General features: G+C 61.9%; 52 protein-coding genes (2 of these 52 cut by a window edge). 10 read left to right on the top strand and 42 right to left on the bottom strand.

Annotation, left to right across the window (positions count from 1 at the left end):
* The 7 genes from hscA to trmJ form a co-directional block, all read right to left on the bottom strand.
* Positions 1-396, bottom strand: partial view of a Fe-S protein assembly chaperone HscA gene (gene hscA, locus ACF8MC_RS12090; RefSeq protein ID WP_164105149.1) — the 5' end (the start) only. Its footprint begins 1,455 nt before the window's first position; the window shows 396 of its 1,851 coding nt (coding positions 1-396); it begins with the start codon at positions 394-396; the stop codon falls past the left edge of the window.
* Between the two features lie 32 nt (positions 397-428).
* Positions 429-950 carry a co-chaperone HscB gene (gene hscB / locus ACF8MC_RS12095; RefSeq protein WP_047570915.1) on the bottom strand — a complete coding sequence of 174 codons (522 nt, stop codon included), beginning with the start codon at positions 948-950 and terminating at the stop codon, positions 429-431.
* Between the two features lie 62 nt (positions 951-1,012).
* Entirely contained in the window at positions 1,013-1,336 is a 324-nt protein-coding gene (gene iscA / locus ACF8MC_RS12100) for an iron-sulfur cluster assembly protein IscA (RefSeq protein WP_004941410.1), read from the bottom strand.
* 54 nt (positions 1,337-1,390) lie between these two features.
* Positions 1,391-1,777, bottom strand: a complete 387-nt coding sequence (gene iscU / locus ACF8MC_RS12105; protein WP_033635600.1) for a Fe-S cluster assembly scaffold IscU — start codon at positions 1,775-1,777, stop codon at positions 1,391-1,393.
* A 24-nt stretch (positions 1,778-1,801) separates the two neighbouring features.
* Positions 1,802-3,016, bottom strand: coding sequence for a cysteine desulfurase (gene iscS / locus ACF8MC_RS12110; protein WP_016929764.1), 1,215 nt, complete (start codon positions 3,014-3,016; stop codon positions 1,802-1,804).
* A 54-nt stretch (positions 3,017-3,070) separates the two neighbouring features.
* A complete protein-coding gene (gene iscR / locus ACF8MC_RS12115; RefSeq protein WP_004941404.1) occupies positions 3,071-3,565 on the bottom strand; it encodes a Fe-S cluster assembly transcriptional regulator IscR in 495 nt (164 codons plus the stop codon).
* 193 nt (positions 3,566-3,758) lie between these two features.
* Positions 3,759-4,493 (bottom strand): tRNA (cytosine(32)/uridine(32)-2'-O)-methyltransferase TrmJ, encoded by a 735-nt coding sequence (trmJ, locus tag ACF8MC_RS12120; protein WP_025303916.1) that lies wholly within the window; start codon positions 4,491-4,493, stop codon positions 3,759-3,761.
* Between the two features lie 119 nt (positions 4,494-4,612).
* On the opposite strand from trmJ, the gene suhB reads away from it, so the two are divergent.
* Entirely contained in the window at positions 4,613-5,416 is an 804-nt protein-coding gene (gene suhB, locus ACF8MC_RS12125) for an inositol-1-monophosphatase (protein WP_004941400.1), read from the top strand.
* 55 nt (positions 5,417-5,471) lie between these two features.
* Here suhB and ACF8MC_RS12130 read toward each other — a convergent pair whose 3' ends face one another.
* Positions 5,472-6,494 carry a nickel/cobalt transporter gene (locus tag ACF8MC_RS12130; RefSeq protein WP_161727099.1) on the bottom strand — a complete coding sequence of 341 codons (1,023 nt, stop codon included), beginning with the start codon at positions 6,492-6,494 and terminating at the stop codon, positions 5,472-5,474.
* Positions 6,485-7,120, bottom strand: a complete 636-nt coding sequence (locus tag ACF8MC_RS12135; protein WP_060452021.1) for a DUF1007 family protein — start codon at positions 7,118-7,120, stop codon at positions 6,485-6,487. Before ACF8MC_RS12135 ends, ACF8MC_RS12130 begins: the two co-directional genes overlap by 10 nt.
* A gap of 182 nt (positions 7,121-7,302) precedes the next feature.
* Here ACF8MC_RS12135 and csiE point away from each other — a divergent pair, with 182 nt between their 5' ends.
* Entirely contained in the window at positions 7,303-8,568 is a 1,266-nt protein-coding gene (csiE, locus tag ACF8MC_RS12140) for a stationary phase inducible protein CsiE (protein ID WP_049234857.1), read from the top strand.
* On the opposite strand, the gene ACF8MC_RS12145 is transcribed toward csiE, so the two are convergent.
* Entirely contained in the window at positions 8,569-9,714 is a 1,146-nt protein-coding gene (locus ACF8MC_RS12145; protein WP_164105148.1) for a 3-phenylpropionate MFS transporter, read from the bottom strand.
* A 156-nt stretch (positions 9,715-9,870) separates the two neighbouring features.
* A complete protein-coding gene (gene glyA, locus ACF8MC_RS12150) occupies positions 9,871-11,124 on the bottom strand; it encodes a serine hydroxymethyltransferase (protein WP_004941389.1) in 1,254 nt (417 codons plus the stop codon).
* A 357-nt stretch (positions 11,125-11,481) separates the two neighbouring features.
* On the opposite strand from glyA, the gene hmpA reads away from it, so the two are divergent.
* Entirely contained in the window at positions 11,482-12,672 is a 1,191-nt protein-coding gene (hmpA, locus tag ACF8MC_RS12155) for an NO-inducible flavohemoprotein (RefSeq protein WP_164105147.1), read from the top strand.
* Positions 12,673-12,709: 37 nt separating this feature from the next.
* Here the strand turns inward: hmpA and ACF8MC_RS12160 are convergent, their stop codons facing one another.
* The 15 genes from ACF8MC_RS12160 to purL form a co-directional block, all read right to left on the bottom strand.
* Positions 12,710-13,894: a cytochrome c gene (locus ACF8MC_RS12160; RefSeq protein ID WP_164105146.1), complete on the bottom strand. Its 1,185-nt coding sequence runs from the start codon at positions 13,892-13,894 to the stop codon at positions 12,710-12,712.
* Positions 13,891-15,801, bottom strand: a complete 1,911-nt coding sequence (locus ACF8MC_RS12165; RefSeq protein WP_164105145.1) for an FAD/NAD(P)-binding protein — start codon at positions 15,799-15,801, stop codon at positions 13,891-13,893. Before ACF8MC_RS12165 ends, ACF8MC_RS12160 begins: the two co-directional genes overlap by 4 nt.
* Positions 15,802-16,014: 213 nt before the next feature.
* Positions 16,015-17,439, bottom strand: a complete 1,425-nt coding sequence (gene patD, locus ACF8MC_RS12170) for an aminobutyraldehyde dehydrogenase (protein WP_049213309.1) — start codon at positions 17,437-17,439, stop codon at positions 16,015-16,017.
* A 35-nt stretch (positions 17,440-17,474) separates the two neighbouring features.
* Positions 17,475-18,281, bottom strand: coding sequence for an ABC transporter permease (locus ACF8MC_RS12175; RefSeq protein ID WP_004941378.1), 807 nt, complete (start codon positions 18,279-18,281; stop codon positions 17,475-17,477).
* Positions 18,271-19,215 (bottom strand): ABC transporter permease, encoded by a 945-nt coding sequence (locus tag ACF8MC_RS12180; RefSeq protein WP_041036356.1) that lies wholly within the window; start codon positions 19,213-19,215, stop codon positions 18,271-18,273. The genes ACF8MC_RS12175 and ACF8MC_RS12180 overlap by 11 nt, the downstream gene beginning before the upstream one ends.
* A gap of 1 nt (position 19,216) precedes the next feature.
* The gene (locus ACF8MC_RS12185) at positions 19,217-20,245 is read right to left on the bottom strand and encodes an ABC transporter ATP-binding protein (RefSeq protein ID WP_041036357.1); all 1,029 of its coding nucleotides are present in this window, start codon (positions 20,243-20,245) and stop codon (positions 19,217-19,219) included.
* A gap of 53 nt (positions 20,246-20,298) precedes the next feature.
* Complete coding sequence (ydcS, locus tag ACF8MC_RS12190) at positions 20,299-21,453, bottom strand: putative ABC transporter substrate-binding protein YdcS (RefSeq protein WP_033648931.1); 1,155 nt, start codon at positions 21,451-21,453, stop codon at positions 20,299-20,301.
* Positions 21,454-21,526: 73 nt separating this feature from the next.
* A complete protein-coding gene (locus tag ACF8MC_RS12195) occupies positions 21,527-22,990 on the bottom strand; it encodes a gamma-aminobutyraldehyde dehydrogenase (RefSeq protein ID WP_041036359.1) in 1,464 nt (487 codons plus the stop codon).
* Between the two features lie 115 nt (positions 22,991-23,105).
* Entirely contained in the window at positions 23,106-24,029 is a 924-nt protein-coding gene (locus ACF8MC_RS12200) for a LysR substrate-binding domain-containing protein (protein WP_038874511.1), read from the bottom strand.
* A gap of 400 nt (positions 24,030-24,429) precedes the next feature.
* On the bottom strand, positions 24,430-24,768 hold the full coding sequence (glnB, locus tag ACF8MC_RS12205; RefSeq protein ID WP_004847623.1) for a nitrogen regulatory protein P-II: 339 nt from the start codon (positions 24,766-24,768) through the stop codon (positions 24,430-24,432).
* Between the two features lie 11 nt (positions 24,769-24,779).
* Entirely contained in the window at positions 24,780-26,402 is a 1,623-nt protein-coding gene (locus tag ACF8MC_RS12210; protein ID WP_025303930.1) for an NAD+ synthase, read from the bottom strand.
* Positions 26,403-26,531: 129 nt separating this feature from the next.
* On the bottom strand, positions 26,532-27,872 hold the full coding sequence (gene glrR / locus ACF8MC_RS12215) for a two-component system response regulator GlrR (protein WP_033635613.1): 1,341 nt from the start codon (positions 27,870-27,872) through the stop codon (positions 26,532-26,534).
* Complete coding sequence (qseG, locus tag ACF8MC_RS12220; RefSeq protein WP_052475427.1) at positions 27,869-28,741, bottom strand: two-component system QseEF-associated lipoprotein QseG; 873 nt, start codon at positions 28,739-28,741, stop codon at positions 27,869-27,871. Before qseG ends, glrR begins: the two co-directional genes overlap by 4 nt.
* A gap of 3 nt (positions 28,742-28,744) precedes the next feature.
* A complete protein-coding gene (locus ACF8MC_RS12225) occupies positions 28,745-30,181 on the bottom strand; it encodes a HAMP domain-containing sensor histidine kinase (RefSeq protein ID WP_033635614.1) in 1,437 nt (478 codons plus the stop codon).
* Between the two features lie 887 nt (positions 30,182-31,068).
* The gene (gene purL, locus ACF8MC_RS12230) at positions 31,069-34,962 is read right to left on the bottom strand and encodes a phosphoribosylformylglycinamidine synthase (RefSeq protein WP_204350888.1); all 3,894 of its coding nucleotides are present in this window, start codon (positions 34,960-34,962) and stop codon (positions 31,069-31,071) included.
* 274 nt (positions 34,963-35,236) lie between these two features.
* Between purL and mltF the strand changes: the two genes are divergently transcribed.
* On the top strand, positions 35,237-36,697 hold the full coding sequence (gene mltF / locus ACF8MC_RS12235; protein ID WP_164105188.1) for a membrane-bound lytic murein transglycosylase MltF: 1,461 nt from the start codon (positions 35,237-35,239) through the stop codon (positions 36,695-36,697).
* Here the strand turns inward: mltF and tadA are convergent, their stop codons facing one another.
* Positions 36,698-37,204, bottom strand: coding sequence for a tRNA adenosine(34) deaminase TadA (gene tadA / locus ACF8MC_RS12240; RefSeq protein WP_033648933.1), 507 nt, complete (start codon positions 37,202-37,204; stop codon positions 36,698-36,700).
* 117 nt (positions 37,205-37,321) lie between these two features.
* Between tadA and ACF8MC_RS12245 the strand changes: the two genes are divergently transcribed.
* Positions 37,322-38,386, top strand: coding sequence for a DUF2157 domain-containing protein (locus tag ACF8MC_RS12245; protein WP_033654295.1), 1,065 nt, complete (start codon positions 37,322-37,324; stop codon positions 38,384-38,386).
* Between the two features lie 35 nt (positions 38,387-38,421).
* On the opposite strand, the gene yfhb is transcribed toward ACF8MC_RS12245, so the two are convergent.
* From yfhb to murQ, 3 genes are read right to left on the bottom strand one after another with little or no spacing between them, the layout of a single operon-like run.
* Positions 38,422-39,078: a phosphatidylglycerophosphatase C gene (yfhb, locus tag ACF8MC_RS12250; RefSeq protein ID WP_049234852.1), complete on the bottom strand. Its 657-nt coding sequence runs from the start codon at positions 39,076-39,078 to the stop codon at positions 38,422-38,424.
* 3 nt (positions 39,079-39,081) lie between these two features.
* Complete coding sequence (locus ACF8MC_RS12255; RefSeq protein ID WP_033635619.1) at positions 39,082-40,449, bottom strand: PTS transporter subunit EIIC; 1,368 nt, start codon at positions 40,447-40,449, stop codon at positions 39,082-39,084.
* 18 nt (positions 40,450-40,467) lie between these two features.
* A complete protein-coding gene (gene murQ / locus ACF8MC_RS12260; protein WP_033648937.1) occupies positions 40,468-41,361 on the bottom strand; it encodes an N-acetylmuramic acid 6-phosphate etherase in 894 nt (297 codons plus the stop codon).
* Between the two features lie 167 nt (positions 41,362-41,528).
* On the opposite strand from murQ, the gene ACF8MC_RS12265 reads away from it, so the two are divergent.
* Positions 41,529-42,377 (top strand): MurR/RpiR family transcriptional regulator, encoded by an 849-nt coding sequence (locus tag ACF8MC_RS12265; protein WP_033648938.1) that lies wholly within the window; start codon positions 41,529-41,531, stop codon positions 42,375-42,377.
* Positions 42,378-42,428: 51 nt separating this feature from the next.
* A complete protein-coding gene (locus ACF8MC_RS12270; RefSeq protein ID WP_039568565.1) occupies positions 42,429-42,689 on the top strand; it encodes a YfhL family 4Fe-4S dicluster ferredoxin in 261 nt (86 codons plus the stop codon).
* A gap of 45 nt (positions 42,690-42,734) precedes the next feature.
* On the opposite strand, the gene acpS is transcribed toward ACF8MC_RS12270, so the two are convergent.
* The 7 genes from acpS to lepA all read right to left on the bottom strand — a co-directional run bounded on the left by acpS (position 42,735) and on the right by lepA (position 49,287).
* Positions 42,735-43,115 carry a holo-ACP synthase gene (gene acpS / locus ACF8MC_RS12275; RefSeq protein ID WP_004929169.1) on the bottom strand — a complete coding sequence of 127 codons (381 nt, stop codon included), beginning with the start codon at positions 43,113-43,115 and terminating at the stop codon, positions 42,735-42,737.
* Complete coding sequence (gene pdxJ, locus ACF8MC_RS12280; protein ID WP_025303943.1) at positions 43,115-43,846, bottom strand: pyridoxine 5'-phosphate synthase; 732 nt, start codon at positions 43,844-43,846, stop codon at positions 43,115-43,117. The genes acpS and pdxJ overlap by 1 nt, the downstream gene beginning before the upstream one ends.
* 71 nt (positions 43,847-43,917) lie before the next feature.
* On the bottom strand, positions 43,918-44,649 hold the full coding sequence (gene recO / locus ACF8MC_RS12285; RefSeq protein ID WP_004929165.1) for a DNA repair protein RecO: 732 nt from the start codon (positions 44,647-44,649) through the stop codon (positions 43,918-43,920).
* Between the two features lie 6 nt (positions 44,650-44,655).
* Positions 44,656-45,564, bottom strand: coding sequence for a GTPase Era (gene era, locus ACF8MC_RS12290; protein WP_004929162.1), 909 nt, complete (start codon positions 45,562-45,564; stop codon positions 44,656-44,658).
* A complete protein-coding gene (rnc, locus tag ACF8MC_RS12295; protein ID WP_004929158.1) occupies positions 45,561-46,241 on the bottom strand; it encodes a ribonuclease III in 681 nt (226 codons plus the stop codon). The genes era and rnc overlap by 4 nt, the downstream gene beginning before the upstream one ends.
* A gap of 236 nt (positions 46,242-46,477) precedes the next feature.
* Entirely contained in the window at positions 46,478-47,455 is a 978-nt protein-coding gene (gene lepB, locus ACF8MC_RS12300) for a signal peptidase I (protein WP_033635624.1), read from the bottom strand.
* 32 nt (positions 47,456-47,487) lie between these two features.
* The gene (gene lepA / locus ACF8MC_RS12305) at positions 47,488-49,287 is read right to left on the bottom strand and encodes a translation elongation factor 4 (RefSeq protein ID WP_033635625.1); all 1,800 of its coding nucleotides are present in this window, start codon (positions 49,285-49,287) and stop codon (positions 47,488-47,490) included.
* 519 nt (positions 49,288-49,806) lie between these two features.
* Between lepA and ACF8MC_RS12310 the strand changes: the two genes are divergently transcribed.
* On the top strand, positions 49,807-50,643 hold the full coding sequence (locus tag ACF8MC_RS12310; RefSeq protein WP_049233112.1) for a hypothetical protein: 837 nt from the start codon (positions 49,807-49,809) through the stop codon (positions 50,641-50,643).
* Here ACF8MC_RS12310 and rseC read toward each other — a convergent pair.
* From rseC to rpoE, 4 genes are read right to left on the bottom strand one after another with little or no spacing between them, the layout of a single operon-like run.
* Positions 50,640-51,116, bottom strand: a complete 477-nt coding sequence (gene rseC, locus ACF8MC_RS12315) for a SoxR-reducing system protein RseC (protein ID WP_033635627.1) — start codon at positions 51,114-51,116, stop codon at positions 50,640-50,642. The genes ACF8MC_RS12310 and rseC overlap by 4 nt on opposite strands.
* Positions 51,113-52,072 (bottom strand): sigma-E factor regulatory protein RseB, encoded by a 960-nt coding sequence (rseB, locus tag ACF8MC_RS12320; RefSeq protein ID WP_033635628.1) that lies wholly within the window; start codon positions 52,070-52,072, stop codon positions 51,113-51,115. The genes rseC and rseB overlap by 4 nt, the downstream gene beginning before the upstream one ends.
* Entirely contained in the window at positions 52,072-52,725 is a 654-nt protein-coding gene (rseA, locus tag ACF8MC_RS12325) for an anti-sigma-E factor RseA (RefSeq protein WP_016929795.1), read from the bottom strand. Before rseA ends, rseB begins: the two co-directional genes overlap by 1 nt.
* A gap of 30 nt (positions 52,726-52,755) precedes the next feature.
* Positions 52,756-53,331, bottom strand: a complete 576-nt coding sequence (gene rpoE / locus ACF8MC_RS12330) for an RNA polymerase sigma factor RpoE (protein WP_004929136.1) — start codon at positions 53,329-53,331, stop codon at positions 52,756-52,758.
* 214 nt (positions 53,332-53,545) lie between these two features.
* Between rpoE and nadB the strand changes: the two genes are divergently transcribed.
* Positions 53,546-55,147 carry an L-aspartate oxidase gene (gene nadB, locus ACF8MC_RS12335; RefSeq protein ID WP_016929796.1) on the top strand — a complete coding sequence of 534 codons (1,602 nt, stop codon included), beginning with the start codon at positions 53,546-53,548 and terminating at the stop codon, positions 55,145-55,147.
* A gap of 38 nt (positions 55,148-55,185) precedes the next feature.
* On the opposite strand, the gene ACF8MC_RS12340 is transcribed toward nadB, so the two are convergent.
* Entirely contained in the window at positions 55,186-55,932 is a 747-nt protein-coding gene (locus ACF8MC_RS12340; RefSeq protein WP_204350887.1) for a methyltransferase, read from the bottom strand.
* 132 nt (positions 55,933-56,064) lie between these two features.
* On the opposite strand from ACF8MC_RS12340, the gene srmB reads away from it, so the two are divergent.
* Positions 56,065-57,051: the 5' portion of an ATP-dependent RNA helicase SrmB gene (gene srmB / locus ACF8MC_RS12345; RefSeq protein WP_016929798.1), read on the top strand. 336 nt of this gene lie beyond the right edge of the window; the window shows 987 of its 1,323 coding nt (coding positions 1-987); it begins with the start codon at positions 56,065-56,067; its stop codon lies beyond the right edge, outside the window.

Below are 57,051 nucleotides of genomic sequence, written 5' to 3' on the forward strand. Positions count from 1 at the left end.
ATCGGCGGAGACGCCGACCGGGTTAACCGGGCCGGCGGCGGTGACGATCAGCGGCAGGCCGTTGTCGCTGGCCTGGAATTGATAAGGCAGGTTCGGGTAACGCTGCTGCACGTCCGCCAACGAGCGGCCCATCATGCGTTTGATGGAGCTGACGGTATTGGCCGGATCCTGCGCCGCCTGTTGGCGCGCCTCCCAGCCGACGCGCTGCGCGTCCGCCTGATAATGCACCACCGAAGGCAGCAAATGGCGGCCCAGTTCGTCGGCCAGCGTTTCCGCTTGCCCGCTGCGCACCGTGGCGACCAGCGAGTTGGTGGTGCCTAAGTCGATGCCGGCGGCCAAGCGTCGCTGGTGCGGCGCGGCGCTGAGGCCAGGCTCACTAATTTGTAATAAGGCCATGTTGAAGCTTCCACAATCAGAATCAGAAGGTGTTACTCAAAACCCAGCAGTTTTTCTTCGAGTTGTTCAACCTGTTGCTGGAGTTTGTCCAAAAAGCGCAGCTTGCGCACGGTGTCGGCGGCGTCCGCCCACTGCTCGCCATCCAGCTGCTGCAGCATCAGCGCGCTGCGCTGTTTGATGGAGGCGGCCAGCCGCGCGCCGAAATCGGCCAGCAGGCTTTCCGCCTCCGGCTTGCGCTCAATGGCGTCGAGCTCTTCGCGCAGTTCCAGCTGTTCCATCAGGAACGCGGTGTCGCGCATCGTATGCTGTTCGTTGCCCAGATCGAAGCCGTGCAAAGATAGCATATACTCCGCGCGTTTTAACGGGTGCTTCAGCGACTGGTAGGCTTCGTTGATGGTCGCCGCCTGCTGCAACGCCATCAGGCGTTCGCGCTCCGGCTGGTTGGCGAAACGATCGGGGTGAAATTGGCGCTGCAGATCCTGGAAGCGGGACGCAAGCAGGCTGCCGTCCACGGTGTAGCGAACTGGCAGCCCGAATAAAGTAAAGTAATCCATAGCGTGCTCTGGGCGTTAGCGGATGAAGTTCCCCCGCCGAAACGGGGGAGCACGATGGACTGTCAGACGTTGAAACTCTCGCCGCAGCCGCATTCGCTTGAGACGTTCGGGTTGTTGAACTTGAAGCCTTCGTTCAGGCCTTCCTTAACGAAATCAAGCTCGGTGCCGTCAAGGTAAACCAGGCTCTTGCCGTCGATGATCACCTTGATGCCTTTGTCTTCAAACACGATGTCGTCATCGTTGGCTTCGTCAACAAATTCCAGCACGTAGGCCATTCCGGAGCAGCCGGAAGTTCGCACTCCCAGACGCAGGCCGAGACCCTTGCCGCGGTTCGTCAAAAACGCCTGAACACGCTGCGCAGCGCTGTCGCTCATGGTAATAGACATCACAACCTCACACTTCAAATCAAAGCCCGGCGTGGCCGGGCCGACTCAGACAAATTACTCGGCGCTATGCTTGCTCTTATAGTCGGCAATCGCTGCTTTGATGGCGTCTTCAGCCAGGATCGAGCAGTGAATTTTGACCGGCGGCAATTCCAGCTCTTCGGCGATCTGGGTGTTTTTGATCGCTTCAGCCTGATCGAGCGACTTGCCCTTCATCCATTCGGTCACCAGCGAGCTGGAGGCGATGGCGGAACCGCAGCCGTAAGTTTTAAAGCGCGCGTCTTCGATGATGCCTTCATCGTTAACCTTGATTTGCAGCTTCATGACGTCGCCGCAAGCCGGCGCACCTACCATGCCGCTACCGACGGTAGGATCTTCGTTGTCAAAGGAACCCACGTTGCGCGGGTTTTCATAATGATCGATTACTTTTTCGCTGTAAGCCATGACCTTGCTCCTGAAACCTGAGAATTAATGATGCGCCCATTCGATGCTGTTGATGTCCACGCCCTGCTTGAACATCTCCCACAGCGGAGACAGATCGCGCAGACGGCCGATGGATTTACGCACCAGTTGAATGGTGTAGTCGATCTCTTCTTCCGTGGTGAAACGCCCCAGGGAGAAACGGATCGAGCTGTGCGCCAATTCATCGCTCATGCCCAGCGCGCGCAGCACGTAGGACGGCTCGAGGCTGGCGGAGGTACAGGCTGAACCGGAGGAAACGGCCAGGTCTTTCAGCGCCATGATCAGCGACTCGCCTTCAACGTAGTTGAAGCTGACGTTCAGGATGTTCGGTGCGCCGTGCTCCAGATCGCCGTTCAGATACACTTCTTCCATATCTTTCACGCCGTTCCACAGACGATCGCGCAGGGTGCGCAGACGCGCCATCTCTTCGGTCATCTCTTCTTTGGCGATGCGATAAGCTTCGCCCATGCCGACGATCTGGTGGACAGGCAGGGTGCCGGAACGCATGCCGCGCTCGTGACCGCCGCCGTGTACCTGCGCTTCGATGCGGATGCGCGGCTTGCGGCGCACGTACAGCGCGCCGATGCCTTTCGGGCCATAGATTTTGTGGCCGGAGAACGACATCAGATCGACTTTCAGCTTGCTCAGATCGATAGGCAGTTTGCCCACGCTCTGGGTGGCGTCAACGTGGTAGATGATACCGCGCGCGCGGCACATTTCGCCGATCGCTTCGATGTCCTGCACCACGCCGATTTCGTTGTTGACGTGCATGATGGAGACCAGAATGGTGTCATCGCGCAGCGCCGCTTCGAGATCCTGCAGGCTGATGATGCCGTTGCTCTGCGGCGCCAGATAGGTCACTTCGAACCCTTCGCGCTCCAGCTGACGGCAGGTGTCCAGCACGGCTTTGTGTTCGGTTTTGCTGGTGATGATGTGCTTGCCTTTTTTCTGGTAGAAATTGGCAGCACCTTTGATCGCCAGGTTGTCGGATTCGGTCGCCCCGGAGGTGAAGACGATTTCGCGTGGGTCGGCGCCCACCAGTTCGGCAATTTGGTTACGGGCGATGTCTACCGCCTCTTCCGCCTGCCAACCGAAACGGTGGGAACGGGAAGCCGGGTTGCCGAAAGTGCCGTCCAGGGTCAAAAACTGCATCATCTTCTCAGCAACGCGCGGGTCAACCGGCGTCGTTGCTGAGTAATCCAGATAAATCGGTAATTTCATTGCTCTTGTGCTCCGTACATCACTTCCAAAAACTAAAATAATTTCGCCAGCTGCTTATGCGCGCAGATTAACGTTGATAGTTTCTTGCGGACGACCGTTGGCCGTGCGGCGCGTATCGTTGTTTTGACGATCCGCCACCACCAGCACTTCCTGGTTGTTGACCAGTTCTGCCAGCGTAATGTTGTTCAGGAACCCGCTGATGCGCTCGCTCAGATCGCGCCACAGGGCGTGGGTCAAGCAGCGATCGCCGCCCTGACAGCCTTCTTTGCCCTGGCACCGGGTTGCATCTACCGATTCATCGACGGCAGTGATGACAGCGCCAACGGCGATCTCACCCGCGTCTTTACCCAGCAGATAACCACCGCCCGGGCCGCGCACGCTGGCCACCAGGCCATTCTTGCGCAGACGGGAGAATAATTGTTCCAGATAAGAGAGCGAAATACCCTGGCGTTCGGAAATGTCCGCCAGTGGCACCGGCCCTTCCTGGGAATGCAGCGCTACGTCGAGCATAGCGGTTACGGCATAACGGCCTTTGGATGTCAGTCTCATAGCTCAATGGTTACCTGTTGGTCAAATATGGCCGAAAGTCTGACATTCCTGAGTAAAACAGTCAACTATTTAACCTAGTAATTGACTCAAGTATTAGCACGTTTTGAACTTAGCAAGAACAAAGGTATATAAAATACATGTTATAACCTTTGGATAACTAATACTATTGTCACCCGCCGCTATGCCACATCAATTAATTACCTTGATGTTTATCCTGTTTCTCGATCGACGTCAGCATGCCGCGCAGGATATTCAGCTCCTGCCCTTCCGGGCGCGCGCGGGTGAACAGCCGACGCAGGCGGCTCATCACCTGGCCCGGATGGGACGGGCGAATAAAGCCGGTGCGCTGCAGCGTCTGCTCCAGGTGCTGATAGAAACGCTCGAGGTCATCCACCAGCGGATACGGCGTCTCTTCCAGCTGCGGCGCGCCCGCCTGTTGGCGATCGAGGTAAGCCACGCGCACTTCATACGCTAGGATCTGCACCGCCATCGCCAGATTCAGCGAGCTGTAGTCCGGGTTGGCCGGAATGGCGACGTGGTAGTGGCACTTCTGCAATTCATCGTTGGTCAGCCCGACGCGTTCGCGGCCGAACACCAGCGCCACCGGCGCGTGTTCGCCCTCGTGCACCGCGCGCACGCCGCATTCACGCGGCTCCAGCATCGGCCACGGCAAGGTGCGAGAACGGGCGCTGGTGCCCACCACCAGGCTACAGCCGGCGATGGCGTCATCGAGGGTGTCGACGATAGTGGCGTTGCCGATCACGTCACTGGCGCCGGCGGCCAGGGCGATGGCCTGAGAATCGGGTTTGATCAGCGGATTAACCAGATAAAGGTTTGTTAAACCCATGGTTTTCATGGCTCTGGCGGTCGAGCCCATGTTGCCGGTATGTGAAGTCTCTACCAGAACAATGCGGATATTGTGCAGCATACAAACTCTGAGCGTGGCGGAAAATCGCAGCATCTTAACACAGCCGTAGGCAATTTGCCGAACAGCTGCTATACTTCGCGCCGTTTCCTGTTCTTTAACATCCTAGTTGGAAGATACCCATGCATCCGATGCTGACTATCGCCGTGCGCGCTGCGCGCAAGGCCGGTAACCTGATTGCCAAAAACTACGAAACCCCGGACGCTGTAGAAGCGAGCCAGAAAGGGACCAATGACTTCGTCACCAACGTCGATCGCGATGCAGAGCATCTGATCATCGACGTCATCCGCAAGTCTTATCCGCAACACAGTATCGTGAGCGAAGAACGCGGTGAGCTGATCGGCGAAGATCGCGATGTGCAATGGGTGATCGATCCACTGGATGGCACTGCAAACTTCATCAAACGTTTCCCTCATTTCTCCGTTTCCATCGCCGTACGCATCAAAGGCCGTACTGAAGTGGCCGTGGTTTACGATCCGATGCGCAACGAACTGTTCACCGCCACTCGCGGCCAGGGCGCACAGCTCAACGGCTACCGCCTGCGCGGCACCAACGCCAAAGATCTGGATGGCACCATCCTGGCGACCGGCTTCCCGTTCAAGGTCAAACAGCACGCAACGCCTTACATCAACATCGTCGGCAAGCTGTTCACCCAGTGCGCGGACTTCCGCCGCACCGGTTCCGCTGCGCTGGATCTGGCCTATGTGGCCGCCGGCCGCGTAGACGGTTTCTTCGAAATCGGCCTGAAGCCGTGGGATTTCGCCGCGGGCGAACTGCTGGTGCGTGAAGCCGGCGGCCTGGTGACCGACTTCGTCGGCGGCCACAACCACTTCAGCTCCGGCAACGTGGTGGCAGGCAACCCGCGCGTAGTGAAAGCCATGCTGGCCACCATGCGTGAAGAACTGAGCGAAGCGCTGAAGCGTTAATCGCCAGAAGCGAGTCGAAAAAAGCGCTGCATCAGCAGCGCTTTTTTTATGCCCGTTAGCGGGAGAAGGGACGGATGCCGCCGCCGAATTCCGGCTGCGCGCTGACGTACAGCAACAGCCCGGCGGCCAGCAGGATCAGGCCGCCGGCCAGCGCCAACGCCCCCCAGGCCACCGCGCTCCAGGCGGCGGGCGCGCGCGAACGGCTGAGGCGCACCGCCAGCCGGCGGCTGTAATGTACCAGCAGCGCCAGCATCGAGATGGTCAACGAGGTGCCGAACGCCATCGCCAGCGCGGAGATCACTCCCCAGCCGAACACGCCGATCACTTTGGAGAACAGCAGCACCAAAATCGCCCCCGAACAGGGGCGCATGCCCATCGCCAGCACGATGGCGGCCTGAGTGCGCCAGTCGCTTCCCGCCTGCAGCTCGCTGTCGCTCGGCAGATGCCGGTGGCCGCAGCCGCAATTGGCGCTGTGCACATGATCCGCCGCCAGCGGCGTCAGGCTCTTGATGCGCAGCGCCGGCGCCGGGCGCATCGCCTTGATCGCCGCAAACAGGCGTTTCAGCGCGCGCCAACTCAGCAGCACGCCAAGCAGCATCACCAGAATAAAGCTGCCCTTCTCCAGCCAGAAACTGCTTTGGTGCAGCTGGCGCGAAGAGAGCTGCAATACCACCAGCATCAGCGTGACCAGCGCGATCGCTACCCCACCCTGCACCAGCGAGGCGGCGAAGGTCAGCTTCAGGCTGCTTTTCAGCCGCGCCGGATGGGTGGCCAGGTAGGTGGCGATCACCACTTTGCCGTGGCCGGGGCCAAGCGCATGCAAGACGCCATAGCCGAGGCTGAACAGCATCAGCGCCAGCCCGGCCTGCTGCGGCGCGGCCTTCACCTGCTGCAACAGCCCCGCCATCTGCTGGTGCAGCGCTTTTTGCCACACCACGCTCTGCATCAGCAGCTGCGGCCAATAGTGCCACGCCAGCAGCGCGGCGGCCGCCAGCGCCAGCGTGAACGGCAGCAGCGGCCACAGGCCGAAGGCCCAGTGGCGCCGGCTCGTCGTCGGTTGCGAGAGATTTAACGACATTGCAGCGTCACCCGCTGGGCGAACTGCTGCCCCAGCGCCAGGTCTTCACCGGGCGAGTCGTTCTTGTCGAGCGACAGCGCATAGGCCTGCAGCAACGCATTCGGCTTCGGCGTCATCAGCTTGTAGCTACACAGCTGCGCCATCTCCGGCGGCAGATGCAGCGCATTTTGGTCTTTATAGGTCATATCCACGAAATAAGTCGGATCGTAAGTCGAAAGTTCGAACGGCTTGCCCGCCAGCGGCTGCGGCTCGGCCAACGGCAGCACGAACTCCAGCACCGCCTGGTTGCCCTGGCGCGACAGGTGATATTCGCTGGGCAAGTTCAGGTATTTCACCGGTTTGCCATCGCGGTAAAGATCGGTGAAATAGTGCTGCCCCAGCACGTTGGCCATCACTTCCGCCGCCAGCTTTTTCCACACTTCCGAATCGCTCTTGGCGTTTTTCGCATCGTAGAGCAGATCCGCCGAGGTGATTTCATCCATCACCCACACCATTTTCAGGCCGACCAGCCGCTGGTCTTTGGCGACGAAGGTGGTATTCATGTCGATAAAGCTGTGCGGATGAGCGATCGCACCGGCGCTGAACACGGCGCCGAAGGCAGCCAAAAGACGACGTAACTTCATCATTATCCTGTCTTACCTGTATTTGTTATAACGTAACACAAATAGATGCCTGACGGCCCGCCTCTCCCGGCGATATTTGTGACGAAAGTTGTAAGCCGAAGTAAAAGCCGCGCGGTAATCCTGCCGTCACAAAGCCTTTTGCTATGCTTAGGCATAATCGCAACCTTTTATGCCGGAAGGTGATAATGAGCCTGGACACCTCTCCCGTGCCCGAGCTCTCCGGACAACAACGGCGCTGCCATCTGCTGCTGATGCTGTACACGCCGGAGCCCGAGTTACAGCTGGAGACCCTAAGCCGAATCAACGGCGTCGCCCCCCCGATAACCCGGCAAGATATAGCCGAGGTGGCCAGTGAAATCCAGCGTTTCCATCACCTGGAGATCGCCGTCGATCCCGACCATGGCTACCAACTGCGGGGCAGCGTGCTCGACCAACGCCTGTGCCTGATCCACTGGCTGCGGCGGGCCCTGCGCTGCAGCCCGCGGTTTGTCGAAGGCGATTTCGCCCCGCGCCTGCGGCAAGCGCTGGCGATCGATGCCACCCCGGCGTCTGCGCTGACAGAGGCGATCGACGCCTGCGAGCCGCTGCTCAGCCGCCACTTCGATGCGCGCGACCGCCAATTCCTGCAGCATTACCTGCTCTACTGCGCCTGGCAAAATCGCCTGCAGCAGCATCCGCGTTTCGACGCGGTTCAACGCGACTGGCTGCGGAAAAAGCCGGAACAGCAAGCCGCCGCCTGGCTGCATCAGACCTGCAACCGGCTGTTTAACCAGCCGCCGCAGGCAGACGAGCGCGATTTTTTGGCGCTGACCTTCACCATGTTGAAAAATCACAGCTACCACAGCAACGACTCAGCGCAAGAGCGGAGATTGATGGTGGCGATCGACAGCATGGTCGAGCGCTTCCAGCAACTTTCCGGCATGGCCTTCAGCAGCAAGGCGGAGCTGGTCAGCCAGCTGTTCGCCCATCTGGCGCCGGCGCTGGAGCGCTGCCGTTTCGCCATCGGCATCGACAATATGCTGCTGGAAGAAGTGGTGCGCAAATACCCGCGGCTGATGCGCACCACGCAGGAAGCGCTGAAACCGCTGGAGCAGGAGTACGGCGTGCATTTTTCCAACGAGGAGGCGGGTCTGGTGGCCATCAGCTTCGGCGCCTGGCTGATGCAGGACAACGCGCTGCAGGAAAAGCAGGTGCTGCTGCTGACGCTGGACAACCCGCAGCTGGAAGAGGAAGTGGAATATCAGATCCGAGAGCTCACGCTGCTGCCGCTGAACATCAAGTACCTGCCGCTGAGCGACTATCTGCGCGGCGGAGCGCCGCAGGGCATCACGCTGGTGATCACCCCTTATGCGGCGGTGCACAGCGATCCGCACCCGCCGCTGATCTATACCGAACTACCGCTGGAAACCCGGCAGCGCCAGGCGATCCGCGCGCTGCTGGAAGCCCCTTAATCAGCGGCTGACGCTGACCGCCGGCGGCCGGATGAACAAGGCCGGCACCGCGACCGCCGCCATCACCCAGAATACCCCGCCCTGCCAATGTTCGAACAGGAACCCGGCAATGACCGTCATGACGGCGATGCCGCCGCCCATCGCCAGCGCCGAATACACCGCCTGCAGTTGGATCACCTCTTGCCCCTGACGCGCGGCGATAAAGCGCATCGCCGCCAAATGGCAGACGGTGAAAGTGCCGCAGTGCAGGATCTGGATCAGCAGCAGCCAGCCCAGCTCGGTGCTGTAGGCCATCAGGCTCCAGCGCAACACGCCACAGCAGGCGGAGAGCAACAGCAGGTTGCGCGCATTCCAGCGGCGGAACAGCACGTTGCTGCTGGCGAAAATAATCACCTCCGCCACCACGCCCAGCGACCACAGATAGCCGATGGTCGAGGCCGAATAGCCGGCCTCCTGCCAGTAAATGGAGCCGAAGCTGTAGTAGCCGGCGTGCGCCCCTTGCAGCAGCGTGACGCACAGCAGGAAGCGCCAGACCGGCCCCTCTTTCAACAGCGCCCACAGCGAACGTTCGGTTCCGCTGCGCGCGCGCGCTTCGCCCTGCGGCATGACGCTCGGCTTCAACAGCATGCCCAGCAGCATCGCCAGCACGCTGAAGATCAGGCTGTAGAGAATGGCGTTATGGCCCCATACCGCTACCAGCTGCCCGGTCAGCGCCGAGCCGATGACGAACGCCAGCGAGCCCCACAGCCGCACCCGGCCGTAGTCCATACGGATCTGCTTTTGCCAGGTGGCGGCCAACGCGTCGGTCAGCGGCACCAGCGGCGAGAAGAACAGGTTGAAACCCGCTATCACCAGCATCAGCCAACCCCAGCCGTTGCCGAAACAGAAACCGACCGCAAAGGCCAGGGTCAGCAGCGCCAGCAGGCGCAGGGCGGAGACTAAATGAGAGGGATCTTTAACGAGGGGCGCAATCAGTAAGCTGCCGAGGAAGCGGGCCACCAAGCCGGCGCCGAGCAGCATGCCGATGGTTTCGGGCGCGATGCCCTCGCCTTTCAGCCACACGCCCCAGAACGGTAAGAAGATGCCATAGGAAAAGAAGTAGGTGAAATAACTGAGCGCGAGCCAACGCGTGGATTGCAGAACCATGATCCCTCCGGAGTGAGGGCAATACTTTGACAGAGCTCACACCGCCCCGCAATCTTCATTCCACTTCAATGCGTTAGAGTGCCAGACAGCTCACAGTTTGCCGCGAGCGGCCACAAAAAAACCCGCCGCAGCGGGTTTTGTCGGGCGAAAGCGGGATTACGCGTAAACCGGCAGGCGGGCGCAGATATCCAGCACTTTCTTCTTGGTGCGTTCGATGGTGGCTTCATCGTTGATGTTGTCCAGCACATCGCAGATCCAACCGGCCAGTTCGCGCACGTCGGCTTCTTTGAAGCCGCGACGGGTGACGGCCGGGGTGCCGATACGCACGCCGGAGGTGACGAACGGGCTTTTCGGATCGTTCGGCACGCTGTTTTTGTTGACGGTGATGTTGGCGCGGCCCAGGGCGGCGTCCGCTTCTTTACCGGTCAGGTTTTTGTCGACCAGATCCAGCAGGAACAGGTGGTTATGGGTGCCGCCGGAGACCACTTTGTAGCCGCGCTGCAAGAACACTTCCACCATCGCCTTGGCGTTGACCGCCACTTGCTGCTGGTAAACCTTGAACTCAGGCTCCATCGCTTCTTTCAGCGCCACCGCCTTGCCGGCGATCACGTGCATCAGCGGGCCGCCCTGGCCGCCAGGGAACACGGCGGAGTTCAGCTTTTTGTACAGCTCTTCGTCGCCGCCCTTCGCCAGGATCAGGCCGCCGCGCGGGCCCGCCAGGGTTTTGTGGGTGGTGGTGGTGACGATGTGCGCGTGCGGTACCGGGTTCGGGTAGACGCCGGCGGCGATCAGGCCCGCCACGTGCGCCATGTCGACGAACAGGTAAGCGCCGATGCTGTCAGCGATTTCGCGCATTTTGGCCCAGTCAACCACGCCGGAGTAAGCGGAGAAGCCGCCGATGATCATTTTCGGCTTGTGGGTTTGCGCCTGCTTGGCCAGATCGTCATAGTCGATTTGGCCTTTGTCGTCGATGCCGTAAGGCACCACGTTATACAGTTTGCCGGACAGGTTGACCGGGGAACCGTGGGTCAGGTGGCCGCCGTGCGCCAGGTTCATGCCCAGAATGGTGTCGCCCGGCTGCAGCAGCGCGGTGTACACGGCGAAGTTAGCCTGGGAGCCGGAGTGCGGCTGCACGTTGGCGTAATCGGCGCCGAACAATTCTTTGGCGCGATCGATAGCCAGCTGCTCAACGATATCCACGTATTCGCAGCCGCCGTAGTAACGCTTGCCCGGATAGCCTTCAGCGTATTTGTTGGTCAGCTGGGAACCCTGAGCCTGCATCACGCGCGGGCTGGTGTAGTTCTCAGACGCGATCAGCTCGATGTGCTCTTCCTGACGCACCACTTCCTGCTCCATGGCACGCCACAGTTCCGCATCGTAATCGGCAATGTTCATTTCACGCTTTAACATCCGGCATCTCCTGACTTAAATCAGCTAACTAAAAAATCACCAAATAACTACCCGTTTGGGTTCTGGGCCACAGTGTAAACCGTTTCGCCCCACCGAAGATAGGTCTTGACAGAGGTTTTTACGCAAACGATTGGCATAAGGTGGCGCAAGGCTTTGATCCGCTAAACGCCGCCGTTTATCAACGGACATTTCCTCATGCGAGCGATGCGCTTTTTTCATGTTCTGTGAGCGCGATCGACGCCCGAAGAACACCGCAACGAAAACAAGGGTATTTACAAGCGACGCGGAACCCAATAAGATGCATTTAAAATACATCATTACAATTATCGTCAAGATCCCAACCCAAGGAGCGCTTCCATGCTGGATAGCCAAACCATCGCCACCGTGAAATCCACCCTTCCCCTGCTGGCTGCGACCGGGCCGAAGCTGACCGCCCACTTTTACGATCGCATGTTCGCGCACAACCCGGAATTGAAAGACATTTTCAACATGAGCAACCAGCGCAACGGCGATCAGCGTCAGGCGCTGTTCGACGCCATCTGCGCCTATGCCGCCAACATCGAGAACCTGGCGGCGCTGCTGCCGGCGGTGGAGCGCATCGCGCAGAAGCACACCAGCTTCAATATCCAGCCGGAGCAGTACAACATCGTCGGCGGTCACCTGCTGGCGACGCTGGACGAAATGTTCAGCCCGGGTCAGGAAGTCCTGGACGCCTGGGGCAAAGCCTACGGCGTGCTGGCCAACGTATTTATCCAGCGTGAAGAACAGATTTATCAGCAGAGTGAAACCGACAACGGCGGCTGGCGCGATCTGCGCGCGTTCCGCATCCTGAAGAAACAGCCGCAGAGCGACGTGATCTGCAGTTTCGTGCTGGCACCGGTGGACGGCGGCCGGGTGGCGGACTTCAAACCGGGGCAGTATCTGGCGGTCTACATCAAGCACGACAGCCTGGAACATCAGGAAATTCGCCAGTACTCGCTGACCACCTCGCCGAACGGCGAGTTCTACCGCATCGCGGTGAAGCGCGAAGATCAGGGGAAAGTGTCCAACTACCTGCACCAGCAGGCGCAGGAAGGCGACGTGATCTACATCGCCCCGCCGCACGGCGACTTCTTCCTCGACGTGGCGCCGACCACGCCGGTGGCGCTGATCTCCGCCGGCGTCGGCCAAACCCCGATGCTCGGCATGCTCAACACCCTACACGACAATCAGCATCAGGCGCAGGTCCACTGGTTGCACGCGGCGGAAAACGGCGGCGTGCACGCCTTTGCCGATGAAGTGGCGGATATTGCCGGGCGCATGCCGAATCTGAGCCGCCATGTGTGGTACCGCGAGCCGGGCGCCGATGACGTGGAAGGCCGCGACTACCACAGCCGCGGATTTATGGATTTGAGCGCGCTGCAAGGCAGCCTGGCCGATCCGCAGATGCACTATTACTTCTGCGGCCCGGTGGCCTTCATGCAGTTCGTGGGCAAACAGCTGCTGGAAATGGGCGTAGAGGCCGAACGCATCCACTACGAATGCTTCGGCCCGCATAAGGTGCTGTAATGCTTGCGGAGCGCGGCCGTCAGACCGCGCTCCCTCTTCATTTCGCCTGCAGTTGGCGCGCGTCCTGCACCTGCTGCACCGTCACCGGCGCCGCCTGGTTGCCCCAGCTTCCCCGCAGATAGCTCATCAGATCCGCCGCCTGCCGATCGTTCAACGCCCAGCCGTAAGCCGGCATGTCGAACGCCATCGCCTGCTGCGTGATCGGCGTATGCGCCCCCTCCAGCACCACCCGCAGCGCGGTCAGCGGATTGTCCGCCGTTACCGTGGCATTGCCCGCCAGCGCCGGAATGGCGAAGTCGGTGCCCTCCCCCTTGTTGCCGTGGCAGGTCGAGCAGTACATCGCGTAGGTCGCCTTGCCGCCCGGGTTATCCGCCTGCGCGGCAGGCGCAGCGGCTTTGGCGGCGGTTTCCTGCGCCAGGCTGCGCAGGTACACCGCGATGGCGTTCAGATCGCCGTCGCTGAGATACTGCGTGCTGTGGGTCACCACCTCGCTCATCGGCCCGGCGACCGCCGCATGGCGGCTGCGGCCGGTTTTCAGCAGTGCCGTCACCTCTTCCGGCGGCAGGCCGCGCAGATTGGAGGCGTACCAGCCGTCCAGCTCGGCGCCGCTCAGGAACACCGGCTCCTTACCGTCCAGCCCCTTCTCCTGCATCGCCCAGCCGCGCGGCGTGTGGCAGCTGCCGCAATGGCCCGCGCCCTGCACCAGGTAGGCGCCGCGGTTCCACTCGGCGCTTTGTTGCGGATCCGCCTGATACGGCCGGTCGTCGTGGAACAGCTGGTTCCACACCGCCAGCGGCCAGCGCATCGACAGCGGCCAGCTGATGTCGCTGGCGCGGTTGGCCACGTTCTGCGCCGGCACTTCTTTCATCAGATAGTCATACAGCGCGCGCATGTCTTCCGCACTCATTTTGGCGTACGAGGTGTACGGCATCGCCGGGTAGAGCCGGTGGCCGTCTTTGGCTACTCCCTGGCGCATGGCGCGATCGAACTCTTCGAACGAATAGGCGCCGATGCCGTGCAGCTTGTCCGGCGTGATGTTGGTGGCGTAGATAGCCCCGAGCGGCGTCGGGAACTTCATGCCACCCGCCAATTCGGCGCCGCCCGGCGCGGTGTGGCAGGCGGTGCAGTCACCGGCTTTGGCGACGTATTCCCCGGCCGACATCGCCTGGGCCGAGCCGCCTGCCGCCAGCAGGCTCAACAGGTACAGCGAACGCAGACTCATGCTCCCTCCTTGGCGGCAACCTTGCCGTAGGCCAGTTCATTCACCGCGCGCCACGCCTGATCGATCGCCGAGTTGGCGTACGGGCTCCAGTCGGCATCGGAGTTGGCGATAACGATCTTGCCGATCGGCTGCCGCGCCGTTTCGATGATTTTCGTGGCCTCGTCTTCGTCGTCAAACAGCCCGTTGAGGAAGTAGGAGTAACCGTGCGACCAGCGGTTGACGGTGATCGACTGAATGTCGCGCTGATGGTCGAAACCGGCCTCGCCCAGCATGCCCTGCAGCTGTTCGCGGATCATCTGCTCGTGCACCTCGAACGGCGTGCCCAGCAGCAGCGCGCGCCCTTTGCGCGACTGCTCGCGCGGGCTGAGGCCGCTGCCCGGCAGCGTCGGCACGTACACCATATGCAGGCCGATCGGCCGATCCGGATCGCGCGGGTGCTGATACCCGCCCATGCTCACCGGGTAATCCAGCTTCACGCGGCTGTACGGCGCGGCCGGCGAATAGATCTCGTGCACGCCCAGCTTGATGAACGGCTGCCAGTTGCGGATCACCACCTTGCTGTACACCAGCGGCGACTTGACGTTCTGTTTCAGCGCCTCCTGCTGCTCGTGCGACATCTCCGGCACCAGGTACGGGATCATCATGTTGTAGCCGGCCATCACCACCTGCCCGGCGCGCACCTTGGTCATCTTCTCGCCGGTCATGTAGGTGACTTCCACCTTGTCGCCAACGTTGGCCGCATGCAGCCCGGTGCTGTTCAAACGCAGCTTCACCGGCGATTCCGGCCGATCGAGCTGGCCGTAGTCGAATTTGGCCAGCACCACGTCGTTCATGTCTTTGCCGGCCGGCGCCACCGCCGGGATCAATTTGCGCACCATCAGGCGCGCCAGCGTGGCGTTGCCGTCCGGGAAGTGGAACACGTAAGGATCGTCGAGATCCGCCTGCGACTCCTCGTCCAGCGGCGGCAGATTCATGCCGTCAAGGCCCGGCAGATCGCAGATGCGCGCATCGCTGCACGACGTGCCGTCGATGCCCACCGCCTGGAAATCGTTGGTGGTCTGCTGGAAATAACGGATCGCCAGCTCACTCAGGCCCACCTTATCGCGCAGGAACTGGGTGTAGCTGTGGGTATCGAGCCACTCGACCTTCTGCTCCAGCGTCATCTCCGGCAGATAATCTTTCTTCACCGTATGCAGCGCGATCAACGCCTGGCGATCGCTTTCCGGCAGCGGGAAATCGCCGATGAACGCTTCATAAGAGCGGCCGTTGAGGCGATCGCGCGGAATGTCGTCCGCCACCGTGCGGCCCGGATCGCCGCTCACCACCTTGTCGACGCCGAAGTTCTTGCGATCGAAGTAAACCCCGCGGCTCAGGTTCAGATCCGGGTAGAAGGTGGTGTCAAACGCCTGCTCCAGCCGATCGATATCGACGCCGAGATTGCGCAGCAGCCCCATCGCCACCGGGCTGAAGTTGGAGCGCGGCGACTGCAGCGATTCGCTGCCGCCGTAGCCGAGCAGCATGCCGTCGTCGGTGTTGAATTCGTTGCGCTTGGCGTGGCCGCCGAAGTCGTCATGGTTGTCGATCAGCAAAATGCGCTGCTGCTCACCTTTCAGCTGCTGCCAGAAGCAGGCGGCCGCCAACCCGCTGATGCCGGCGCCGACCACCACCAGATCGAACTCTTCAACGGCGGGCACGCTGCCGAAATCAAAGGTTTTGCCGTCGCGCCCCAACTGGTGCGCATGCTCGAACGAGCCCGGATGGTTACCCCGCAGCCCGGTCAGCGCCGGCGGGTAGTACAGGGTTTGATTGGCGGTTTGCGGCGACGCGCGCAAGATTTGCAGCGGCGTCAACCCGGCGGCGATAGTGATCGCCACCCCGTTGAGAAAATCGCGTCGGGTAATACCCATATAGGCTTCCTTTCAATTTTTCCCCGTCGTATTTCAAGCTACAGCGTTGTTGCCTGCACTTGTTCATCCCCAGTCACTTACTTAAGTAAGCTCCTGGGGATGAACAAGCTGGTCGCCTAGCCGTAGCCTGAAATTCATAGGGGAATATTATTATCATCGGCCGGCCGGGGCCGGCCCGAAGGCCGCGCTATTGTGCGGATAATTATTGTAAAATCAATGTTTGAACATCACATGACGAATGGCGGTGTAATCCTCCAGCCCGTACATCGACATATCCTTGCCGTAGCCGGACAGTTTCTGGCCGCCGTGCGGCATTTCGCTCACCAGCATGAAGTGGGTGTTCACCCAGGTGCAGCCGTATTGCAGGCGGGCGCTTAAGCGATGCGCGCGGCCCACGTCGCGAGTCCACACGGACGACGCCAGCCCGTAGTTGGATTCGTTCGCCCAGGCCAGCACCTGTTCTTCGTCGTCAAACGGCGTCACCGTCACTACCGGGCCGAACACCTCGCGCTGCACGATCTCATCCTCCTGGCGCGCGCCGGCCAGCAGCGTCGGCTGGAAGTAGTAACCCGGCCCCTTCACCTTCTCGCCGCCGGTCACCACCTGCACGTGCGGCAAGGCTTTGGCTCGCTCGACAAAACCGGCGACCCGCTCCAGATGCTGGGCGGTAATCAATGGCCCCAGCTCGGTGCTCTCGTCGTCCGGCGCGCCGATCTTCAGGCTGGCCACCGCCTCGCCCAGCCGCTTCACCAGCTCGGGATAAATGCTTTTCTGCGCGTAGATGCGGCAGGCGGCGGTGCAATCCTGCCCGGCGTTGTAGAAACCGAAGCCGCGAATGCCGTCCACCACCTGCTGCAGATCGGCGTCGTCGAACACCAGCACCGGCGCCTTGCCGCCCAGCTCCATATGGGTGCGCTTAATGCCGGCGGCGGTGTGGGCGATGATGTGCTCGCCGGTGGCGATCGAGCCGGTCAGCGACACCATGCGCACCTTGTCATGCCCGGTCAACCGATCGCCGACGCTTGCGCCGCGGCCGAACAGCACGTTGAGCACGCCCGGCGGGAACAGCCCGGCGGCCAGTTCGGCCAGTTTGAAAGTGGTCAGCGGCGTCTGCTCGGAAGGCTTGATCACCACGCAGTTGCCCGCCGCCAACGCCGGCGCCAGTTTCCAGGCCGCCATCATCAGCGGGTAGTTCCACGGCGCGATCGAGGCCACCACGCCCAGCGGATCGCGGCGGATCATCGAGGTATGCCCGGCCAGATACTCGCCGGCCGCCATGCCGGTCAGGCAGCGGCTGGCCCCGGCGAAGAAGCGAAACACGTCGGCCACCGCCGGCAGTTCGTCGTTCAACACGCAGTGATAAGGCTTGCCGCAGTTGAGCGACTCCAGCCTGGCGAAGGTCTCGGCATGCGCGTCGATCAGATCCGCCAGCTTGAGCAGATGCTCGGCGCGCTCTTTCGGCGTGGTTTGCCCCCAGGCGGCGAACGCGGCGTCCGCCGCCAGCACCGCGCGATCGACCTGCTCCGGGCTGGCCTCCGCCACCTGCGCGATCACTTCGCCGGTCGCCGGGTTATACACCGACTGGGTCGCGCCCTGGCCGTTCACCAGGTGGCCGTCAATCAACAGTTGGCTTTGCATAGGGTTATCCTTTTATCAGAGGTCGGGTAAGGAAATTATTTGCCGCTGCCGGCGACGCTTTCCCCACCTTTGGTCAGGTAGTAAGCGCCGAGGATCGGCAGCATGGTCAACAGCATTACCGACAGCGCCACCACGTTGGTGATCGGCACATCGCGCGGGCGACCGAGCTGGTTCAGCAGCCACAGCGGCAGCGTGCGCTCGTGGCCGGCGGTAAAGGTGGTCACGATGATTTCATCGAAAGACAGCGCGAACGCCAGCATGCCCCCGGCCAGCAGCGCCGAGCCGAGGTTCGGCAAGATCACGTAACGGAAGGTTTGCCAGCCGTCGGCGCCGAGATCCATCGACGCTTCGATCAGGCTGTACGAGGTGCGGCGGAACCGGGCGATGACGTTGTTGAACACGATCACCACGCAGAACGTCGCATGGCCGACGACGATAGTCAGGATGCCCGGCTCGATGTTCAGCGCCTTGAACGCCGCCAGCAGCGCCAGACCGGTGACGATCCCCGGCAGCGCGATCGGCAGCAGCAACAGCAGCGAAATGCTGTCCTTGCCGAAGAAATCGCGCCGATACAGCGCCGCCGCCGCCAAGGTGCCGAGCACCAGCGCGATGGCGGTCGCCAGGCAGGCGATCTGCGCCGACAGCAGCACCGCATCGAGGATATCCTGCCGCCCGGCGGCAACGTTGAACCAGTGCAGCGTGAACCCCTTCGGCGGGAAGCTGAAAGCGGCATCCTCGGTGTTGAAGGCGTAGATGGCGATGATCGCCAACGGGAAATGCAGGAAGACAAGTCCGCCCCAGGCGGCCAGCTTCAGCCCTAAGGGCGCGCGTTCAGAGTGCATCGAAAGCCCCCAGACGTTTGACGATGGAAAGGTAGATGGCGATCAGGACGATCGGTACCAGCGTAAAGGCCGCGGCCATCGGCATATTGCCGATCGCGCCCTGCTGGGCGTAGACCATGCTGCCGATGAAATAGCCCGGCGGCCCCACCAGCTGCGGCACGATAAAGTCGCCCAGCGTCAGCGAGAAGGTGAAGATCGACCCGGCGGCGATGCCCGGCACCGCCAGCGGCAAAATGACGTGGCGGAAGGTCTGCGCCGGTCGGGCGCCCAGATCCGCCGAGGCGTGCAGCAGCGAAGGCGGCAGGCGCTCCAACGCCGCCTGGATCGGCAGGATCATGAACGGCAGCCAGATATAGACGAACACCAGAAAACGCCCCAGCCCCGAGGTCGACAGCGTGTTGCCGCCGATGCCGGGCACCGTCAGCAGCGAAGCCAACAGCGGCTCCAGCCCCAAGTGCTGCAGGAACCACTGCGCCACGCCGTCTTTCGCCAGCAGCAGGGTCCAGGCATAGGCTTTAACGATATAGCTGGCCCACATCGGCATCATCACCGCGATGTAAAAGAACGCCTTGACGCGGCCGCTGGTGTAGCGCGCCATGTAATAGGCGATCGGGAACGCCAGCACCGCGCTGGCCAGCGACACCAGCACCGCCATGGTCAGCGTGCGCAGGATGATGTCGTAGTTGGCCGGGTTGAACAGCGCCGCCAGGTTGGCGAAGGTCAGATCCGGCGTCACCGCCATGGTGAAATCGTCGAAGGTGTAAAACCCTTGCCACAGCAGCGTCAGCAGCGAACCGAGGTACACCGCGCCGAACCACAGCAGCGGCGGCACCAGCAGCAAAAGCAGATACAGCGTCGGCCGGCGATAGAGCCAGGTCGACAGCGCGCGCACGGTGCCGCCGCGCGCCGAGGGGGAATCGATGCTCATGTCCATCTCACCTCTCCTCCAGCAGCGGCACCATCGCCGCGCGCGGCCAGCAGGCGACGATCGGCTGGCCGATCTGCCGCTGTTGCCCTTCGGCGAGCCACTGCGGATTGGCCTGGCTGACCAGCAGCTTTTCGCCGCCGTTCAGCGCGATTTCATACCGCGTGGCCGCGCCCTGGTAATGGATTTCCTGCAGCGTGCCCTGCACCTGGATCTCGTCCTGCGCCGCGCCGCCCTGCTCCAGCAGGCGGATATGCTCCGGCCGGATCGAGAAGATTCGGCTTTCGCCGAGCAGGCGCTGCGCCAGCTCGCTGCGCACCACGTTGGAGGTGCCGACAAATTCGGCGACGAACGGCGTCTTAGGCCGCATGTAAAGCTCGCGCGGCGTATCCACCTGTTCGATGCGGCCGTTATTGAACACCGCCACCCGATCGGACATCGACAGCGCTTCGCTTTGATCGTGGGTGACAAAGATAAAGGTGATGCCCAGCTGGCGCTGCAGCTTCTTCAGCTCGCCCTGCATCTGCTCGCGCAGCTTGAGATCCAGCGCGCCGAGCGGTTCGTCCAGCAGCAGCACCCGCGGCCGATTGACCAGCGCGCGCGCCAACGCCACGCGCTGCCGCTGGCCGCCCGACAGGTGCGCCGGTTTGCGTTCGGCAACGAAACCGAGCGCCACGCTCTCCAGCGCCTCTTGCGCCCGCGCCAGCCGCTCGCGTTTGGCGACGCCCTTCACCATCAGGCCGTAGGCGACGTTTTCCAGCACCGACATGTGCGGGAACAGCGCGTAATCCTGAAACACCGTATTCACGTCGCGCTGGTACGGCGGCAGGTTGGCGGCTTCCTGGCCGTGGATGCGAATCGAGCCGGAAGTGAGCTGTTCAAAGCCGGCGATCAGGCGCAGGCAGGTGGTTTTGCCCGAGCCGGACGGCCCGAGCATGGAGAAGAATTCCCCGTCCTGAATGTCGATAGATACCCGATCCACGGCGCGAACATCGCCGAAAGTCCGCGAAACATCGATGAATTGCACGGCAATGGTCATTTTCTGTGCTCCATACTGATGTAATTCGGGCGCAGCGGGCTGCGCCCCGCGGCTTAGCGGCCGCCCATGATGGCGATGTAATCCTGGGTCCAGCGGCTGTACGGCACGAACTTGCCGCCCTGCGCCTGCGGCGTTTTCCAGAAGGCGATTTTGTCGAACTGGTTGAAACCGTTGGTTTCGCAGCCCTTCTCACCCAGCAGCGCGCTGGCCTTGCAGCCCGCCGGCGAAGCCGGCACCGACCCGAACCAGGCCGCCACGTCGCCCTGCACCTTCGGCTCCAGCGACCAGTTCATCCACTGGTAGGCGCAGCTCGGGTGCTTGGCGTCGGCATGCAGCATGGTGGTGTCCGCCCAGCCGGTCACGCCCTCTTTCGGGAACACGGTGGCGATCGGCTGCCCCTCGCCCTTCAGGGCGTTGGCCTGATACGGCCAGGCGCTGGAGGCCACCACGCCTTCGTTTTTAAAGTCGCTCATCTGCACCGAGGTGTCGTGCCAGTAGCGGTGGATCAGCGCGTGCTGGCTGCGCAGCAGCTTCAGCGCCGCCTGATACTGCTCTTCGTTGAGCTGGTATGGATCGCTGATGCCGAGCTGCGGCTGGGTGGCCTTCAGGAACAGCGCCGCGTCGGCGATGTAGATCGGGCCGTCGTAAGCCTGCACCCGGCCCTGGTTGCTCTTGCCGTCCGGCAGGTTCTGCTGCTGGAAGATCACCGCCCAGCTGTCCGGCGGCGTCGGGAAGGTTTTGGTGTTGTACATCAGCAGGTTCGGCCCCCACTGGTACGGCGTGCCGTAGGTTTTGCCGTCCACGGTGTACCAGGCGCCGTTCAGCAGGCGCGGATCGATGTTCTTCCAGTTCGGGATCAGCGCGGTGTTGATCGGCTGCACCCGCTTGCCGAAGATCAGGCGCAGCGAGGCGTCGCCGGAGGCGGTCACCAGATCGTAGCCGCCCTTGGCCATCAGGCTGACCATTTCATCAGAGGTGGCGGCGGTCTTCACGTTCACCGCACAGCCGGTTTGCTTCTCAAACTGGGTGACCCAGTCGTAGTTTTTGTCGGACTGGCCGCGTTCGATGTAGCCGGGCCAGGCGATGATATCCAGCCGGCCTTCGCCTTTGCCCAGCGTCTGCGGCAGATCGGCCGCCTGGGCCAGGCCGCACAGCACGGTAAGACAGAGCGCGGAGACGGTGGTGGTGACTGCGGTAGTTTTTCCCATCGTAATTACCCCTGTGTTGCTTATCGGTATGCGGCAGGGAACGGCTGCCGCCTGATTTTTCTTGATATAACCGTTAGAAGCCGGCTTTGAACTTCGCCATTACGTGCCTGACAACGCTGTAATCCTGCAGCGAATCGCTGGACAGATCCTTGCCGTAGCCGGAGCGTTTCAGGCCGCCGTGCGGCATCTCGCTCGCCAAGGTGAAATGGGTGTTGATCCAGGTGCTGCCATACTGCAGATGGGCGGCGATGTGCAGCGCCCGATCGATATTTTGCGTCCACACCGACGAAGCCAGCCCGTATTCCGAGTCGTTGGCCCACGCCACCGCCTGCTCCAGGTGTTCGAAGCGCGTGACGCTGACCACCGGGCCAAACACCTCGCGCTGCACGATTTCGTCGCTTTGCAGGCAGCCCGCCAGCAGGGTCGGCTGGTAATAGAACCCCGGCCCGGAGTGGGCCGCGGCGCCGGTGATCAATTCGATATGCGGTTGGCTGAGCGCTCGCTCGACGAAGCTGGCGACGCGATCGCGCTGGCGGGCACTGATTAACGGGCCGATTTCGTTGTCCTGATCGCGCTTGCGGGCGAAGCGCAGGCTGGCGACCGCCTCGCCCAGCGCGTCCACCAGCTTGGGATAGATGCCCGCCTGCGCGTAGATGCGGCAGGCGGCGGTGCAGTCCTGGCCGGCGTTGTAATAGCCATAGGTGCGAATGCCGTTGACCACTTCGTCGAGATCGGCGTCGTCACAGACGATCACCGGCGCCTTGCCCCCCAGTTCCAGGTGGGTGCGCTTGACGCTTTTGGCCGCCGCCTGAAGAATTTTTTGCCCGGTGACGATATCGCCGGTGACCGATACCAGCCGCACCTGCGGGTGCCCCACCAGCTGGCTGCCGACCCCTTCCCCGCCGCCGTAGACGATATTCAGCACGCCCGGCGGCAGGATCTCCTGCAGCGCCGGCACCAGCGCCAGAATGGTCAGCGGCGTATGTTCGGAGGGTTTGAACACCACGGTATTGCCCGCCGCCAGCGCCGGCGCGATCTTCCACGCCGCCATCATCAGCGGATAGTTCCAGGGGGCGATCGAGGCCACCACGCCGATCGGATCGCGGCGGATCATCGAGGTGTGGCCCGGCACATACTCGCCGGCCAGCTGCCCTTGCTGCGTGCGCACCGCGCCGGCGAAGAAGCGGAACACATCGACCGCCGCCGGCAGATCGTCATTGAGCGCCTGATGCAGCGGTTTGCCGCAGTTGAGGGCTTCCAGCTGCGCCAGCTGCGGCGCCTGCCGCTCAATGGCGTCGGCGATGCGCAGCAACAGGGCGGCGCGCTGGGCCGGCGTGGTGCGCGACCAGTGACCAAACGCCTGCTGCGCGGCTTTCACCGCGCTGCCGACCTGCGCCGAAGAGGCTTCGGTCAGGACGATCAGCGTCTCGCCGTTGGCCGGATTGACGATGCATTCCTGCTGGCCTTCGCCGTCGACCATCTGACCGTTAATGAACTGCTGACAGGACAAACCTGAGAGAACCTGCACATCTGCCATCGCCTGACGCCCCTAAGTGACAAAAACGTTAACCAAATGTGAATAAGTTAGTTTTAATCAGCCTAAGCGAGCCTCTGGCGGGCAACAAATTCTAAATACTGAACGCCGCGTTCGATTAAATCGAATGCTTAAGCCCGGCGGCATGTTTGCTGCCGTTCTCGCGCGCGATGGTAAGGAACGGCGTCACCAGCTCCGGCCGCGCGCTGCCGCGCCGCCACGCCAGCCCGATATCCAGCGGCTCCAGCAGATCGTCCAGCTTGCGCGCTTCGATCATGTTGCCCTCGAGCGACCAGGCGCGGTACGCCATATCCGGCTGGATGGAGACCCCCATCCCCGCCGCCACCAGGCTGCGCACCGCCTCGGTCGAGGCGGTCTTCATGGCGATCTCCGGCTTCAGCCCGGCGCGCGACCAGATGCGCCGCGCGTGCACGTCCATTTCATCGGCGTTGAGCTGGATCAGCGGCTGTTTGGCCACGTCCGCCAGGCTGATACTCTCGTGCTCCAGCAGCGGGTGCAGCGGCGGCAACCACAGGCGATACGGCGAGTGCATCAGCACCTCGGTCTGCAGCGCGTCGCGGTCTTCGATGTTCGACAGGATCAGCACGCCGATGTCGATCTCGCCGCTGACCAACAGATGCTCGATATACGGGCGCTCGTCTTCAACCACCTGCACGGTGACGTTGGGATAGGCCGATTTAAAGCGCGTGAGCAGCTCCACCAGGAAGTAGCCGGCCACCAGGCTGGTGACGCCGACGGTCAGCTTGCCGGTCAGGCTTTCGGTGCCGATCTGCAGGCTGCGCTTGGCGTTGTCCACCGTCGCCAGGATCAGATACGACTGGCGCAGAAACTGGTGCCCCTGATGGGTCAGCGTCATGCCCTTGGCGTGGCGATCGAACAGCCGCACGCCGATCTCGGTTTCCAACTGCTGGATCGCCAGCGTCAGCGAAGACTGGGAGACAAACACCGCCTGGGCGCCGGCGGAGATCGACCCGGTTTCCGCCACCGCGATAAAGTGGCGGATTTGGCGTAACGTCATCATCCCCATCGCCTTTCAAGCCGCTGCGTTGTTGTCTGCGTGCGCTTACCCCAGTCACTTACTTGAGTAAGCTCCTGGGGATGCACGCCCTTGCCGCCTAGCCGCAACTTGAAATTCATTGGGGATCACCTCAATCAAGATTGTTAGATTGATTGTAGATCCCGCAAAAAAAGCGATCGGGCAAAGTATCAAAAACGCGATAGCGTTCGCTTTTTTAGAATGCTAATGGTGAAAATAACCAGAATTGTGGAGAGGTCGGGAGATGTTCACTGAGGTGTGGGACGTAGCGAGCGCCGGCCAGATTGGGCACGGCCAGCGCGCAGGGCCCGGAGCGTACACGCAGTACGTGAGGAGACCGAGCACTGCCCAGGCTCAAGCTGGCGGTGCTCGGTAGACGATCACATTAAATCGCTTCTTCGTCCTGCTCGCCGGTACGAATGCGCACCACGCGCGCCACGTCGAAGACGAAGATTTTGCCGTCGCCGATCTTGCCGGTCTGTGCGGTCTGCATGATGGTTTCCACGCAGGTGTCGACGATGTCGTCGGCAACCACGATCTCGATCTTCACCTTGGGCAGAAAGTCGACCATGTACTCGGCGCCGCGGTACAGCTCGGTGTGGCCCTTCTGGCGGCCGAAGCCTTTCACTTCGGTGACCGTCATGCCGGTGATGCCCACTTCGGCCAGCGCTTCGCGGACGTCATCCAGTTTGAACGGCTTGATAATCGCGTCGATCTTTTTCATCTTCTTTCCTTTTACCAATTTTTGCGGCCAAAACCGGATGTGATGGGGTAGCGGCGGTCTTTGCCGAAGTTACGGGCGGTGATACGCGGCCCGACGGCGGCCTGACGCCGCTTGTATTCGTTGATGTCCACCAGGCGGATCACCTTGCGCACGATCGCTTCGTCGAACCCTTCGGCCACCAGATCGGCAACCGATTTGTCGCGCTCAACGTAGCCTTCCAGGATCGCGTCCAGGATATCGTATGGCGGCAGGCTGTCCTGATCGACCTGATCCGGCGCCAGCTCAGCGGACGGCGGACGATCGATCACCCGCTGCGGGATCACGTAGGAGACGGTGTTGCGGTATTCGGACAGCTTGAACACCAGCGTTTTCGGCACGTCTTTCAACACGTCGAAACCGCCGGCCATATCGCCGTACAGCGTGGCGTATCCCACCGCCATTTCGCTCTTGTTGCCGGTGGTCAGCACGATGCTGCGGCGTTTGTTGGACAGCGCCATCAGCACCACCCCGCGGCAACGCGCCTGCAGGTTTTCTTCGGTGGTGTCGCGCTCGGTGCCGGCGAACATCGGCGACAGCTGGCCCATAAAGGCGTCGAACATCGGTTCGATGGAGACGATATCGAACTCCACGCCGAGGATTTCCGCCTCTTCCTTGGCGTCGGCGATGCTGATATCCGCGGTATAGCGGAACGGCATCATCAGCGCCTGCACCTTGTCTTTGCCCAGCGCATCCACGGCGATCGCCAGCGTCAGCGCCGAGTCGATGCCGCCGGACAGGCCCAGCACCGCGCCTTTAAAGCCGTTTTTGGTCACGTAGTCGCGCACCGCCAACACCAGCGCCTGGTACACCTGCGCCAGCTGCGGCAGCTCGGCGGCCGGATCGGCCATCGGCACCACGGCCAGCTCGTTGAATTCCAGGCGGGTCACCTGCTCGTCGAAGGCCGCCAGACGGTGGGTCATGGTGCCGGCGGCGTCGAAGACCTTGGAACAGCCGTCGAAGATCAGCTCATCCTGGCCGCCGACCTGATTGAGGTACACCAGCGGCAGCTGGGTGCGCTGGCAGTGGCCGGCCATCAGGGTTTTGCGGATATACGGCTTTTCGCGGTTATACGGCGAGGCGTTGATCGACAGGATAATTTCCGCGCCGGCCGCCTTGGCGGCGTCGATCGGCTCAGGGAACCACAGATCTTCGCAAATCAGCAGACCCAGACGGTAGCCTTTCAGCTCCACCACGCAGGTGTCGTTGCCGGCGTGGAAATAGCGCTTCTCATCGAACACGCCGTAGTTCGGCAGCTGCTGCTTGAAGTAGCGGGTCAGCAGGCGGCCTTCGGCAAACAGCGACAGCGCGTTATACAGCTTGTCGCCTTCGCGCCACGGGTGGCCGACCAGGATCGCCGTCTCGGCGGAGGCCTGCTGCAGGCGCAGCAGTTGCGCGTCGCAGCGCTGATAGAAGTCATTGCGATACAGCAGATCTTCCGGCGGGTAGCCGGACAGCGCCAGTTCGCTGAACATGACCAGATCGGCTCCCGCCTTCTGCTGCTCCTGCACGATTTGCAACATGCGTTCGGTGTTGCCTTCAATGTCGCCGACCAGCAGGTTCAGCTGGGCCAGGGCGATGGAAAGTGATCTGCTCATTTGTGTACGATCCCGCTTAATACGTTCCATGGTGCTCTTCGCCGGGCGCGCCGCGGCAAAGAGAACGGAGTGTAAATCATTCCGCCGGATTTGTTGAGAACCTGCGTGGCAGGCACCGGCGGCAAACTGTCATTCTTTAAAATCGTTGGCGTCCAGCTCGTGGCGCGACAGCAATTTGTAAAACTCGGTGCGGTTGCGGCCCGCCATGCGCGCGGCCTGGGTCACGTTGCCCTTGGTGATCTGCAGCAGCTTGCGCAGGTAATGCAATTCGAACTGGTTGCGCGCTTCGGCGAAGGTCGGCAGCGCGGTGTTTTCCCCTTCCAGCGCCTGCTCCACCAGCGCTTCGCCGATCACCGGCGCCGAGGTCAGCGCCACGCACTGCTCGATGACGTTGACCAGCTGGCGCACGTTGCCCGGCCAGCTGGCGGTCATCAGCCGCTTCATGGCGTCGGTCGAGAAGCTGCGCACGAACGGCTTGTGCCGCTGGGCCGCTTCGCGCAACAGGTGGTTGGCCAGCAGCGGGATATCTTCGGCGCGTTCGTTCAGCGCCGGGATCTTCAGGTTCACCACGTTGAGGCGATAGTAGAGATCTTCGCGGAACTCGTTCTTCGCCATCGCCTTTTGCAGATCGCGGTGGGTGGCGGAGATGATGCGCACGTCAATGTCCAGATCGCGGTTGCTGCCCAGCGGCCGCACCTTGCGCTCCTGCAGCACGCGCAGCAACTTCACCTGCAGCGACAGCGGCATATCGCCGATCTCGTCGAGGAACAGCGTGCCGCCCGCCGCCGCCTGGAACAGCCCTTCGCGGCTGCTGACCGCGCCGGTAAAGGCGCCCTTGGCGTGGCCGAACAGTTCGGACTCCAGCAGCTGCTCCGGCAGCGCGCCGCAGTTGATGGCGATGAACGCCTTGCCGGCGCGCGGGCTGGCGGCGTGGATCGCCTGCGCCACCACCTCTTTGCCGGTGCCGCTCTGGCCGTTGATCAAGACGCTGACGTCGGACTGCGCCACCATTTTCACCTGCTCCAGCAGGCGCAGCATCAGCGGGCTGCGGGTGACGATATCTTCGCGCCAGGCGTCGTCGCCGGCCGGGGTGGCCGACAGCGCGAGCGCTTCGTCGATCGCCTTGTACAGCGCATCGCGATCCACCGGTTTGGTCAGGAAGCTGAACACCCCCTGCTGGGTGGCGGCCACCGCATCGGGAATCGAACCGTGCGCGGTGAGAATGATCACCGGCATGCCCGGCTGATGCTTTTGGATCTCGGCGAACAGCGCCATGCCGTCCATCTCGTCCATACGCAGATCGCTGATCACCAGATCGATCTGTTCGCGCGCCAGCAGGCGCAGCGCTTCCTGGCCGCTTTCGGCGGTGGTGACGTGAAAACCTTCGCTGGTCAGACGCATGCCCAGCAGCTTCAGCAGGCTGGGATCGTCGTCAACCAAGAGCAGGTTGGCCGGTTTGCGTGCGGTCATTGCGCGTGAGACTCCTTATTGGCAGGGGGCGGCGTATAGGTGTCTTCCGGTTCAACCGGCAGCGCGGTGCCCTTTTCCGGTTCGTCCTGCGGCTCCGCCCCTTTGGCGGCCGCGCCGTTTTTACCGGCGGCTTCGCCCTTTTGCGAGCCTGTGTTGTTTTCCGGGATTTCCCCTTGCAGCTGCTTGCGCGAAGAGAGCTGGCGCTCGATGTCGGTCAGGTTTTCCAGCTTGCGCGAGGTGTCCTGCAGCTGCGATTGCAAACGCGCCTGGTTCTGGCGCAGCGAATCGATCTGGCTGTCGCTGCTCTCCTGCAGATGCTGATAGCGCGCTTTTTCATCGAACAGCGTGATCTGCAGCATCTGCTGCTGGCGCCACAGCTGCGTCAGCGGCCGCAACGAGCCGGGGAACTCCATTCGGTAGCTGTTGATCCTGTCAATCATCTGGCGGCGCTCGCCGGAGGTCGGCTGCGCGCTGCCCAACAGGATGCTCTGTTTGAAAACGCCGGACCAGCTGTCGCCAGGCACCGTTTTCGCCAGCGCGCGCGCCTGGGTCGACCCGATGCGATCGGCGCAGTCCATCGCGCGCAGCCAGTAGAGCGCGTTATCCAGCGCGTCCTTGTCGTCCAACTGCCACAGGGTATCGCAAGCCGCGGTGCGGTAATCGATCACCTTGGTATCCGGGATCGCCTCTTGCTGCTGAGCGTTCAGGCCGCCGCTGACGGCGCGATCGACGCAGCCCGCCAGCAACAGCGGCATAAAGAAGACGGCGCCCAACCAGCCGATCGGGCGTTTGCCGAGCGGCGTCCTGTGCGTGGCACGCGGTGAACCTTCGGTCTGTGAAAGACGAAGGCGCTTAGACCATGTGTACATTATTTATTCATTCTCGGCGGTTAACGGCAATTCAATGCGGAAGCAGACGTCTGCACCGGCGACCGTCGCCAGTTGCAGCTCACCGCGCATGCGACGGATACAGTCCTGAGCGATGCTCAACCCCAGTCCGCTTCCTTTTACCGCCCCTTTTCGCTGGTGACTACCCTGGAAAAAAGGCTCGAAAATCATGGCTCTTTCAGCCTCGGGGATCGGCGTGCCGGTATTGGCGACGTCGATTTGCACCCGTTGTCCAACCTGACGGCTGCGGATCCAAATGTTACCGGATTCCTTGCCGTAGTGCACCGCATTGGAATAGAGATTATCCAGCACGCGCATTAATAGCGTAGGCTCTGCCCAGCAGATTTCCGCCTCCAGCGCAATTTCGGTGGAAATCATCTTCGCCCGCGCCGGCAAACTGTGCGCGGCGACCACCAAATCGACCATTTCGCGCAGCTCGACGTTCTCATGTGCCGCCGGGCCATCGGCCAGTTTGCGGTTGTAATCCAGCAGCTGTTCAATCAGCTGCTGCAGATGGCGGCTGCTGTTGTCGAGGATCGTCACCACCTCTTTCTGATCGGAAGTCAGCGGCCCCGCCACCTCGTCGGCCAGCAGCTCGGTGCCTTCGCGCATGCTGGCCAGCGGCGTTTTCAGCTCGTGCGAGATATGGCGCAAGAACTCGTGGCGCTGCGATTCCAGCCACGCCAGCCGCTCGCTCAGCCAGATAATGCGTTGCGCCAGGGAACGCAGCTCGCGCGGCCCTTTGAACGACGCGGTGCTGCCCAGCGCGCGCCCTTCCCCCAGACGGTTGATCATCCGCTCCACGGCCTTGACCGGCCCGATGATCATGCGGGTAAACAGCACCACCAGCAGCACGCTGACCAGGAACAGCAGCAGCGCCTGCCAGCCGAAGAACTGGCCGCGCTCGGCGATGGCCTGCTGCAGCTGCTGGCCGCGCGAGAACACCACCGCGCGCGTGGCCTGCACCATTTCGGCGTTGGAGCGCGAGAACGACTCGAGCAAGGCGGAAGCCTCTTGATCCGGCCCGCTGTTATGGCATTTGATCGCCGCCAGCTGGGTCAGCAGCTGGCGCAACGTTTGATAATAGCGCTCGTCCGGCAGAATCGGCGCATGGGCGTCCAGCATCTGCGAATACTGCTTGCGCTGGTTCTGATACAGCTTTTGCAGCGTGGGATCGACCAGCACGCAGTACTGACGATAGCTGCGCTCCATCTCCAGCGCCACGCTGGTCATCGCCTCGCTGCGCCGCGCGTCCACCAGCGTGGTGCGGTTGATGTCCGCCGCCTGCGCGCTGAGGTGATCCAGGCTCTGGTAGGCCTGATAGGCCAGCACCAGCAGCGGCAGCAGCACCAACAGGAAGGCCAGCAGCACCAATTGCCGCAGCGAACGGGGGAATAAACGCCATCTTTTCAACGAAATCATCTCATTCTCTCAGCTCTGTCACGATGCTAACTGACTCGCCGGAAAGAGAAAAGCCCGGCAAGGGAGAATCCTGAACGCGCAAGGAAAAAGCCGCGGGATCGGTGAACCGCGCCCATAGGCCTGGCCTGCCGACGGCATGCGACCCCGGCAACATCAACCGGTGCGAAAACGAGAGTGTGGGGATAGCGTCTGCGTTCGAGGGCATAGGCAACGCAACAGGGATAAGCGCAGCGTTGAGAATTGACATCGGGGCAAGAAACTTGCCCCAACGCAAGGAAAGTGTGGATGCCCTTAAACCTCGTCCCCAGGGTGATGTAGCGCAGCGGCTGGCATCGAACAGGACGAATAGCATCCGTAAGTATCCAGGATTGATGAACCCTTCATCACAGTTGGATACAGGCGGTGCCTCACTCCACGTGTCGCCCGATGCTTGATAAAGCCGCTTGCACGGTCTGTTATCGGTTTGGTTGGACGATAGGCACCATTTCTTTGGCATCATTCGGAGGCTTATGAGGCGATTTGCCGTCTAATTACGGCGCCGTCATAAAAAGGTGAATGAGCAGCCGCCGAGAATAATGCACGTTACGTGCCAACTTTGCAATAAAAATAATAACCAAATGATTTTATTAAAAAATAAGATTATATCAGCAAATTTCTTTGTGCATCACGCCCCGATGAGCGATGAAAAAAACGCCGCGCTGTCGCCAAATGCAGACAACTAAAGCCAAACCCATTTACCATTAATAAAATCAAATGGTTAAATGTCTCCATTTAGCGACAGGAAAAATAGCGTCTGTCGCAAAATGCAGACACTGCCGCCAGACGGCGAACGCCGGCCATAAAAAAGGGCGCAATTGCTTGCACCCTCTGTACGGCGGTGGCCGTTTTTAGCCCAGCTGCTTACGGGCGTTGCGGAACATGCGCATCCACGGGCTGTCCTCGCCCCACTCTTCCGGGTGCCAGGAGTTGCTGACGGTGCGGAACACGCGTTCCGGGTGCGGCATCATCACCGTGGCGCGCCCGTTGGCGCTGGTCACGGCGGTAATGCCGTTCGGCGAACCGTTCGGGTTGGCCGGGTAAGTTTCCGTCACCTGACCGGCGTTGTTGACGAAACGCAGCGCCACCAGGCCGTGGCTTTCCAGCGCGGCCAGATGCGCCGCATCGCGCACTTCAACATGCCCCTCGCCGTGGGAAACGGCGATCGGCATGCGCGAACCGGTCATGCCCTGCAGGAACAGCGACGGGCTGGCCGCCACTTCCACCAGGCTGAAACGCGCCTCGAAGCGATCCGACAGGTTGCGCACAAAGCGCGGCCAGTGTTCGGCGCCCGGGATCAGCTCGCGCAGGTTGGACATCATCTGACAGCCATTGCACACGCCCAGCGCCAGCGTCTGCGGACGGTGGAAGAACGCTTCGAACTCGTCGCGCACCCGCTCGTTGAACAGGATAGACTTCGCCCAGCCTTCGCCGGCGCCCAGTACGTCGCCGTAAGAGAAGCCACCGCAGGCCACCAGCGTGTGGAAGTCCTGCAGATCGCGGCGCCCCGCCAGCAGATCGCTCATGTGCACGTCCACCGCATCAAAGCCGGCGCGGTGGAACGCCGCCGCCATTTCAACGTGGGAGTTCACCCCCTGCTCACGCAGCACCGCCACTTTCGGGCGAGCGCCCTTGGCGATATACGGCGCGGCGATGTCTTCCTGCGGTGCGAAGGTCAGCTTCACGTTCAGGCCGGGATCTTGTTCATCCTGCTTGGCCTGATGTTCCTGATCGGCGCACGCCGGGTTGTCGCGCAGGCGCTGCATCTGCCAGGTGGTTTCCGCCCACCAGGTGCGCAGTGTATTGCGGCTTTCGCTGTACAGCGCCTTGCCGTGTTGGGTGATGACGAAACGATCGCCGGCCTGCACGCTGCCGATGTGATGCACATTGTCGGTCAGACCGTGCTGAGCGAACGCCTGCTTCACGTCATCGAGACGTTCGGCGCTCACCTGGATCACCGCGCCCAGCTCTTCGTTGAACAGCACCGCCAGCGCTTCATCGCCGAGGCCGTCAAGGTTGACGTCCACGCCGCAGTGACCGGCGAAGGCCATCTCCGCCAGCGTCACCAGCAGGCCGCCGTCGGCGCGGTCGTGGTAAGCCAACAGCGCTTGATCGGCCACCAGCTGCTGCATGGCGTTGAAGAAGCCCGCCAGCTGCGCAACGTTGCGCACGTCGGCCGGTTTGTCACCCAGTTGGCGATAAACCTGCGCCAGCGCGGTGGCACCCAGCGCGTTATGGCCGTTGCCCAGATCGATCAACAGCAGCGCGCTGTCGCCCTTATCGGTGCGCAGCTGCGGCGTCACGGTGTGGCGCACGTCCTCCACGCGGGCGAAGGCGGTGATGACCAGCGACAGCGGCGAGGTCATTTCACGCTGTTCGTTGCCTTCCTGCCAGCGGGTCTTCATCGACATGGAGTCTTTACCCACCGGGATAGTGATGCCCAGCGCCGGGCACAGTTCTTCGCCCACCGCTTTTACCGCTTCGTACAGGCCGGCGTCTTCGCCCGGGTGGCCGGCGGCGGCCATCCAGTTGGCGGACAGCTTCACGCGCTTCAGGCTACCGATCTCTGTGGCGGCCAGGTTGGTCAGCGCTTCCCCGACCGCCAGGCGGCCGGAGGCGGCGAAGTCCAGCAGCGCCACCGGCGCGCGTTCACCGAGCGACATCGCTTCGCCGTAATAGCTGTCCAGGCTGGCGGTGGTGACCGCGCAGTCGGCCACCGGGATCTGCCACGGGCCGACCATTTGGTCGCGCGCCACCATGCCGGTAACGGTGCGGTCGCCGATGGTGATCAGGAAGGTTTTCTCCGCCACGGCCGGCAGATGCAGCACGCGTTTCACCGCGTCGGCCAGCGTGATGTTCTCGCGCTGCACCGCCTCGCCGCTCGCCTGCAGGCGGGTGACGTCGCGGGTCATTTTCGGCGTTTTGCCGAGCAGTACGTCCAGCGGCATGTCGATCGGCTGGTTGTCGAAGTGGCGGTCGTTGAGCGTCAGATGCTGTTCTTCGGTCGCTTCGCCGATCACCGCATAAGGCGCGCGCTCGCGGCGGCAGATCTCGTCGAACTGCGCCATCTGCGCCGGGGCGATCGCCATCACGTAACGTTCCTGCGATTCGTTGCACCACACTTCCAGCGGGCTCATGCCCGGCTCGTCGTTGAGAATATCGCGCAGCTCGAAGCGGCCGCCGCGGCCGCCGTCGCTCACCAGCTCCGGCATGGCGTTGGACAGGCCGCCGGCGCCGACGTCATGGATAAACAGGATCGGGTTCTGATCGCCCAGCTGCCAGCAGCGGTCGATCACTTCCTGACAGCGGCGCTCCATTTCCGGGTTGTCGCGCTGCACCGAAGCGAAGTCCAGATCGGCGTCGGACTGGCCGGACGCCATCGACGACGCCGCGCCGCCGCCCAGGCCGATATTCATCGCCGGGCCGCCCAACACCACCAGCTTGGCGCCGACGGTGATTTCCCCTTTCTGCACGTGATCGGCACGGATGTTGCCGATGCCGCCCGCCAGCATGATCGGTTTGTGGTAGCCGCGCAGCTCAACGCCGTTGTGGCTGTTGACGCGCTCTTCATAGGTACGGAAGTAGCCCAGCAGCGCCGGACGACCGAATTCGTTGTTGAACGCCGCGCCGCCCAGCGGGCCTTCGGTCATGATATCCAGCGCGGTGACGATGCGTTCCGGCTTGCCGAAATCCTGTTCCCACGGCTGTTCAAAGCCGGGAATACGCAGGTTGGACACCGAGAAGCCCACCAGGCCGGCCTTCGGCTTGGCGCCGCGGCCGGTAGCCCCCTCGTCGCGGATCTCGCCGCCGGAGCCGGTCGCGGCGCCCGGCCACGGCGAGATCGCCGTCGGGTGGTTGTGGGTTTCCACCTTCATCAGAATGTGCGCGTCTTCCTGATGGTAATCGTAGGTGCCGGTCTCCGGCGCGGCGAAGAAGCGGCCGACCTGCGAGCCTTCCATCACGGCGGCGTTGTCTTTATACGCCGACAGCACATAGTCCGGCGTCTGCTCATAGGTGTTTTTGATCATTTTGAACAGCGATTTAGGCTGCTGTTCGCCGTCGATGATCCAGTCGGCGTTGAAAATCTTGTGGCGGCAGTGCTCGGAGTTGGCCTGCGCGAACATATAAAGTTCGATATCCGTCGGGTTGCGCCCCAAACCGGTAAAGGCATTCAGCAGGTAGTCGATCTCGTCCTGCGCCAGCGCCAGGCCGAGCCGGACGTTGGCCTGCTCCAGCGCGGCGCGCCCTGCGCCCAGCACGTCGACCGACTGATACGGCGCCGGCTGATGGTGCGCGAACAGCTGTTCGGCCTGTTGCAGTTCGCTGAAGACGGTTTCCATCATGCGATCGTGCAGCAGCGCGGCGAGCTGCCGCCACTGGGTTTCCGTCAGCTCGGGCGCCTTGACGTAGAACGCCAGGCCGCGCTCCAGGCGCACGACCTGCTGCAGACCGCAGTTGCGGGCGATGTCGGTGGCTTTGGAAGACCAGGGAGAAATGGTGCCCGGACGCGGCGTAACCAGCAGCAACCGGCCTTCGGGGGCGTGTTCGGCGAGAGAAGGACCGTACTTGAGCAGCCGCTGAAGCTTGGCGTGTTCTTCGGCACTGAGCGGTGCGCTAACATCGGCAAAGTGGACGTACTCGGCGTAGATATCACTGACGGGCAGGTGAGCGTCCTGGCAGCGGGACAGCAGTTTGGTAATGCGAAAAGCCGATAAAGCGGGCGAACCACGCAGAATTTCCATAATCAAAGTTCTCTCGTCTTCGAAGCGACGGATAAGACGCTTCATTGGGCGCAACAGGGGAAAACGCGCGTCATTATAGAGAATCCTCGCCGCCGACGAAACCGTTTGCGTAGGGATAATTGATAAAAGCGTGCCGCACCGTCGAATTGTCATAACGTGTCAATAAAGTTGCACACTGGCGTTTTGTTGCGCAAAATGCCCCCGCACTGGTGATTTAACCATGAGAAAAGTCGCGGTTATCGTCGCCGGCGTACCTGTGCCACCACTGGATAACTATTTGAAACGTCTTAAAATAAACTACATCCTCATCGGCGTTGTCACCCTGCTTCTGGCTCTAGCGCTGTGGCCCAATATCACCTGGCGCAGCGGCCAGGGCGGGCAACTCCAGGAGATCATTTCCCGCGGCGAGTTGCGTATCAGCACGCTGAACTCCCCGCTGACCTATTTCAACACCAAGCAAGGGCCGGGTGGGCTCGACTACGAACTGGCGAAGCGCTTCGCCAACTACCTCGGGGTGAAGCTGGTGGTGATCCCCCATCAGAACATCAATGACCTGTTCGACGATCTGGACGACGACGACGCCGACCTGCTGGCGGCGGGTCTGATCTACAACCAGGAGCGCCTCAGCCGCGCGCGCACCGGCCCGGCCTACTACTCCGTTTCTCAACAGCTGGTGTACCGGCTGGGCACCCCGCGGCCGAAAAGTTTCGCCGACATTAAAGGCAAGCTGGCGGTCACTTCCGGTTCCGCGCACGTCAGCACCCTCAAGCAGCTCAAACAGGATAAATACCCGGATCTCGCCTGGGAGTCCTCCAGCGATCTCACCTCCAAAGAGCTGCTGGAGCGAGTGGCCGACGGCAAGCTGGACTACACCCTCGGCGATTCGGTGACCATCGCGCTGCTGCAGCGCATCCATCCGCAGCTGGCGGTGGCGTTCGACGTCACCGACGAAGAGCCGGTCACCTGGTATCTGAAACGCGACGGCGACGACAGCCTGTACGCGGCGATGCTGGACTTCTACAGCCAGATGGTGGACGACGGCACCCTGGCGCGGCTCGAAGAGAAATACCTCGGCCACGTCGGCAGCTTCGACTATGTGGACACCAAAACCTTCCTGTCGGCCATCGACTCGGTGCTGCCCAACTTCCGCCCGCTGTTCGAGAAGCACGCCAACGAGATCGACTGGAAGCTGCTGGCGGCCATCGCCTATCAGGAATCGCACTGGAATCCGCAGGCCACCTCACCCACCGGCGTGCGCGGCCTGATGATGCTGACCCGCGCCACCGCCGACGGCCTCGGGGTCAACGACCGCCTCGATCCGGAAGAGAGCATTCAGGGCGGCGCCCTTTACCTGCAGCGGCTGATGGCCAAGGTGCCGGACAGCGTGCCGGAAGACGAGCGCATCTGGTTCTCGCTGGCGGCCTACAACATGGGCTGGGGCCACATGCTGGACGCGCGCAAGCTGACCAAGGCGCAAAAAGGCAACCCGGACAGCTGGGTCGACGTCAAACAGCGCCTGCCGATGCTCAGCCAGAAGCGCTACTACCCGCAGCTGACCTACGGCTATGCGCGCGGGCGTGAAGCCTACAACTATGTGGAAAACATTCGCCGCTACCAGGTCAGCCTGGTGGGCTATCTGCAGGAAAAAGAGAGAAAGGCGGCGCAAGCGGCCGCCGAGCAGGAGGCGTTGGGGAAAGGCTACCCGACGGTGATGCCGGAACTGGCGCTCAACTACTGATTATTCCGGCTTATCCGCCGCCCGCTGCGCCAGCCTGAGCGCTTTTTTCTGTTCGCGGCGCAGGCGGAAGAAATTGCTCAGGGTGGCGGCGCACTCCTCCGCCAGCACGCCCGAGACGATCTCCACCTGATGGTTCATGCCCGGATGGCGCAAAATGTCCACCAGCGAACCGGCCGCGCCGGTTTTCTCGTCGGCGGCGCCATACACCAACCGGCGGATGCGGCTGTGCACCATCGCCCCGGCGCACATCACGCAGGGCTCCAGCGTGACGTACAGCGTGGCGTTCAGCAGACGGTAGTTTTGCAGCACCGCGCCGCCCTGGCGCAGCGCCATGATCTCGGCGTGTGCGGTAGGATCGTGTCGGCCGATCGGGCGGTTCCAGCCCTCGCCGATGACCTGATTGTCCAGCACCAGCAGCGCCCCCACCGGCACCTCGCCCTCTTCCTGCGCGCGCAGGGCCAGCTGCAATGCCTGACGCATCCAGTACTCATCGTTATATTCAGTCATCGCATAATTCCTCGTGCGCTTTTGCGGCGGGCATTATACACACTAGCCCTCCTTTGTCGTAGCCGCCCGCCAATGGCTATACTGGCCGAATCAGCGTGTGATTCAGGGACAAGAAGCATGAAACTCAGTAAAAAGAACGCCGTCGTGGTGCGCAAGGCGCTGGACGGCTGGGTGGGAGAAGGCGCCTTGACGCCCGCACAACGGCAGCAGCTGCTGCAGCATGTGGCCGTGCAGCCTTTCGACTGGCGGCGGCTGGCGCGCTATGCGTTTCTCGCCGCGCTGGCCTCGCTGCTGATCGCCGTCACCAGCCTGTTCGCCGACAGCGAACTGCTTGCATGGCTCAGCGGACTGTTCCGCTTCGACGCGCCGGTACGCATGGCGATCGCCGGCGTACTGGCGGCGCTGGCCTACGTCTGGGCGCTGCGTCGCCGCCGGCGCCACCCGGAAAAACGCTACGGCAATGAGGCGGCGCTGTTTGTCGCCGTGTTGCTTACCGCCTGCGCCTTATGGCAACTGGGGGTCTGGCTGGATAACGGCAGCGGCCGGGTTTCCGTGCTGCTGCTGTTCGCCGCGCTGCTGTACGGCACGATCGGCTGGTTCAGCCGCTCCGGGCTGGTGTGGTGGTTCGCCCTGCTGTCGCTCGGCAATGCCTTCGGCGCCGAGACCGGCTACCTGTCCGGCTGGGGCGCCTACTGGCTCGGCATGAGCTACCCGATTCGTTTTATCGCCTTTGGCGCGGTGCTGATCGCCGCCGCGCTGCTGCTGCGGCCGCTGTTGGCGCAACGCGGCCTGCAGCGGGTGTCGCTGGCGATGGGCCTGCTGTATCTGTTTATCGCCCTGTGGCTGCTGTCTATCTTCGGCAACTACGGCGACCTCGACAGCTGGTACCGCGCGCGCCAGATCGAGCTGTTCCACTGGAGCCTGCTGTTCGGGCTGGCCGCCCTCGCCGCCATTTGGCTGGGATTGAAGCATGACGACGCCATGCTGCGCGGCTTCGGGCTGACCTTCCTCGGCATTAATCTGTATACCCGCCTGTTCGAGTTTTTCTGGGACAGCATGCCGAAGACGATTTTTTTCGCACTGCTCGGCCTGAGCCTGTGGGCGTTGGGGCATTATGCGGAGAAAATTTGGCAGTTGGGGCGCCAGCCGCACGACGTGACCGACGACCGATCGCGGTACTGATAAAAACAGCAAGGGCGGAATCCTCCGCCCTTGGCTTATTCCAGCTGCTGCAGCTCGCCCTGCTTACTTACCCGCCAGCGGTGCTCGCAAAAGAACAGCAGCGGATTATCCTGCTTGCTGTCGCTGTAACCGCTGTACAGCTTTAGCGGCGCGCCGAGCCGCTGCTCCAGCTGCACCACTTTTTGCGTCCCCAGGCAGCGCAGAGTCAAGACCCAACCGCCGCAGCGGCGCGTGATGCGGCTGCCGATCAACCGCACGCGCGGCAGAAACGCCGAGTCGCGATACACCTGCTCCACCAGCCGTTCCGGCGAGCCGGTGATCAGCCACACTTCGGCATCGTGCTCGTCCAGATACTGCCGCAGCCGCATTTGCACCACCGGAAACGCGGTCACCTTCTGGCGGAAGGCCTCGATAAACTGCCGCTCCAGCGCCTTGAGCTTCGCTTCGGAGCGCCCGAAGGTAATCGCCCACAGCAGCAGGCTCATCGGCCAACGCGCGGCGCGCCCCAGCAGCAGCAGCGCCAGGCCGATCGGCGGCAGCACCGGTATCACCAGCAGCAGGTTCAGCGGCAAACGGCGCAGCAGAAAGCGCAAGAAACTGCCGAACATATCCTCCTGATGCAGGGTGCCGTCCAGATCGAAAAAGACCACGCGGCGCCCCTCTGCGGCCGGTTGTTGCTGCTTGTCGCTCAAACGCTACTCCTCGGGATCGTTGAACCCCATCATCCAGGTGAAGAGAAAACCGGCGATAATCGTAATCAGCATCCCCGCCAGATACAACATCACCTTACCTGAGACGATGGTCAACGCCAAAGGCAGCCCCGAAATGCCGAAGGTGATTACCGTCGCCACCTTCCAGTAGCTGATCAGCGCGCCGCCGACCGCCCCGCCGAGGCAGGCGCCGATAAACGGCCGCCCCAGCGGCAACGTCACCCCGAAGATCAGCGGCTCGCCGATGCCGAGAATGCCGACCGGCAACGCCCCTTTGATCACCTTCTTCAGCCGCGCGTTGCGGGTCTTCAACAGCACCGCCAGCGCCGCCCCCACCTGCCCGACGCCGGCCATCGCCAGGATCGGCAGCAGCGGGTTGGAACCGTGCGCCTGCACCAGCTCGACGTGGATCGGCACCAGCCCCTGATGCAGGCCGGAGAGCACCAGCGGCAGGAACAGCCCCGAGAGCAGCGCCCCCACCAGCAGCCCGCCCTTGTCGATCGCCAGATTGGCGCCGTGGGCGATGGCGTCGGAGATAATGCCGCCGATCGGCTGCAGAATCAGGATCGCCAGCGAGGCGGTGACCAGCGTGGTCAGCAATGGGTTAAGGATCAGCTCGACCGATTCCGGCAACAGCGTGCGCAGGCGTTTCTCCACCCAGCACATCAACGCCACCACCAGCAGCACGGCGATCACCCCGCCGCGCCCCGGCTGCAGCGCCTCGCCGAACAAGGTGATCTGCGCCAGCGCCGGGCTGGAGAGAATGCCCGCCATCACGCCGCCCATCGCCTGGGAGCCGCCGAACACCCGCGCGGCGTTGACCCCGACCAAAATGTTCATGATGGCGAACACCGCGCTGCCGAAGATCGCCAGCAACCCCAGCACGTTCGGGTAGTCCACCGCCAGTTGGCCGGCGATGTCGGGCCGTTTCAGCAGGTTGATGATGCCGGTGATCAGGCCCGAGGCGATAAACGCCGGGATCAGCGGAATAAAGACATCAGCCAGCTTTTTCAGCGCACCGCTCATCGGCGCAGCGTATTTTTGCTTGGCCTGCGCCTTGGTGCGGGCCGCGTCACCGACGGCGACGGCAGGCTGCGCGCTACCGCTCAGCAATGCGCGCATGGCGTCCACCACCTTGGCGGCGGCGCCCGGGCCAACGATAAACTGATGCTGCTCACCCTGTTTGATATAGCCCTTCACGCCGGACAGCTGCTTGAGAGCGGCCAGATCCAGACGCTGTTCGTCGCTGACCTCGACGCGTACCCGCGTCATGCAGTTCTCCAGTTTGAGGATATTGCCCTCGCCCCCCACGCCCGCCAGGATCTGTGTCGCCAATGCCGTTGTCTTGTCCATCGCCGCCCCCACCGTGAGTTAACGCGCCAGCGCCGCGCGCAGGTAGCCGTCGTGCCGCTGCAGCCGCTGCTGCGCCTCTTCGGCGCTGACGCCGGCCAGAATCATCAGGATCGCCGGCTTGACCTCGAAGCCGGTCTGTGCCAGCGCCGCCTCGGCCTGAGCGCGTTCGGCGCCGGTGGCCTCCACCACGATGCGGCAGGCGCGATCCACCAGTTTGACGTTGGTGGCCTTCACGTCCACCATCAGGTTCTGATAGACCTTGCCCAGCTTGACCATCGCGCCGGTCGACAGCATGTTGAGCACCAGCTTCTGCGCGGTGCCGGATTTCAGGCGCGTCGAACCGGTCAGCGCCTCCGGCCCCACCACCGGTGAAATCGCCACCTGCGCTTCGTGCGCGATCGGCGAATCCGGGTTGCAGGAGATGGCCGCCGTCGGGCAGCCCAGCCCGCGCGCATAGCGCAGTGCGCCGATCACATAAGGCGTGCGCCCTGAGGCCGCCAACCCCACCACCATATCGACGGCGGTCAGATTCAGCGCCCGGAGATCGGCTTCGCCCAGGGCTTCGTCGTCTTCCGCCCCCTCCACCGCCTTGAGCAACGCGCCCGGCCCGCCGGCGATCAAGCCCACCACCACGCCGTGCGGCACGCCGAAGGTCGGCGGGCACTCGGAGGCATCCAACACCCCCAATCGGCCGCTGGTGCCGGCGCCCAAATAAATCAGCCGGCCGCCGGCCTTCAACGCCGCCGCGGCCAAATCGACCGCCTGCGCGATCGCCGGCAGCACTTTTTCGATCGCCTCCGGCACCTTGCGGTCTTCCTGGTTAAAGCAGCGGACCATCTCCAGCGTCGACATCTCATCCAGCCCCATGGTGGCCGGATTGCGGGTTTCCGATACCAGTGCGCCTAAGTTCATCTGTTCACCTTTGAATTTTTAATTCACAAAATTAAATCAATATTTGAATATTTTATTCAACAAAGCGAGCGCTATTTGCTATTTTAACGACGAGCTCACAAAAATTTTCACCGCGCGTTTTCGCCGCCTGCATGGCAAAATGGCCGCTGGTTTCCAGGGAAAGATCAATGAGTACCCTTCTGCGCATACGCCAAATGTATCCGACACTGGCGCAAAACGACCGCAAGCTGGCGGACTTTTTGCTGAACAACGCCGAGCAGGCGCGCCATCTCAGCTCGCAAAAGCTGGCCGAGCTGGCCGGCATCAGCCAGTCGAGCGTGGTGAAGTTCGCCCAAAAGCTGGGCTATAAGGGCTTTCCGGCGCTGAAGCTGGCGCTGAGCGAAACGCTGGCCCAGCCGCAGGCCGAGCCGGTAGTGACCGTTCACAACCACATCCTCAGCAGCGACACGCTGAAAATCGTCGGTGAAAAACTGCTGGCGGAAAAGCAGGCGGCGCTGCGCGCGACGCTGGACATCAACAGCGAAGAGCGGCTGCATCAGGCGCTGGACATGCTGCGCCAGGCGCGCCGGGTGATGCTGATCGGCATCGGCGCCTCCGGGCTGGTGGCCAAGGATTTCTCCTTCAAACTGCTGAAAATCGGCGTGATGGCAGTGGCCGAACCGGACATGCACGTCCAGCTGGCGGCGGTTCAGGCGCTGGACAAACGCGATCTGCTGCTGGCTATCTCTTTCAGCGGCGAACGGCGTGAAATCAATCTGGCGGCGGAAGAGGCGCGCCAGGCCGGCGCCAGAGTGCTGGCGCTGACCAGCTTCTCTCCCAACGGCCTGCAGCAGCGCGCGGACCACTGCCTCTATACCATCGCCGAAGAGCCCCACACCCGCAGCGCGGCCATCTCTTCCAGCACGGCCCAGTACGCCCTCACCGACCTGCTGTTTATGGCGCTGATCCAGCACGATCTCGATCATGCCCGCGATCGCATCAAACACAGCGAACAGTTAATGAAAAAGCTGGTTTAACCGGTATAATGCCGCTGCGAAAATACCCCTGTTAATAATGAGAGATACATCATGGCCCTGCTAATCACACGCAAATGCATCAACTGCGACATGTGCGAGCCGGAATGCCCGAACCAGGCGATTTCGATGGGCGATGAGATTTATCAGATCGATACCGATCGCTGCACCGAGTGCATCGGCCATTATGATACGCCGACCTGCCAGCAGGTTTGCCCGATCGACAACACCATCATCACCGATCCGCAGCATCGCGAGACCAACGAACAGCTGTGGGACAAGTTCGTGGTGCTGCACCACGCCGATCGCATTTAATCCGCCGCAGGACTGACAAGGGCGCCACAGGCGCCCTTGCTATTTTCAGCTTTCGACGATCACCGTCGCGCAGGCGTAGCGCCGTTCGTCGGCCAGCGAAACGTGGATCGCGGTGACCCCCATCTCCCCGGCCAGCTCGGCGGCGCGGCCGTGCAAACGAATATTCGGCTTGCCCAGCGCATCGTTGAACACTTCGAACTGATTGAACGCCAGGCCGTTGCGAATGCCGGTGCCGAACGCCTTGGCGGCGGCCTCTTTCACCGCGAAACGTTTGGCCAGAAAGCGAATCGGCTGCTGGTGCTGCTGATACAGCGCCCACTCGGCGTCGCTCAGCACGCGGCGCGCCAGGCGATCGCCGCTGCGCTCCACCACCGCTTCGATACGCGCCATCTCAACGATGTCGGTTCCCAGCCCGAGCACCGCCATTACCGGCGCGCTTCCCGCATCAGCACTTTCATGTCGGCAACCGCGGCCGGCAGCCCGCTCATCACCGCCTGGCCGATAATCGCATGGCCGATGTTCAGCTCGTGCATCTCCGGCAGCGCGGCGATCGGCTGCACGTTATGGTAGGTCAGACCGTGGCCGGCGTTGACCTTCAGCCCTTTCTCGGCCGCGTAGGCGGCGGCTACCGCGATGCGGCGCAGCTCGGCCTGTACCGCCAGCTCGCCCTGCGCTTCGGCGTAGGCGCCGGTGTGGATTTCGATATAGGGTGCGCCCACCGCCACCGCCGCGTCAATCTGACGATGATCGGGATCGATGAACAGCGAGACCAAAATGCCCGCCTGCGCCAGGCGCTCAACCGCCACGCTCATTTTGTCCAGCTGGCCGGCGACGTCCAGGCCGCCTTCGGTGGTCACTTCTTCGCGCTTCTCCGGCACCAGGCAGCAGAAATGCGGCTTCAGCTCAATGGCGATGTCCAGCATCTCGTCGGTCACCGCCATCTCCAGATTCATGCGCGTCTGGATGGTCTGGCGCAGCAGGCGCACGTCGCGGTCGGTGATGTGGCGGCGGTCTTCGCGCAGATGCACGGTAATGCCGTCGGCTCCCGCCTGTTCGGCAATGAATGCCGCCTGAACCGGATCCGGGTATTGGGTTCCGCGCGCGTTACGTAACGTGGCGATGTGATCGATATTGACGCCCAGCAGCAAATCAGCCATGACAACCTCTAAATACGATTTTCAGTGCCAGCAGTTTACACGCGGGCGCAAGGCGGCAAAAGGGGAAAAGGTCAGGCGTCGTCGACCGGCGTATTCGGCTGTTTGCGCACGAACTGGCGGAACAGTTCGCGGCTCTTCAACGGCTTGCCGCCGAGGTAGGGTTTCAGCGCCATGCGGGTGAAACGCTTGGCGGCGCGCAGCGTCTCGGCATCGGGAAACTGCCGCTCCGCCAGCGCGCGCAGTTCGCGCCCAGTGAAGCTGTAGTGATCCACCACCAGGCTGGCGATGAAGCCTTTCTCTTCGCGGTAGCGGTAGGTCATGGCGTCATCCACCGGCAGGCCGCTGCCGGCGCAATGCAGGAAATCGAGGCCGTAACCCAGGTGGTGCAGCAAGGCCAGCTCGAACTGGCGCAGCGCCTGCTCCGGCGAGCTGTCTTCCGCCGCCAGCGCCTGCAGGCATTGCAGATAGTCGAAGAACAGCACCGAGTAGTTGGTTTCCTGCTCGAGCACGCGCGCCAGCAGTTCGTTCACGTACAGGCCGCTGTACAGCATCATGCCGCTGAGGGGTAAACCGAGGGAGACCGCTTCGGCGTTGCGCAGCGTTTTCACTTCGCCGCGGCCGCCCCAGCGCACTAACAGGGGGGTAAAGGGCTGCAGGCAACCCTTGAGATTGGAGCGGCGGCTGCGCGCGCCTTTCGCCAGCAAGCGCACCCGCCCATGACCTTCGGTAAACAGATCCAGCATCAGACTGGTTTCACTGTACGGCCGCCCATGCAGGACGAAAGCGCGCTCCCAGCCGTCCACGGATCGTTACTTCAGATCGTCAACATAGCCCAGGCTGCGCAGCGCACGTTCGTCGTCCGCCCAACCGGATTTCACTTTCACCCACAGCTCGAGATGCACTTTGGCGTCGAACATCTGTTCCATGTCCTGGCGCGCTTCGATGCCGATGGTTTTGATCTTGGCACCCTTGTTGCCGATGACCATTTTCTTCTGGCCTTCGCGCTCGACCAGGATCAGGCCGTGCACATCGTAGCCGCCGCGATCGTTGGCCACGAACTGTTCGATTTCTACCGTCACCGAGTACGGCAGCTCTTCGCCCAGGAAACGCATCAGCTTCTCGCGGATGATCTCGGAGGCCATAAAGCGCTGTGAGCGATCGGTGATGTAGTCTTCCGGGAAGTGGTGTTCCGCTTCCGGCAGCAGCTTGCGCACGATGCCGGCGATGGTGTCGACGTTCATGCCTTTTTCGGCGGAGATAGGCACCACGTCGAGGAAGTTCATCTGCTGGCTGAGGAACGCGATGTGCGGCAACAGCTTGGATTTGTCGGTGACGTTATCGACCTTGTTGATCGCCAGCAATACCGGGCAGCGCAGGCTGCGCAGCTTGTTGACCACCATTTCGTCGTCGGCGGTCCAGTTGGTGCCTTCGACCACGAAGATCACCAGTTCGACGTCGCCGATCGAGCTGCTGGCCGCGCGGTTCATCAAGCGGTTGATGGCGCGTTTTTCTTCGATGTGCAGCCCTGGGGTATCGACGTAGATCGCCTGATAGGCGCCATCGGTGTCGATGCCCATGATGCGGTGACGGGTCGTCTGCGGCTTACGCGACGTAATGGAAACCTTCTGCCCCAGCAGTTGGTTCAGCAACGTCGATTTGCCCACGTTCGGGCGGCCGACGATGGCGATAAACCCGCAGTGTTGTTTTACTTCGCTCATTCAAGCTCCAGCTTTTTCAGCGCTTGTTCCGCTGCCGCCTGCTCGGCTTTACGGCGGCTCGAGCCGGTGCCCACCACGGGCTCGCTCAAACCACTCACCTGGCAGTGGATGGTAAACTCTTGGTCGTGCGCTTCACCGCGAACCTGCACTACCAAATAAGAAGGCAACGGCAGATGACGCCCCTGCAAAAACTCCTGCAAACGGGTTTTCGGGTCTTTCTGCTTATCACCGGGGCTGATTTCGTCCAACCGGCTGCGATACCAGTCCAAAATCAAACGCTCGACGGTCTGGATATCGCTGTCCAGGAACACGCCGCCGATCAATGCCTCCACCGTATCCGCCAGGATTGACTCGCGGCGGAACCCACCACTTTTCAATTCGCCCGGCCCAAGCCGCAGACATTCGCCCAGGTCAAACTCGCGCGCCATCTCCGCCAGCGTGTTGCCGCGCACCAGCGTGGCGCGCATGCGGCTCATATCGCCCTCGTCTACGCGAGGAAAGCGGTGATAGAGCGCATTGGCGATGACAAAGCTCAGAATCGAGTCACCCAGAAACTCAAGACGTTCATTGTGTTTACTGCTGGCGCTGCGGTGAGTCAAAGCCTGCAGTAAAAGCTCCTGCTGTTGAAAAGTGTAGCCCAGCTTCCGCTGCAGCCTGTTTATTACGATGGGGTTCATGAGTTACCAATAGATCAAGAATGCGTCAAAAACTTGCAGCATACGGAACAGGCCTGCTTCGCCGAAAGCCGATCCAAAGCTGTTTCGTTTGCAGTGGCTCCCAGCAGGGGCCAACTTTTTATCGCTCGAGAAAGTATTCTACAACGAGTGGAAACATAATGCTGTGTTTTATATCCCCTTAATCTTTCACGCCGCAGTAGGCTGCGGCGTGAAAATAACAGGGAATCAGTCAGCGATTAATGAATGCCGCCGATCCGGCTGAAACGCACGCCGGTAGGCCACTCACCTTCCTGCTTTTCAAAGCTCATCCAGATGGCCGTGGCTTTACCCACCAGATTCTTCTCCGGCACAAAGCCCCAGTAACGGCTGTCCGCGCTGTTGTCGCGGTTGTCGCCCATCATGAAGTAATGCCCGGCCGGCACCACCCACTCCGCCAGCGGTTTGCCCGGCTGTTGGTAGTAAGCGCCCACCCGATCCTGCGCGTCCGGCACGGTCAGGATACGATGCGTGACGTTGCCGAGGCTTTCCTGGCGCTCGCGCATGCGAATGCCGCCCGGCGGCACGTTATCGCTCAGCGGGATCTGGTAGAAGCCGTTGCTGGCCTCGCCCATGCCGCTGCGGCTGAACAACTGCACGAAGTCGCTCGGCTGCGCGTCGGCGTAGGTCACCGCCAGCGCGGTATCGCAGGACTGCCCACTGTTGCAGGACGGCTGCACGGTAACGCGCTTATTCACCGGATCGTAAGTAATACGGTCGCCCGGCAGGCCGATCACGCGCTTGATATAATCCAGTTTCGGATCCAGCGGATATTTAAATACCGCAATATCGCCGCGCTTCGGATGGCCGGTTTCAATGAGCGTGGTCTGGGTAATCGGATCTTTAATGCCGTAGGCATATTTCTCCACCAGAATGAAATCGCCAATCAACAACGTCGGCATCATTGAGCCGGACGGGATCTGGAACGGTTCGTAAATAAACGAACGCACCACAAAGACCAACAGCAGCACCGGGAACACCGATGCGCCGGTCTCCACCCAGCCTGGCTGCTTCGCCACTTTCGCCAGCGTTTTATCGTCTACGGCGCCCGCGGTCTGTGCGTTGACCGCCGCGATCTTCGCGCGGCGGGCCGGCGCCCATTTGAAGCGCTCGAAGCACCAGATGATCCCGGTGACCAGGGTGGCCAACGCCAGGATCAGGGCAAACATATTCGCCATGCAAACTCCCTCGTTTCGCGAACTCGTCGCGGTTACTTGCCGTCTTTACCGACGTGCAGAATGGCCAGGAACGCTTCCTGCGGCAGTTCGACGTTGCCGACCTGCTTCATGCGTTTCTTACCGTCTTTCTGTTTCTGCAGCAGCTTTTTCTTACGGCTGACGTCACCGCCGTAGCATTTCGCCAGCACGTTTTTACGCAGCTGCTTCACGGTGGAACGCGCGATGATGTGCGTGCCGATCGCCGCCTGAATCGCGATGTCGAACTGCTGACGCGGGATCAGATCTTTCATCTTCTCCACCAACTCGCGGCCGCGATACTGCGAGTTGTCGCGGTGAGTGATCAGCGCCAGCGCATCCACGCGCTCGTTGTTGATCAGCACGTCCACGCGCACCATGTCGGAGGCCTGGAAGCGCTTGAAGTTGTAATCCAGCGACGCATAGCCGCGCGACGTGGACTTCAGGCGGTCGAAGAAGTCGAGCACCACTTCCGCCATCGGGATTTCATAGGTCAACGCCACCTGGTTGCCGTGGTAGACCATGTTGGTCTGCACGCCGCGTTTCTCAACGCACAGGGTGATGACGTTACCCAGGTATTCCTGCGGCATCAGCATGTGACATTCGGCGATCGGCTCGCGCAGTTCCTGGATGTTGTTCAACGGCGGCAGCTTGGACGGGCTGTCGACGTAGATCACTTCTTTGCCGGTGGTTTCCACTTCGTAGACGACCGTCGGCGCGGTGGTGATCAGATCCAGATCGTATTCACGCTCCAGACGCTCCTGAATGATCTCCATGTGCAGCAGGCCGAGGAAGCCGCAGCGGAAGCCGAAGCCCAGCGCGGTGGAGCTTTCCGGCTCGTAGAACAGGGAAGCGTCGTTGAGGCTCAGCTTGCCCAGCGCATCGCGGAAGGACTCATAATCGTCGGAGCTGATCGGGAACAGACCGGCGTACACCTGCGGCTTCACTTTCTTGAAGCCCGGCAGCGCTTTATCCGCCGGCTGACGCGCCTGCGTCAGGGTATCGCCCACCGGCGCGCCGAGGATGTCTTTGATCGCACAGACCAGCCAGCCCACTTCGCCGCAGTTCAGCACATCGCGATCGACCTGCTTCGGCGTGAAGATGCCCAAACGATCGGCGTTGTACACCTGGCCGGTGCTCATGACTTTGATCTTGTCGCCCTTGCGCAGCGTGCCGTTCTTGACGCGCACCAGAGAGACGACGCCCAGATAGTTATCGAACCAGGAGTCGATGATCAGCGCCTGCAGCGGCGCATCAGGATCGCCCTGCGGCGGCGGGATATCGCGCACCAGGCGCTCCAGCACCTCGGGCACGCCGACGCCGGTTTTGGCCGAGCAGCGCACCGCATCGGTAGCGTCGATGCCGACGATGTCTTCGATTTCCTGTGCGGCGCGATCCGGATCGGCGGCCGGCAGGTCAATCTTGTTCAGTACCGGCACCACTTCCAGATCCATTTCGATCGCGGTGTAGCAGTTGGCCAGCGTCTGGGCTTCGACGCCCTGACCGGCATCCACCACCAGCAGCGCGCCTTCGCAGGCCGCCAGCGAGCGGGAAACTTCATAGGAGAAGTCAACGTGGCCGGGGGTGTCGATAAAGTTGAGCTGATAGGTCTGCCCATCCAGCGCCTTATAATCCAGCGTCACGCTCTGCGCTTTGATGGTGATGCCGCGCTCGCGCTCCAGATCCATGGAATCGAGCACCTGCGCGGCCATTTCACGGTCAGACAAGCCGCCGCAGATTTGGATAATGCGGTCAGACAGCGTCGACTTACCGTGGTCAATATGGGCAATAATGGAGAAATTTCGTATATGCTTCATTATAAAAGTTTTTCTGCCTTGGTATTTCTGAATTACTCGCCTATAGAAACCCGCATGGACCTAAAGCGACAGTGAATGGGTTAGGCCGTCTTGCACCTGAATCGCTGCATTCTACATGCCACACCACTGAAAACCTAGCGATCGGTGCAGTGAAGGCATTCTATTATGCGCCGCTAAATGTTACAGGGCGCCCCGGCGGGTGAAAACAGATGTTAACGCGGACGATACGGCCTGAACCCAAGGCTTGCCGGTGATTCGTGGCCGCCAAACTCCGGCGCTAATACATAACCGGCCGCAGCGCAATAAACCCTCTCCGAAATTATAAAAAAAGAATATTTGGATCAACCTCTTAGATTTCCATCTCACCCATCTTCCTTTAGGAAAAACCCCATATACGCCACCACCGCCCCTCGGATAGAAAGGGCATGAACTCCGCGACAAAACATTATTCAGGGCACTACATCGGCAGCCTACCGGGGTTCACCAGCATATCTGCGTACGTTGATTGGAAGGTGCATTATGATCGATAAAGGGCAAATGCTGAGCCGGCACGATTTTTCAAAGGTCAACTGGGGCATTCTGGCGGCGGCGGCGCTGCTGTTTAGCGCGGGGGCGGCGCTGTTGGTGCTGCCGCTGCTGAGCAGCATTGATGAGAGCGAGGTCATCACGCTATTGCAGGCCGGCGCGGGCACGATTTTACTCGGCTGTACGCTGCTGGCGCTGCGGCATTATCTGCGCCCGACGCTGACCTATCGCCTGTACGAGCACGGCGTGCGGGTCTTTGACGGCCACCATCATAAAGAGCGCTTCATCCCGTTTGAGAAGATCGGCGATATCTATCGCTTTCGCGGCGGCCAGGCTTTTGGCGGGCTGTTTGACGTCACGGCGTTCCGCGCCGGCGCGGATCAGCCCTGGTGTACGGTTTTCAGCAATGTCGCCCATTCGTGGCGGCTGGCGGACGTGATCGTCGACCAACAGCTGCAGCAGCGCGGGCCGCTGGCGCTGAATGCGCTCTATCAAGGGGAGACGGTGTCGTTTCACACCGTTGAGGGCGACGCGCGCTGGCTGTGGCAACTGCTGCTCGGCAAGCGGCAAGGCACGCCGACCGAAACGCTGCGGCTGAGCGCCACCTTGCTGACCACGGAGCGGGGCAACGTGCCGCTCGAGCAGATCCGCGCGGTGGAAAACCATCCACAGCGCGGCATCCGTTTGCTCGACGGCCAGGGAAATGTGCTATTCGCGATTAACTACGATTCGCTGCTCAGCGCCGATCTGTTCATCGCGCTGCTGGAGCATATGATCCACAACCGCATCCCCGCCTATCACAACCCGGCGATGACGCGGCCGTCGGTTTAAATCAGCGGGGAATTTTCCGCCTGCATGCGCATCGCGGTAGGCGGCAACCCAATCTGCAGCACCACCGGCTGGTAATCGGCCTGCTCACCCAGACGCCGGGCCAACCGGCGCGCCAGCATAAAGGCCGCCGCGCCGCCCAGTACGGCGCCGACGGCCGCCGAGGCGTCGCTGCCGAAACAATATTGCAGCAACGTGCCGCCCAGCATCATGCCCAGCAGCGGCGTCAGGTAAACCAGCATGGCGGAGCGCAGCAGGCTGCCTTCCGCAATGCCGACTTCAACGCGCTGCCCCGGTTCGAGCGGCTGATCGATATGCACCTGCAGCTGATGCTCGGTTTCCGGCACCAGCTCGTTCAGCGCGCGCGCGCCGCAGCCGGAACGCGCGGTGCAGCTGCCGCAGCCGGCCTTGGGTTCACAGCGCAGCAGCGCTACGCCCTGTTGCCACGAAACCACCGTGGCCCACTCTTTCATCATTGCGGCGATACCTTGAAAGAAATGCTGTCGGCGATGCGCTTGGCCGTAGCCGGCGGCAATTCGCCCACGATAGTGATTTCGTTGCCCGCGCGCACTTCGGTCTGAATGGTGCGGCGCCCCTGACGGTAGTATTGCTGCCCGGCTCCGCTGCCCGCCGGGCTGACGTTGACCGAGAAGCTGAACAGGCCGTCGCTGTAGAGCCGGGATTCAACCGGCACGGCGACGTTCGGCAATTTGCGGCGATTGCGCGCCACCTCGTCCACCCCGGCCGGCAGCCAGCCGGTGCTCCAGCTGAGCTTGACGTTTTCCACCGCCGGCAGCGACAGCAGCGGCGGCAGGTTGGCTTTGAGCAGCCCCTGCATCGCGCCCTGCACGTCGGCGCCGACCGCGAAGGAGATCACCCGATATTGCTCCAGCGTTTCGCCGTCACGATCGAGCAGATCCACCCGCAGCGGCAGCTTGGTGTCCTCGTCCATCCAGACGATATAGCTGTAGCGTGAACCGTCGCGCGCCACCACGCGCAGCACTTCACACGGCCGATCGGCGATGCGGGTGCTGCCCACGGAGATAAAGTCGTAGTACTTGGCCAGGCGGGTGAAATCGGCATAGACGATCGCCGGCAACGCATCGACGATGTGATCGCCGGTGAGCGTGAACGGCTCCAGGCCGGGTTCGAAGTAGCTGATCCCGCCGCCGCGCTGCAACACTTCGCGGCGCGGGCCGTCCATATGCAGCAGCTGGCCGAGCGGCACGTTGCCGATCACCGCATGGCGATAGCGCAACGACTCGATTCCCTGCTTGCTGATGCTGATGTAGGCGAGCTCGTAATTGAGAGAACGGCTGGCGCTGCTCATCTGTTGCAATAACGCCCCGGACGCAGTTGGCTGCGCCGGGGCGATGCTGGAATAGAGCAGGCTGCCCGTCAATAAACAAACGGAGAACCAGATTTGCTTCATTACTGCTGTTGCATTCCTAAAGACTGAGTTCCGGGAACCTGAATGGCGGCCTGTTGCGGGTTGCCTTGCTCAAGCTGCAGCTGATCCGAATGCAGGCGACGTTGCAGTTCATAGTCCTGCAGCATGGCGTTGATACGCTTGCGCTGTTCCTGCACCTGCTGCTGTTGGCCGCTGCCGGTGGAGAAACTGTCGGCCGGGACGCCCAGGCTGACCGGCGAGGCCTGGCCCATGATCGGCAGCGTGGTGAAGGCCGGCGATTCGGACGCGTTCGATGGCGCAGAAGGCTGGTTGTACTGCTGCACGCCGACGATCACCGCCAGCGACACGCAGGCCGCCATACCGATTTGCGTAATCTGGCTCGCCCAGGGACGCACTTTGTCCCAGAACGGCATTTTCTGCCAGGTGTGAGGCTGCGGCTGAGATTCCTGAACGGCGGAAGGCACCAGCCGGGCGGGTTCTTTCTCAAGTGCAGCGGCTACGCGATCGGCGATGTCGAGATGCATCACTTGCCCGACATCACCTCGCAGTGTGTCACGTATCAGGTGATAGCTCTGCCAGCTTTGTTGAAGCGTTCGATCTTGCGACAGAGAACTCAACAGCTCGCTGTCGAACGATTCACCATCCATCAGAGCGGAAAGCTTTTCTTTCTGCATGCCTAAGTACCCTTCCTGTGCCCGCCATTGCTAACGCTGGATCAGCGGTTGAACTTTATTATCGATAGCTTCCCGGGCGCGGAAAATACGCGAACGTACGGTTCCGACCGGGCAATCCATGATGGCGGCTATCTCTTCGTAGCTTAGACCATCCAACTCCCGCAGGGTAATCGCCATGCGAAGATCCTCGGGGAGCGACTCAATGGTACGGAAAACTATCTGTCTCAGCTCTTCTGACAACATTAAGTTCTCAGGGTTCGAAATTTCTTTCAGTGCGCCCGCACTTTCGTAATTTTCCGCATCGTTGGCGTCCACATCACTGGATGGCGGACGGCGCCCCTGAGCAACCAGATAATTCTTTGCCGTGTTCACGGCGATTCGATACAACCAGGTATAAAAAGCGCTGTCGCCACGGAACGATTCCAGTGCGCGATAGGCCTTGATAAACGACTCCTGCACCACATCGGGCACGTCGCCCTGCGGCACATAGCGGGAAACGAGACTCGCCACCTTATGCTGATAGCGCACTACCAGTAGGTTAAACGATTTCTGATCGCCCTTTTGGACCCGCTCGACCAGAACTTGATCCGTTAACTGCTCGCTCATCCGAGGTAAACTCTCCCCAAATCCGTCTCCACGCGTAAAATTGTACTGCCAGCCATACATTATTTTCCTGAGCAAGCACTCGCTTGGAGTTCATATAGAACACGAAGTTCCATATCGCCATTGTTTTTTCTGTTGATGTCGCCCTATCCGTGGCTTTTGCCCGGACAGTTAGGCTAACATGAAATTCACTCTTCTTCTGCACACATCATACGTTATGCAACCATCATCTGAACATGTTAGCGATGTACTGATCGTCGGCAGCGGCGCTGCAGGCCTGTCACTGGCGCTGCGCCTGGCGCAGCATTGCAAGGTTACCGTTCTCAGCAAGGGGCCGCTCAGCGAGGGGGCCACCTTTTACGCCCAGGGCGGGATCGCCGCGGTGTTCGATGAGACGGACAGCATTGCCTCACACGTTGATGACACTTTGATTGCCGGCGCCGGCCTGTGCGACAAAGAGGCCGTCGAATTCATCGCCGGCAATGCGCGCCACTGCGTGCAGTGGCTGATCGATCAGGGCGTGTTGTTCGACACCGAGGTCAACGCGCAGGGCGAGGCGCATTATCACCTCACGCGCGAAGGCGGCCACAGCCATCGCCGCATCCTGCACGCCGCGGACGCTACCGGTAAGGAAGTAGAGACCACGCTGGTGGGGAAAGCAAGCGCTCACCCCAATATTTGCGTGATGGAGCGCCGCAACGCGGTTGACCTCATCACCTCGAACAAAATCGGCCTGCCGGGCACCCGCCGAGTGGTGGGCGCGTACGTCTGGAACCGCGAGCTGGAGCGGGTGGAAACCTACCGCGCCAAAACGGTGGTGCTGGCGACCGGCGGCGCGGCCAAGGTATACCAATACACCACCAACCCGGACATCTCCTCCGGCGACGGCATCGCCATGGCCTGGCGCGCCGGCTGCCGGGTCGCCAACCTGGAGTTCAACCAGTTCCACCCGACCTGCCTGTTCCATCCGCAGGCGCGCAACTTCCTGCTGACCGAAGCGCTGCGCGGCGAAGGGGCTTACCTGAAGCGCCCGGACGGCAGCCGCTTTATGCCGGATTTCGACCCGCGCGGCGAACTGGCCCCACGCGATATCGTCGCCCGCGCCATCGACCATGAAATGAAGCGCCTGGGCGCCGACTGCATGTACCTGGACATCAGCCACAAGCCGGCGGAGTTCATCACCCAGCACTTCCCGATGATCCACGAGAAGCTGCTGACGCTGGGCTTCGATCTGACCCGGCAGCCGATCCCGATCGTCCCGGCGGCGCACTACACCTGCGGCGGCGTGATGGTCGATCAGCACGGCCGCACCGATCTCGACGGGCTGTACGCCATCGGCGAGGTCAGCTATACCGGCCTGCACGGCGCCAACCGCATGGCGTCGAACTCGCTGCTGGAGTGCCTGGTGTACGGTTGGTCGGCGGCGGAAGACATTCTGCAGCGCCTGCCGTTCATTCAGCAGGCCAAACAGGTGCCGCACTGGGATGAAAGCCGGGTGGACGATGCGGACGAACGGGTGGTGATTCAGCACAACTGGCACGAGCTGCGGCTGTTCATGTGGGATTACGTCGGCATCGTGCGCACCACCAAGCGGTTGGAGCGCGCCCTGCGCCGCATCAACACCCTGCAGGCGGAAATCGACGAGTACTACGCTCACTTCCGCATCTCCAACAACCTGCTGGAGCTGCGCAATCTGGTGCAGGTGGCCGAGCTTATCGTGCGCAGCGCCATGGCGCGTAAAGAGAGCCGCGGCCTGCACTACACGCTGGACTACCCGGATTTGCTGCCGGAAGCGCTGCCGACCATATTACAGCCTTAAACGCTGCGGCAGGGCGCCTAATCGGCGCCCTTTTCTTTTCAGTAGAACAGGTAGAAGTCAGCGATCAAATGGCAGAAATCGTCGGTGTAGCAGCCATCGGCCTGCTTCATCGCCAGCGCCTGCGCCTGCGGCGGCGTTTCCCGCCACGTCAGCGCCAGCAGCACCCGGTGCAGCGGCGTATCGGCCCGATCGCTGACGTTCACTTTCGTCGCCGTGTGCCAGCCGCTTTGCTGCGCCAGGCGTTCGAATTCAGTGCCGATATCGTGCGGCAGCACCACGCAGAACGTCCCCTGTTCCGTCAGCAGCTGCGCCGCACAGGCCAACAGCGCCTCGTGCGTCAGGGTTTCGGTGTAGCGCGCGTTGTGGCGCGCCTGGTCGCGGCAGGCCACCGCCGGCTCGAAATACGGCGGATTGCTGACGATCAGATCATACTCAGCGGCATGCCGCTGCGCATAATGGTGAATATCCTGCGCATGCACGCGGATCCGCTGTGGCCACGGCGATGCCGCCGCATTTTCGCGCGCCTGGCCGGCGGCGGCTTCATCCAGCTCCACCGCGTCAATGGTCACTTCGTCGCCGCTGCGCTGCGCCAGCATCAGCGCGATCAGCCCGCTGCCACTGCCGATGTCCAGCACCCGGCGCGCCTGCCCCAGCGGCGCCCAGGCGCCGAGCAGCACCCCGTCGGTGCCCACTTTCATGGCGCAACGATCGTGGGCGACAAAGAATTGTTTAAAGGTAAAACCCCCGCGGCGCGGGGTAAAATCGGCTTTCGATCGCTTGCTCACACTCACCACCTGGCTATAAAACTGGCGTAGCATAAGGCAATCTGATCGGCGGGAAAAGAGCGGCTTTCCGCTTAAATAGGTGAAGATCGCGGCCAACCCGTCTATAATCGGCGCCCCAAGTAGAGGTAGACCATGACAGCAACCACTTTTTCCGAACTCGAACTCGATGATCGCCTGATCGACGCGCTGCGCGACAAAGGCTACGATCGCCCCACCGCCATTCAGGCCGCTGCGATCCCGCCGGCGATGGACGGGCGCGACGTCTTAGGTTCGGCTCCGACCGGCACCGGCAAAACCGCCGCCTTCCTGCTGCCCGTGCTGCAGCACCTGCTGGACTTCCCGCGCAAGAAATCCGGCCCGCCGCGCGTATTGATCCTGACGCCAACGCGTGAACTGGCGATGCAGGTCGCCGATCAGGCGCGTGAATTGGCTGCTCATACCTCGCTGGATATCGCCACCATCACCGGCGGCGTCGCTTACATGAACCACGCGGAAGTGTTCAGCGAAAATCAGGACGTGGTGGTCGCCACCACCGGCCGTTTGCTGCAATACATTAAAGAAGAGAACTTCGACTGCCGTGCGGTGGAAACCCTGATCCTCGACGAAGCCGACCGCATGCTCGACATGGGCTTCGCGCAGGACATCGAAACCATCTCCGCCGAAACCCGCTGGCGCAACCAGACGCTGCTGTTCTCCGCCACGCTGGAAGGCGAAGCAATTCGCGAATTCGCCGAGCGCATTCTGAAAGAGCCGGTGGAAGTGGAAGCCGATCCGTCGCGCCGCGAACGCAAAAAGATCCTGCAGTGGTACTACCGCGCCGATGACGTGCAGCACAAAACCGCGCTGCTGATCCACCTGCTGAAGCAGCCGGACGTGCAGAAATCGGTGATCTTCGTGCGCAAACGCGAGCGCGTGCACGAGCTGGCCACCTGGCTGCGCGAAGCGGGCATCAACACCTGCTATCTCGAAGGCGAAATGGTGCAGGCCAAACGCAACGAAGCGGTCAAACGCATGATGGATGGCCGGGTTAACGTGCTGGTGGCCACCGACGTTGCCGCGCGCGGCCTGGATATCCTCGATATCACCCACGTGTTCAACTTCGACATGCCGCGCACAGCG

Origin of the sequence: Serratia sp. LACPHL-BACT-2024-00286, from assembly GCF_043109535.1 — a bacterium.
In the GTDB taxonomy this organism is placed as follows: Bacteria; Pseudomonadota; Gammaproteobacteria; order Enterobacterales; family Enterobacteriaceae; genus Serratia; species Serratia sarumanii.

Coding starts and splice junctions, on each gene's coding strand:
- patD (WP_049213309.1), bottom strand. CDS start 17,439: ATGCAAAGCCAACTGTTGATTGACGGCCACCTGGTGAACGGCCAGGGC.
- glrR (WP_033635613.1), bottom strand. CDS start 27,872: ATGACCGCACGCAAACCGGCCAACCTGCTCTTGGTTGACGACGATCCC.
- lepB (WP_033635624.1), bottom strand. CDS start 47,455: ATGGCGAATATGTTTGCCCTGATCCTGGCGTTGGCCACCCTGGTCACC.
- ACF8MC_RS12245 (WP_033654295.1), top strand. CDS start 37,322: ATGAAACTCAGTAAAAAGAACGCCGTCGTGGTGCGCAAGGCGCTGGAC.
- ydcS (WP_033648931.1), bottom strand. CDS start 21,453: ATGGGAAAAACTACCGCAGTCACCACCACCGTCTCCGCGCTCTGTCTT.
- glnB (WP_004847623.1), bottom strand. CDS start 24,768: ATGAAAAAGATCGACGCGATTATCAAGCCGTTCAAACTGGATGACGTC.
- ACF8MC_RS12255 (WP_033635619.1), bottom strand. CDS start 40,449: ATGGACAAGACAACGGCATTGGCGACACAGATCCTGGCGGGCGTGGGG.
- ACF8MC_RS12145 (WP_164105148.1), bottom strand. CDS start 9,714: ATGGTTCTGCAATCCACGCGTTGGCTCGCGCTCAGTTATTTCACCTAC.
- ACF8MC_RS12175 (WP_004941378.1), bottom strand. CDS start 18,281: ATGCACTCTGAACGCGCGCCCTTAGGGCTGAAGCTGGCCGCCTGGGGC.
- hmpA (WP_164105147.1), top strand. CDS start 11,482: ATGCTGGATAGCCAAACCATCGCCACCGTGAAATCCACCCTTCCCCTG.
- iscS (WP_016929764.1), bottom strand. CDS start 3,016: ATGAAATTACCGATTTATCTGGATTACTCAGCAACGACGCCGGTTGAC.
- acpS (WP_004929169.1), bottom strand. CDS start 43,115: ATGGCGGTGCTCGGGCTGGGAACCGACATCGTTGAGATGGCGCGTATC.
- ACF8MC_RS12210 (WP_025303930.1), bottom strand. CDS start 26,402: ATGAGCAGATCACTTTCCATCGCCCTGGCCCAGCTGAACCTGCTGGTC.
- rnc (WP_004929158.1), bottom strand. CDS start 46,241: ATGAACCCCATCGTAATAAACAGGCTGCAGCGGAAGCTGGGCTACACT.
- pdxJ (WP_025303943.1), bottom strand. CDS start 43,846: ATGGCTGATTTGCTGCTGGGCGTCAATATCGATCACATCGCCACGTTA.
- ACF8MC_RS12200 (WP_038874511.1), bottom strand. CDS start 24,029: ATGATGACGTTACGCCAAATCCGCCACTTTATCGCGGTGGCGGAAACC.
- ACF8MC_RS12130 (WP_161727099.1), bottom strand. CDS start 6,494: ATGTCGTTAAATCTCTCGCAACCGACGACGAGCCGGCGCCACTGGGCC.
- ACF8MC_RS12265 (WP_033648938.1), top strand. CDS start 41,529: ATGAGTACCCTTCTGCGCATACGCCAAATGTATCCGACACTGGCGCAA.
- ACF8MC_RS12160 (WP_164105146.1), bottom strand. CDS start 13,894: ATGAGTCTGCGTTCGCTGTACCTGTTGAGCCTGCTGGCGGCAGGCGGC.
- ACF8MC_RS12185 (WP_041036357.1), bottom strand. CDS start 20,245: ATGACCATTGCCGTGCAATTCATCGATGTTTCGCGGACTTTCGGCGAT.
- rseC (WP_033635627.1), bottom strand. CDS start 51,116: ATGATGAAAGAGTGGGCCACGGTGGTTTCGTGGCAACAGGGCGTAGCG.
- suhB (WP_004941400.1), top strand. CDS start 4,613: ATGCATCCGATGCTGACTATCGCCGTGCGCGCTGCGCGCAAGGCCGGT.
- ACF8MC_RS12225 (WP_033635614.1), bottom strand. CDS start 30,181: ATGATTTCGTTGAAAAGATGGCGTTTATTCCCCCGTTCGCTGCGGCAA.
- era (WP_004929162.1), bottom strand. CDS start 45,564: ATGAGCGAAGTAAAACAACACTGCGGGTTTATCGCCATCGTCGGCCGC.
- ACF8MC_RS12135 (WP_060452021.1), bottom strand. CDS start 7,120: ATGATGAAGTTACGTCGTCTTTTGGCTGCCTTCGGCGCCGTGTTCAGC.
- trmJ (WP_025303916.1), bottom strand. CDS start 4,493: ATGCTGCACAATATCCGCATTGTTCTGGTAGAGACTTCACATACCGGC.
- csiE (WP_049234857.1), top strand. CDS start 7,303: ATGAGCCTGGACACCTCTCCCGTGCCCGAGCTCTCCGGACAACAACGG.
- iscA (WP_004941410.1), bottom strand. CDS start 1,336: ATGTCTATTACCATGAGCGACAGCGCTGCGCAGCGTGTTCAGGCGTTT.
- ACF8MC_RS12180 (WP_041036356.1), bottom strand. CDS start 19,215: ATGGACATGAGCATCGATTCCCCCTCGGCGCGCGGCGGCACCGTGCGC.
- rseA (WP_016929795.1), bottom strand. CDS start 52,725: ATGCAGAAAGAAAAGCTTTCCGCTCTGATGGATGGTGAATCGTTCGAC.
- qseG (WP_052475427.1), bottom strand. CDS start 28,741: ATGTACACATGGTCTAAGCGCCTTCGTCTTTCACAGACCGAAGGTTCA.
- glyA (WP_004941389.1), bottom strand. CDS start 11,124: ATGTTAAAGCGTGAAATGAACATTGCCGATTACGATGCGGAACTGTGG.
- ACF8MC_RS12165 (WP_164105145.1), bottom strand. CDS start 15,801: ATGGGTATTACCCGACGCGATTTTCTCAACGGGGTGGCGATCACTATC.
- hscB (WP_047570915.1), bottom strand. CDS start 950: ATGGATTACTTTACTTTATTCGGGCTGCCAGTTCGCTACACCGTGGAC.
- murQ (WP_033648937.1), bottom strand. CDS start 41,361: ATGAACTTAGGCGCACTGGTATCGGAAACCCGCAATCCGGCCACCATG.
- ACF8MC_RS12310 (WP_049233112.1), top strand. CDS start 49,807: ATGATCGATAAAGGGCAAATGCTGAGCCGGCACGATTTTTCAAAGGTC.
- nadB (WP_016929796.1), top strand. CDS start 53,546: ATGCAACCATCATCTGAACATGTTAGCGATGTACTGATCGTCGGCAGC.
- tadA (WP_033648933.1), bottom strand. CDS start 37,204: ATGACTGAATATAACGATGAGTACTGGATGCGTCAGGCATTGCAGCTG.
- rpoE (WP_004929136.1), bottom strand. CDS start 53,331: ATGAGCGAGCAGTTAACGGATCAAGTTCTGGTCGAGCGGGTCCAAAAG.
- iscU (WP_033635600.1), bottom strand. CDS start 1,777: ATGGCTTACAGCGAAAAAGTAATCGATCATTATGAAAACCCGCGCAAC.
- ACF8MC_RS12270 (WP_039568565.1), top strand. CDS start 42,429: ATGGCCCTGCTAATCACACGCAAATGCATCAACTGCGACATGTGCGAG.
- rseB (WP_033635628.1), bottom strand. CDS start 52,072: ATGAAGCAAATCTGGTTCTCCGTTTGTTTATTGACGGGCAGCCTGCTC.
- iscR (WP_004941404.1), bottom strand. CDS start 3,565: ATGAGACTGACATCCAAAGGCCGTTATGCCGTAACCGCTATGCTCGAC.
- lepA (WP_033635625.1), bottom strand. CDS start 49,287: ATGAAGCATATACGAAATTTCTCCATTATTGCCCATATTGACCACGGT.
- ACF8MC_RS12195 (WP_041036359.1), bottom strand. CDS start 22,990: ATGGCAGATGTGCAGGTTCTCTCAGGTTTGTCCTGTCAGCAGTTCATT.